54 protein-coding genes, 2 tRNA genes, 1 other RNA gene and 1 pseudogene (2 of these 58 running past the window's edge) are annotated in these 57,235 nt (G+C 54.3%); 35 read left to right on the plus strand and 23 right to left on the minus strand.

Going from position 1 to position 57,235, the window contains the following annotated elements; translation table 11 throughout:
* The 4 genes in view from V7775_RS10645 to V7775_RS10660 are tightly spaced (at most 14 nt apart) and all read left to right on the plus strand, a layout consistent with a single transcriptional unit that may run on beyond the window.
* Positions 1-662, plus strand: the 3' portion of a protein-coding gene (locus tag V7775_RS10645; RefSeq protein WP_335751874.1) for a 4'-phosphopantetheinyl transferase family protein. The gene continues 49 nt to the left of window position 1, outside the view; only the last 662 of its 711 coding nucleotides appear in the window; its start codon lies off the left edge, out of view; its stop codon occupies positions 660-662.
* A 14-nt stretch (positions 663-676) separates the two neighbouring features.
* Positions 677-1,630 (plus strand): hypothetical protein, encoded by a 954-nt coding sequence (locus V7775_RS10650; RefSeq protein ID WP_335751875.1) that lies wholly within the window; start codon positions 677-679, stop codon positions 1,628-1,630.
* Positions 1,627-4,161, plus strand: a complete 2,535-nt coding sequence (locus V7775_RS10655) for a hypothetical protein (RefSeq protein WP_335751876.1) — start codon at positions 1,627-1,629, stop codon at positions 4,159-4,161. The genes V7775_RS10650 and V7775_RS10655 overlap by 4 nt, the downstream gene beginning before the upstream one ends.
* Positions 4,158-4,994: a glycosyltransferase gene (locus V7775_RS10660; protein ID WP_335751877.1), complete on the plus strand. Its 837-nt coding sequence runs from the start codon at positions 4,158-4,160 to the stop codon at positions 4,992-4,994. Before V7775_RS10655 ends, V7775_RS10660 begins: the two co-directional genes overlap by 4 nt.
* Here V7775_RS10660 and V7775_RS10665 read toward each other — a convergent pair.
* Complete coding sequence (locus tag V7775_RS10665) at positions 4,991-6,187, minus strand: glycosyltransferase (RefSeq protein ID WP_335751878.1); 1,197 nt, start codon at positions 6,185-6,187, stop codon at positions 4,991-4,993. The genes V7775_RS10660 and V7775_RS10665 overlap by 4 nt on opposite strands.
* Positions 6,188-6,300: 113 nt before the next feature.
* Between V7775_RS10665 and V7775_RS10670 the strand changes: the two genes are divergently transcribed.
* On the plus strand, positions 6,301-7,647 hold the full coding sequence (locus V7775_RS10670) for an oligosaccharide flippase family protein (protein ID WP_335751879.1): 1,347 nt from the start codon (positions 6,301-6,303) through the stop codon (positions 7,645-7,647).
* Here V7775_RS10670 and V7775_RS10675 read toward each other — a convergent pair whose 3' ends face one another.
* The 3 genes from V7775_RS10675 to V7775_RS10685 form a co-directional block, all read right to left on the minus strand.
* Positions 7,648-8,907, minus strand: a complete 1,260-nt coding sequence (locus V7775_RS10675) for a DUF874 domain-containing protein (protein ID WP_335751880.1) — start codon at positions 8,905-8,907, stop codon at positions 7,648-7,650. It lies immediately after the preceding gene.
* Positions 8,908-9,087: 180 nt separating this feature from the next.
* Entirely contained in the window at positions 9,088-10,005 is a 918-nt protein-coding gene (locus V7775_RS10680) for a CpsD/CapB family tyrosine-protein kinase (RefSeq protein WP_335751881.1), read from the minus strand.
* A 78-nt stretch (positions 10,006-10,083) separates the two neighbouring features.
* Positions 10,084-10,818, minus strand: a complete 735-nt coding sequence (locus tag V7775_RS10685; protein WP_335751882.1) for a sugar transferase — start codon at positions 10,816-10,818, stop codon at positions 10,084-10,086.
* A gap of 691 nt (positions 10,819-11,509) precedes the next feature.
* Here V7775_RS10685 and V7775_RS24750 point away from each other — a divergent pair.
* Together V7775_RS24750 and V7775_RS10690 are read left to right on the plus strand one after the other, a co-directional pair.
* Positions 11,510-11,695 (plus strand): annotated as a pseudogene (locus tag V7775_RS24750) (DUF6471 domain-containing protein); the annotation flags it as partial.
* A gap of 15 nt (positions 11,696-11,710) precedes the next feature.
* Positions 11,711-12,997: a DNA cytosine methyltransferase gene (locus tag V7775_RS10690; protein WP_335751883.1), complete on the plus strand. Its 1,287-nt coding sequence runs from the start codon at positions 11,711-11,713 to the stop codon at positions 12,995-12,997.
* Here V7775_RS10690 and V7775_RS10695 read toward each other — a convergent pair.
* From V7775_RS10695 to V7775_RS10715, 5 genes are all read right to left on the minus strand, one after another.
* The gene (locus tag V7775_RS10695) at positions 12,984-13,778 is read right to left on the minus strand and encodes a Cfr10I/Bse634I family restriction endonuclease (protein WP_335751884.1); all 795 of its coding nucleotides are present in this window, start codon (positions 13,776-13,778) and stop codon (positions 12,984-12,986) included. The genes V7775_RS10690 and V7775_RS10695 overlap by 14 nt on opposite strands.
* A 297-nt stretch (positions 13,779-14,075) precedes the next feature.
* A tRNA-Glu gene (locus V7775_RS10700) sits at positions 14,076-14,150 on the minus strand.
* 80 nt (positions 14,151-14,230) lie between these two features.
* On the minus strand, positions 14,231-15,982 hold the full coding sequence (gene recJ / locus V7775_RS10705) for a single-stranded-DNA-specific exonuclease RecJ (protein ID WP_335751885.1): 1,752 nt from the start codon (positions 15,980-15,982) through the stop codon (positions 14,231-14,233).
* 29 nt (positions 15,983-16,011) lie between these two features.
* Positions 16,012-17,298: a homoserine dehydrogenase gene (locus tag V7775_RS10710; protein WP_335751886.1), complete on the minus strand. Its 1,287-nt coding sequence runs from the start codon at positions 17,296-17,298 to the stop codon at positions 16,012-16,014.
* A 78-nt stretch (positions 17,299-17,376) separates the two neighbouring features.
* Entirely contained in the window at positions 17,377-17,673 is a 297-nt protein-coding gene (locus V7775_RS10715) for a hypothetical protein (protein ID WP_335751887.1), read from the minus strand.
* A gap of 101 nt (positions 17,674-17,774) precedes the next feature.
* On the opposite strand from V7775_RS10715, the gene V7775_RS10720 reads away from it, so the two are divergent.
* On the plus strand, positions 17,775-18,356 hold the full coding sequence (locus V7775_RS10720) for a TetR/AcrR family transcriptional regulator (RefSeq protein ID WP_335751888.1): 582 nt from the start codon (positions 17,775-17,777) through the stop codon (positions 18,354-18,356).
* Between the two features lie 4 nt (positions 18,357-18,360).
* On the opposite strand, the gene V7775_RS10725 is transcribed toward V7775_RS10720, so the two are convergent.
* Positions 18,361-19,272 carry a pirin family protein gene (locus V7775_RS10725; protein ID WP_335751889.1) on the minus strand — a complete coding sequence of 304 codons (912 nt, stop codon included), beginning with the start codon at positions 19,270-19,272 and terminating at the stop codon, positions 18,361-18,363.
* Between the two features lie 206 nt (positions 19,273-19,478).
* Between V7775_RS10725 and V7775_RS10730 the strand changes: the two genes are divergently transcribed.
* Positions 19,479-20,429 carry an NAD(P)-dependent oxidoreductase gene (locus V7775_RS10730; protein ID WP_335751890.1) on the plus strand — a complete coding sequence of 317 codons (951 nt, stop codon included), beginning with the start codon at positions 19,479-19,481 and terminating at the stop codon, positions 20,427-20,429.
* Between the two features lie 160 nt (positions 20,430-20,589).
* A complete protein-coding gene (locus tag V7775_RS10735; protein ID WP_335751891.1) occupies positions 20,590-21,099 on the plus strand; it encodes a hypothetical protein in 510 nt (169 codons plus the stop codon).
* A 58-nt stretch (positions 21,100-21,157) separates the two neighbouring features.
* Here the strand turns inward: V7775_RS10735 and V7775_RS10740 are convergent, their stop codons facing one another.
* The 4 genes from V7775_RS10740 to V7775_RS10755 all read right to left on the minus strand — a co-directional run bounded on the left by V7775_RS10740 (position 21,158) and on the right by V7775_RS10755 (position 24,589).
* Positions 21,158-21,736, minus strand: a complete 579-nt coding sequence (locus V7775_RS10740) for a TadE/TadG family type IV pilus assembly protein (protein WP_335751892.1) — start codon at positions 21,734-21,736, stop codon at positions 21,158-21,160.
* Positions 21,736-22,275, minus strand: coding sequence for a TadE/TadG family type IV pilus assembly protein (locus tag V7775_RS10745; RefSeq protein WP_335751893.1), 540 nt, complete (start codon positions 22,273-22,275; stop codon positions 21,736-21,738). Before V7775_RS10745 ends, V7775_RS10740 begins: the two co-directional genes overlap by 1 nt.
* Complete coding sequence (locus tag V7775_RS10750; protein WP_335751894.1) at positions 22,272-23,843, minus strand: Tad domain-containing protein; 1,572 nt, start codon at positions 23,841-23,843, stop codon at positions 22,272-22,274. The genes V7775_RS10745 and V7775_RS10750 overlap by 4 nt, the downstream gene beginning before the upstream one ends.
* 278 nt (positions 23,844-24,121) lie before the next feature.
* Entirely contained in the window at positions 24,122-24,589 is a 468-nt protein-coding gene (locus V7775_RS10755) for a YbaK/EbsC family protein (RefSeq protein ID WP_335751895.1), read from the minus strand.
* 209 nt (positions 24,590-24,798) lie between these two features.
* On the opposite strand from V7775_RS10755, the gene V7775_RS10760 reads away from it, so the two are divergent.
* From V7775_RS10760 to ribD, 15 genes are all read left to right on the plus strand, one after another.
* Complete coding sequence (locus V7775_RS10760) at positions 24,799-26,232, plus strand: Glu/Leu/Phe/Val family dehydrogenase (protein WP_335751896.1); 1,434 nt, start codon at positions 24,799-24,801, stop codon at positions 26,230-26,232.
* Positions 26,232-26,627, plus strand: a complete 396-nt coding sequence (locus V7775_RS10765) for a hypothetical protein (RefSeq protein ID WP_335751897.1) — start codon at positions 26,232-26,234, stop codon at positions 26,625-26,627. Before V7775_RS10760 ends, V7775_RS10765 begins: the two co-directional genes overlap by 1 nt.
* Positions 26,628-26,691: 64 nt before the next feature.
* On the plus strand, positions 26,692-27,759 hold the full coding sequence (locus tag V7775_RS10770; RefSeq protein ID WP_335751898.1) for a bifunctional transcriptional activator/DNA repair enzyme AdaA: 1,068 nt from the start codon (positions 26,692-26,694) through the stop codon (positions 27,757-27,759).
* Positions 27,756-28,499: an isocitrate lyase/PEP mutase family protein gene (locus V7775_RS10775; RefSeq protein ID WP_335751899.1), complete on the plus strand. Its 744-nt coding sequence runs from the start codon at positions 27,756-27,758 to the stop codon at positions 28,497-28,499. Before V7775_RS10770 ends, V7775_RS10775 begins: the two co-directional genes overlap by 4 nt.
* A 91-nt stretch (positions 28,500-28,590) precedes the next feature.
* Complete coding sequence (locus V7775_RS10780) at positions 28,591-29,844, plus strand: sarcosine oxidase subunit beta family protein (protein ID WP_335751900.1); 1,254 nt, start codon at positions 28,591-28,593, stop codon at positions 29,842-29,844.
* A 144-nt stretch (positions 29,845-29,988) separates the two neighbouring features.
* Positions 29,989-30,258, plus strand: coding sequence for a sarcosine oxidase subunit delta (locus tag V7775_RS10785; RefSeq protein ID WP_335751901.1), 270 nt, complete (start codon positions 29,989-29,991; stop codon positions 30,256-30,258).
* The gene (locus V7775_RS10790) at positions 30,255-33,176 is read left to right on the plus strand and encodes a sarcosine oxidase subunit alpha family protein (protein ID WP_335751902.1); all 2,922 of its coding nucleotides are present in this window, start codon (positions 30,255-30,257) and stop codon (positions 33,174-33,176) included. The genes V7775_RS10785 and V7775_RS10790 overlap by 4 nt, the downstream gene beginning before the upstream one ends.
* Positions 33,169-33,705, plus strand: coding sequence for a sarcosine oxidase subunit gamma (locus V7775_RS10795; protein ID WP_335751903.1), 537 nt, complete (start codon positions 33,169-33,171; stop codon positions 33,703-33,705). The genes V7775_RS10790 and V7775_RS10795 overlap by 8 nt, the downstream gene beginning before the upstream one ends.
* Before the next feature lie 31 nt (positions 33,706-33,736).
* Complete coding sequence (locus V7775_RS10800; protein ID WP_335751904.1) at positions 33,737-34,039, plus strand: hypothetical protein; 303 nt, start codon at positions 33,737-33,739, stop codon at positions 34,037-34,039.
* A gap of 60 nt (positions 34,040-34,099) precedes the next feature.
* Positions 34,100-36,088: a DNA primase gene (gene dnaG / locus V7775_RS10805; RefSeq protein WP_335751905.1), complete on the plus strand. Its 1,989-nt coding sequence runs from the start codon at positions 34,100-34,102 to the stop codon at positions 36,086-36,088.
* Between the two features lie 169 nt (positions 36,089-36,257).
* The gene (gene rpoD / locus V7775_RS10810) at positions 36,258-38,246 is read left to right on the plus strand and encodes an RNA polymerase sigma factor RpoD (RefSeq protein ID WP_335751906.1); all 1,989 of its coding nucleotides are present in this window, start codon (positions 36,258-36,260) and stop codon (positions 38,244-38,246) included.
* 221 nt (positions 38,247-38,467) lie between these two features.
* Positions 38,468-38,890: a hypothetical protein gene (locus V7775_RS10815; protein WP_335751907.1), complete on the plus strand. Its 423-nt coding sequence runs from the start codon at positions 38,468-38,470 to the stop codon at positions 38,888-38,890.
* Between the two features lie 2 nt (positions 38,891-38,892).
* Positions 38,893-39,300, plus strand: a complete 408-nt coding sequence (locus V7775_RS10820) for a hypothetical protein (RefSeq protein WP_335751908.1) — start codon at positions 38,893-38,895, stop codon at positions 39,298-39,300.
* A 314-nt stretch (positions 39,301-39,614) separates the two neighbouring features.
* Positions 39,615-40,082, plus strand: coding sequence for a transcriptional regulator NrdR (nrdR, locus tag V7775_RS10825; RefSeq protein ID WP_335751909.1), 468 nt, complete (start codon positions 39,615-39,617; stop codon positions 40,080-40,082).
* Positions 40,083-40,089: 7 nt separating this feature from the next.
* Positions 40,090-41,184, plus strand: a complete 1,095-nt coding sequence (gene ribD / locus V7775_RS10830) for a bifunctional diaminohydroxyphosphoribosylaminopyrimidine deaminase/5-amino-6-(5-phosphoribosylamino)uracil reductase RibD (RefSeq protein ID WP_335751910.1) — start codon at positions 40,090-40,092, stop codon at positions 41,182-41,184.
* A 4-nt stretch (positions 41,185-41,188) separates the two neighbouring features.
* On the opposite strand, the gene V7775_RS10835 is transcribed toward ribD, so the two are convergent.
* The 3 genes from V7775_RS10835 to V7775_RS10845 all read right to left on the minus strand — a co-directional run bounded on the left by V7775_RS10835 (position 41,189) and on the right by V7775_RS10845 (position 45,832).
* Positions 41,189-43,213 carry a capsular polysaccharide biosynthesis protein gene (locus V7775_RS10835; RefSeq protein WP_335751911.1) on the minus strand — a complete coding sequence of 675 codons (2,025 nt, stop codon included), beginning with the start codon at positions 43,211-43,213 and terminating at the stop codon, positions 41,189-41,191.
* A gap of 4 nt (positions 43,214-43,217) precedes the next feature.
* Positions 43,218-44,348, minus strand: coding sequence for a polysaccharide biosynthesis/export family protein (locus V7775_RS10840; protein WP_335751912.1), 1,131 nt, complete (start codon positions 44,346-44,348; stop codon positions 43,218-43,220).
* A 191-nt stretch (positions 44,349-44,539) separates the two neighbouring features.
* A complete protein-coding gene (locus V7775_RS10845; protein WP_335751913.1) occupies positions 44,540-45,832 on the minus strand; it encodes a capsule biosynthesis protein in 1,293 nt (430 codons plus the stop codon).
* A 101-nt stretch (positions 45,833-45,933) separates the two neighbouring features.
* On the opposite strand from V7775_RS10845, the gene V7775_RS10850 reads away from it, so the two are divergent.
* The 4 genes from V7775_RS10850 to nusB all read left to right on the plus strand — a co-directional run bounded on the left by V7775_RS10850 (position 45,934) and on the right by nusB (position 48,781).
* Positions 45,934-46,524 (plus strand): riboflavin synthase, encoded by a 591-nt coding sequence (locus V7775_RS10850; RefSeq protein ID WP_335751914.1) that lies wholly within the window; start codon positions 45,934-45,936, stop codon positions 46,522-46,524.
* A 90-nt stretch (positions 46,525-46,614) separates the two neighbouring features.
* A complete protein-coding gene (gene ribB, locus V7775_RS10855) occupies positions 46,615-47,736 on the plus strand; it encodes a 3,4-dihydroxy-2-butanone-4-phosphate synthase (protein WP_335751915.1) in 1,122 nt (373 codons plus the stop codon).
* A gap of 8 nt (positions 47,737-47,744) precedes the next feature.
* On the plus strand, positions 47,745-48,296 hold the full coding sequence (locus V7775_RS10860) for a 6,7-dimethyl-8-ribityllumazine synthase (protein WP_335751916.1): 552 nt from the start codon (positions 47,745-47,747) through the stop codon (positions 48,294-48,296).
* Positions 48,293-48,781 carry a transcription antitermination factor NusB gene (gene nusB, locus V7775_RS10865; RefSeq protein WP_335751917.1) on the plus strand — a complete coding sequence of 163 codons (489 nt, stop codon included), beginning with the start codon at positions 48,293-48,295 and terminating at the stop codon, positions 48,779-48,781. The genes V7775_RS10860 and nusB overlap by 4 nt, the downstream gene beginning before the upstream one ends.
* A gap of 867 nt (positions 48,782-49,648) precedes the next feature.
* Here the strand turns inward: nusB and ssrS are convergent.
* From ssrS to V7775_RS10875, 3 genes are all read right to left on the minus strand, one after another.
* Positions 49,649-49,803, minus strand: a non-coding RNA gene (gene ssrS, locus V7775_RS24755) — 6S RNA.
* A gap of 43 nt (positions 49,804-49,846) precedes the next feature.
* Positions 49,847-50,590: a hypothetical protein gene (locus V7775_RS10870; protein WP_335751918.1), complete on the minus strand. Its 744-nt coding sequence runs from the start codon at positions 50,588-50,590 to the stop codon at positions 49,847-49,849.
* On the minus strand, positions 50,587-51,864 hold the full coding sequence (locus V7775_RS10875; RefSeq protein ID WP_335751919.1) for a hypothetical protein: 1,278 nt from the start codon (positions 51,862-51,864) through the stop codon (positions 50,587-50,589). The genes V7775_RS10870 and V7775_RS10875 overlap by 4 nt, the downstream gene beginning before the upstream one ends.
* A gap of 107 nt (positions 51,865-51,971) precedes the next feature.
* Between V7775_RS10875 and V7775_RS10880 the strand changes: the two genes are divergently transcribed.
* Both V7775_RS10880 and V7775_RS10885 read left to right on the plus strand, forming a co-directional pair.
* Positions 51,972-52,427 (plus strand): MmcB family DNA repair protein, encoded by a 456-nt coding sequence (locus V7775_RS10880; protein ID WP_335752019.1) that lies wholly within the window; start codon positions 51,972-51,974, stop codon positions 52,425-52,427.
* 163 nt (positions 52,428-52,590) lie between these two features.
* Positions 52,591-52,824, plus strand: coding sequence for a hypothetical protein (locus tag V7775_RS10885; RefSeq protein WP_335751920.1), 234 nt, complete (start codon positions 52,591-52,593; stop codon positions 52,822-52,824).
* Between the two features lie 123 nt (positions 52,825-52,947).
* Here V7775_RS10885 and V7775_RS10890 read toward each other — a convergent pair whose 3' ends face one another.
* Positions 52,948-53,148 (minus strand): DUF6324 family protein, encoded by a 201-nt coding sequence (locus V7775_RS10890; RefSeq protein ID WP_335751921.1) that lies wholly within the window; start codon positions 53,146-53,148, stop codon positions 52,948-52,950.
* Between the two features lie 83 nt (positions 53,149-53,231).
* On the opposite strand from V7775_RS10890, the gene V7775_RS10895 reads away from it, so the two are divergent.
* Together V7775_RS10895 and V7775_RS10900 are read left to right on the plus strand one after the other, a co-directional pair.
* Positions 53,232-53,714: a GNAT family N-acetyltransferase gene (locus V7775_RS10895; protein WP_335751922.1), complete on the plus strand. Its 483-nt coding sequence runs from the start codon at positions 53,232-53,234 to the stop codon at positions 53,712-53,714.
* A gap of 103 nt (positions 53,715-53,817) precedes the next feature.
* A tRNA-His gene (locus tag V7775_RS10900) sits at positions 53,818-53,894 on the plus strand.
* A 103-nt stretch (positions 53,895-53,997) separates the two neighbouring features.
* On the opposite strand, the gene V7775_RS10905 is transcribed toward V7775_RS10900, so the two are convergent.
* Positions 53,998-54,282 (minus strand): DUF6476 family protein, encoded by a 285-nt coding sequence (locus tag V7775_RS10905; protein WP_335751923.1) that lies wholly within the window; start codon positions 54,280-54,282, stop codon positions 53,998-54,000.
* On the opposite strand from V7775_RS10905, the gene V7775_RS10910 reads away from it, so the two are divergent.
* A complete protein-coding gene (locus V7775_RS10910; RefSeq protein WP_335751924.1) occupies positions 54,281-55,315 on the plus strand; it encodes an RluA family pseudouridine synthase in 1,035 nt (344 codons plus the stop codon). The two genes, V7775_RS10905 and V7775_RS10910, sit on opposite strands and share 2 nt — an antisense overlap.
* Before the next feature lie 174 nt (positions 55,316-55,489).
* Positions 55,490-56,386, plus strand: coding sequence for an RNA polymerase sigma factor RpoH (rpoH, locus tag V7775_RS10915; protein ID WP_335751925.1), 897 nt, complete (start codon positions 55,490-55,492; stop codon positions 56,384-56,386).
* Between the two features lie 81 nt (positions 56,387-56,467).
* On the opposite strand, the gene V7775_RS10920 is transcribed toward rpoH, so the two are convergent.
* On the minus strand, positions 56,468-57,235 hold the 3' portion of the coding sequence (locus V7775_RS10920) for a dipeptidase (RefSeq protein ID WP_335751926.1). The gene runs 408 nt beyond the window's last position; only the last 768 of its 1,176 coding nucleotides appear in the window; its start codon lies off the right edge, out of view — the gene reads right to left on this strand; it ends in the stop codon at positions 56,468-56,470.

Raw genomic sequence — 57,235 nt, forward strand, 5'->3', positions numbered from 1 at the left:
TCCTGCCCAAAGGCTTGGCCATTGTGGCGCGCGATCCGCGGCGCATTCCGGTTACGGTGGACCCTCAAGAAGGGATTGCCGTCAAAGACGCGGTGCCGCGTCGGGTTGCAGAATTCCATGCAGGGCGCGCGGCGGCCCGCGCTGCAATGGTTGCATTAGGGATGCCGCCACGACCGATCCCGATGGGACCGGACCGTGCACCGATCTGGCCCAACGGGCTGGCGGGTAGTATTTCGCATTCTGCTGATGCTTGTGTTGCTGCGGTAGGTTTACGTGACGATTGGGCGGGTGTGGGTGTTGACCTCGAAGAAGCAACAGCATTGGACCCATTATTGGTTGGCGAAATTTGTACCAAGTCAGAACAGCGATGGTTGGGCAAGCAGCCTCCGTCAGAGCGTGGATTAATGGCAAAGCTGATATTTTCAGCAAAAGAAGCAGCCTATAAGGCTCAATATCCTATTAGCCGCGTAGTCTTTGGATTTGATGTGCTAGAGATCACGATCGATAGGGATACGACCCGTTTTGAAGCGGTCTTTCAGTCCTCTCAGGGGAGTATCCCAGCGGGGGCGGTTCTTGTTGGTTCTTATGCGCATGCGGCGGGCCTTCTTGTCACTGGCGTGGCAATTCGGCAATCTGAAATGGAGCGATTGACCAACACATGAGAGGGCAGGCGTGAATGGTATCACGGCGGGGTATACTTAGGCTTGCATCCGGTGGCGTTGTTGCTGCGGGCGCTGTGTTTGCGGGGCGTGCTGGTTGGCAGATGATGCAAGCTGACGCCGCACATGATCTCTATTTGGGAGGCCTTTCAGCACCTGACGGGTCGCTTGGTGTGTTCCACTTGGGTCATTCGCTTGTTGGGCGGGATATGCCAGCGATGCTGGCGCAACTGGCGCCAAAGGGACATGAATACGCAAGCCAGCTGGGTTGGGGAACACCCCTGCGATCACATTGGTATCCTGATGTGCCCATCAACGGGTTTGAGGCCGAGAACGATCATCCAAAATTTTTACCCGCGCGTGAGACGCTCGCCGAGGGCGGTTTTGATGCGGTTGTCCTGACTGAAATGGTCGAGCTGAAAGATGCACTCAAATACCATGACAGTGCTGAATATTTGGCAAACTGGGCGCTGCTCGCGCGGACGGGGAACCCGAATGCACGCTTGTATCTTTATGAAACATGGCACAACACGGATGATCCCGCAGGCTGGCTTGAAAGGATAGACGCCGATTTTGAAGCGCTTTGGCTTAACCGTCTGGCGCTGATGGCTGCCCAGAAAATTGATGCACCGATCCATGTCATCCCAGGTGGGCAGGTGCTTGCGCGGTTTGTGCGTGCGATTGAGGCTGCGGGTGGTATTGGCAACATTAAGGATAGAGATGCCCTTTTTACCCGTACACCGGATGGTGAAGCGGACACAATTCACCTAAACGATTTGGGAGCGTACCTGATTGCGTTGACCCATTACGCGACGCTGTATCATCGAAGTCCTGTAGGATTGCCGCGCGCGCTCTTGCGCGCCGACGGTGAAGCGGCGCAGGCCCCAGATGCAGAGGCGGCAACACTGATGCAAAATATTGTGTGGCAAGAGGTGCAGCGCACTTCATTGTATAGCGGAGTTCCAACATGAGTGACCTAGCGAGCGCGGTCTTTTCGGTTGTCATGGTGGGTCACAGCCTGTTTGGGACAACAGGACCCGACATGTTGGAGGCTGCGCTGAAAGCAACCAGTGACAAAGTCGAAGTGCAGGCGCAGATCATCAATGGCGCCCCGTTAAAATACAACTGGGATAGATCAGACGAGGCGCAAGGCATTGATGCGCGTATGATTGTCCCTAATGGGAGTACGACAGACCTGATCCTTACTGAGGCGATCCCGCTGGCCAATCATCTCAAGTGGAGTGAGACCGGAGTCTACGCCCAAGCCTTTTCTGGTCTCGCACTTAGCGCAAATTCGGATGCGCGGGTGTTTGTGCAAGAGACATGGCACAGCCTCAAGAGCGGCACAGGTGAAGCGGTTGAGTTTGACGAGGGCGCCGCGACGCCGTGGCGTGTGCGGCTTCAAGATGACTTGGATGATTGGGAAGGCATAGTCACCTTGCTGGGGGCTGATACAAATGATCGGATTGAATTGATCCCGGCAGGGCAAGCACTGGCGCTGTTGGACGATGCAATTGCTGCGGGCAAAGTTCCGGGACTGAGTGCAATCAACCAGGTTTTTGATGATGATATTCACCTCAATGCTTTGGGCCATTACTTTGTTTCTATGGTGCAATATGCGGTCCTGACAGACGCAAGCCCTGAAGGATTGCCACACAGTGTCAAGGACCGCTTTGGTAAGAGTTTTGAGACGCCGGATGCTGGGATGGCTGCAGTGATGCAACGTATCGCGCGGGAAGCAGTTGAGGTCTATCAAGGGGGCGAGGTTGCGGCCGCGCCCGTACGCAAGGCTGTTGTCGCTGAACCTGCTGCACCGGAGGTGTCGACAGTGGTAGACGTGGCACCGACAGCAACAGAACCGCAAGCCGCGACAACAAAGGTGAATACTACAGTACCAGCTGGTGAGATGGCCATAGGACTTGCCCCCGTGACGGACTGGGCTGCACAGCAGCCATTCCTTGATGTGATGAAAACAACGCGGCCTTGGCTGGGGCATTTGCCCGGTCAGTTTGGTGGCATTGAGTTCGCCGAATTGGTTGAAGGTGGACACATCGACAGTGACGGATGGGTGCGCAGCAAACCCCGTGATGCAGGATCAGTCGGGACATTGATCCTGACTGATCTACCAGAAGCCGCCGCACCATCGCTGGAAGGGCGCTATGTGTTGCGCTTTGAAGGGGCGGGCGTTGTAGAACCTAAAGGGCGCGTTAAAAATATTCGCTACGGGCGCGGTGAAGTGCGTTTTGATTACACGCCCGGTCCCGGCAGTGTTGAAATTTTGATCCAACGGACCAATGCCAGCAATCCGGTACGCCGCATTTCGGTGGTGCGTGAAGACAGGCTTGAGCTGTGGGAAAGTGGTGCGATTTTCAATCCTGATTGGACAGCGCGTTTGACGTCATTTGGCACGTTACGTTTTATGGATTGGATGGAGACGAACAATTCGACCCAATCCAGTTGGGAAAACCGTCCGCTCGTATCAGATGCCAGTTGGGCACATAAAGGTGTGCCGTTGGAGGTGATGATCAAACTGGCAAATGAGCTGGGCAAAAACATGTGGATCAATATTCCGCATCTCGCGGATGATCCCTATGTACGCAATTTTGCTCAGACGTTGCGCGAGGGGCTTGATCCGTCGCGACAGGTTTATGTGGAATATTCCAATGAGGTTTGGAATTTCCAGTTTGCCCAGTCCCGTTGGGCAGATGCGCAGGCTCAAACGCGTTGGGACAAGGCGGATGTGGGGACACAGTTTTACGCAATGCGCGCCGCTGAAGTTGCGCGCCTATGGTCCAAAGAATTCGCAAGGCACGAGGAGCAGTTGATTAACGTCATTTCCTCACAGACAGGCTGGTTAGGGTTAGAAGAGAACATCCTTGCCGCGCCACTGGTTGTGGCCGAAGGGGCGTCAAAACCTGCGGACGCCTTTGATGCCTATGCTGTGACGGGCTATTTTGGCGGTGTTCTGGGCCTTGAGGCGCGGCGTGAACAGGTCACAGGCTGGTTAGATGAAAGCCTTGCGCGGGCCAATGGCGCGGTCACTGCGCAAGGCCTGACAGGCGCTGAACGACAGGCAGCGATTGGGGCCACGCAGTATGATTACGCGACTGCGTTGGCTGTGCAAGAACTGACAGATGGGTCGGTCAGTGGGCAGAATGTGGACACGGTAAATGATCTGCGTGACCGGATTTGGCCCTATCATGCTGAAGTTGCGAACAAAGCGGGGCTAGAGCTGATCATGTATGAGGGCGGCACACATATTGTTGGCATCGGGGCGCAGGTTGATGATGCGCGCCTGACCGAATTCTTCCAACATTTCAATTATTCCAGTGAGATGGGTGGGCTTTATCGTTCGTTGATTGATAGCTGGTCCGCTGCGGGTGGACACTTGTTTAACGCCTATGCAGATGTCTATATCCCCACCAAATGGGGCAGTTGGGGTGCGCTGCGCCATCTTGATGATAGTAACCCCCGTTGGGATGCATTGGTGGTCGACAGATGAGTGTAGCTTGTAGTATTTTGATCCCCGCACATAACGAGGTCGGCTATATCGAGCCGTGCCTTGAGGCGCTATTGGCCTCGGATGGAACGGGTGCACAGGTCGAAGTGATTGTCATGGCAAACGGTTGCAGCGATGGAACCGTTGATGCCGCGCGCAGTTATGCCGACGGGTTCGCGGCAAAAGGCTGGCCTTTGACGGTTCTTGATCTGGCGCAGGGCGGCAAAATGGGCGCTCTGAATGCGGGGGATGCCGCCGCACAACACGGTGCGCGCATTTATGTGGACGCAGATGTTGTTGTCTCAACCCCTCTGATGGCACAGCTTGCGGATGTTCTGAAAGCGCCAGAACCGCGCTATGCCAGCGGTGGCCCTGTTGTCGCCGCATCGGGCAGTATGTTTACCCGCGTCTATGCGCGCTTTTGGGCTGATCTGCCGTTTTGTACACATGGTGTTCCCGGTTTTGGTGTCTTTGCCGTGAACGCAGGGGGGCGCAAACGATGGGCTGATTTCCCTGATATCATCTCGGATGACACATTTGTGCGCCTTAGCTTTTTACCCAGCGAACGTCACCGGGTACCCGCCCTTTATCATTGGCCGATGATAGAAGGTGCTGCGCCATTGGTGCGCGTGCGTCGTCGGCAGGACATTGGCGTAGCTGAAGTGAAGGCACTATTTCCAGCGCTTTGGGCCAATCACGATGAACCGCCAGCAGATGCGCCTCCAATCTGGCGACGGGCGTTGCGTGATCCCGTCGGGTTTGCAGCCTATGCTAGTGTGGCATTAGCTGTTCGTCTGCCGCACCGGACCCAAGAACGTTGGGTACGCGGGCGCTAACCCTCGATGTGTGATGCCAGTTTGGCGGCCTCAATGGCAACGTCATGACGCTGCAAAACACGTTCGCGGCTGGCCTGTGCCATTTGATCTAGTATTTCAGGTTTGGTTTCGGCCATGTCGGCCATTGCATTCGCCAGCGCGTCTGCATCCCCAGCGGGGACCAACCAACCTGTTTTACCTTGCTGCACCAGTTCGGGAATGCCTGCAATATAGGTTGCGATCACCAAACGACCTGCAGCCATCGCCTCCATAATGACCATAGGCAGCCCTTCGGCAAAGCTGGGCATGAGCAGGGCATGGGCGTTTTGCAACTCGCTTAATATCTGCGCTTCATCCAGCCATCCGGTGAGCGTGATGTGATTTTCTAGCCCAAGGGTTGCGATGCGCGCCTCAATCTGGGGGCGCATTTCGCCATCTCCGATCAGTGTCAGATGTGCGTCATCGTGCGTTTTGATTAAGGTCGCAAGCGCATCAAGCGCCAGCAGTTGGCCTTTTTGTTCTACGAAACGCCCAATCGAGACAAACCGCGCGCCGTCTTTTGGCAGCGGCAGGGGCGTTGGGAAATGCGCAGGTTCTATCCCGCAATGCACCACTTTGATATTGTCCCAATGAGCTGGCTCTGCCCAGCGGCTAAGTTGACTGCGGCCATAGCTGGTGATCGCCACGGTGAATTTTGAGCGCGCAATTTTTTCGCCCAAAGACAGTGCGCGCGGCGCGTCATATTCCTCGGGGCCGTGCACGGTAAAGCTATACTCTGGACCGCCAAGCGCATGGGACAGCATCGCAACGGTGGTGGCATTGGTACCGAAATGCGCATGGGCATGGGTGACCTCAGCTGCGGCGCACACTTGCAGTGTGTGGGCGGCTTCAACCAGATAGATCAGGTGTTTGATCACCCCAGCCTCTGATCGACGCCCGCATGAAATAGCCAGACGCAGGGCAGAGAAAAAACGCATTGGATCATGCAAAACAGAGGCAAACAATGCATGCAGCAATGTCATCGCGCCAGCCTGCAGTACATATTGCGTTGTTGCCGCTTCCTCCAGATCCTGCATGTCGACAAGCGGCGCATCGCCAGCACGCATGGCTAGGCGCGTGACAGTGTGACCTTGCGCCTCCAGCGCGCGGATTTCGCGGCGAATGAAGCTGTGGGAGGGCTGGGGGTAGCTGTTGAGGATATAGGCGATGTTCAACGGTTGCGTCCTTCGTGTCTCACTTAATCCTACAGGGCTGCTTGGCTCTGGCACAAGAGGCTGCAGGACGTTACCAAGGTGGATAACAGCCAATGCGGAGATGATTGAGGCAAATGAATGGTCTTTTGCAGCAGCTGCGCGGCGGGCGCCTTATGGCGCGTGTTTTTCGCAGCACCTCGTGGATTTTGTTGGGATATGGGGGCAGTCAGGGGCTGCGCCTAGCTTCAAACCTGATCCTGACACGGATATTGTTTCCTGAGGCGTTTGGCCTGATGGCGCTGATCAGTTTGGTCACGGTTGGCCTGATGTTGTTTTCGGATGTCGGCATTGCGCCCTCGATTGCGCAAAGCAAACGGGGCGATGATCCTGATTTTCTAAATACCGCGTGGAGCATTCAGGTGATCCGCGGCATTGGTTTGTGGATTGTCGCGACTGGACTGGCGCTGCCGCTCGCTGGTTTTTATGACGCGCCAGAGCTGGCGACCTATCTGCCGATTGCTGCGCTGTCGTTGCTGGTGACAGGATTTAACCCCACACGCATTGAAACCGCGCATCGCCATTTACTGATGGGGCGGCTTACGGTGCTTGATCTGACGTCGCAATTGATCGGGTTGGTTGTGATGGTGGCACTGGCGTGGTGGCTGCAATCCGTGGTGGCGTTGGTCATCGGCGGTGTGGTTGCGCCACTGGCAAAGCTGGCACTGACCTGGGCGCTCCTACCCGGGGAGGCCAACCGCTTCCGCTGGGAACCCTTGGCCGTGCGCGAGCTTGTCACATTTGGCAAATGGATATTCCTAAGCACGGCATTCTGGTTCTTTGCATCGCAAGGGGACCGCGCAGTGCTGGGTAAGTTCTTGAGTCTCGAGAACCTCGGTATTTATAATATCGCATTCTTTCTGGCCAGTTTTGCGATGCAGTTGGGAACGGCAGTGACGGGGCGGGTGATGATCCCTGTGTACCGCGATGCCAAACATGAAGCGGCCAAAATTGCCAAGCTACGGTTTGCGATTAGCGGCGTAACCTTGACCTTGCTTTTGATCATGGCCTTGATCGGGCCTTGGCTGGTTGGGGTTTTATATGATCCGCGTTATGCGATGGGTGGGGCCATTGTGACGCTACTGGCGGTGGCACAGATCCCGCAGGTTATCGGCATGAGCTATGATCAGGCGGCATTGGCCGCAGGGGATTCACGGCGCTTTTTTGTGGTGTCAGCCAGCCGTGCGGTGTTTCAGATCATGTTTTTGATTATCGGCGTCAGCCTGTTTGGGCTGATCGGCTCTATTGTCGGTATGGGGATTGCCCATCTGCTGACCCATCCCGTTATAATCTGGCTGGCGCGCAAGCATGATGCGTGGGATGCGCGCCATGATGTTATCTGTGCGGCTGTTGCGGGGGCCATCGGGATGGTAGCGCTTTGGCTGCACTGGGACGCAATTGCGGCCCTTACCTCCCTGAACTGATCAAGTTTGACGGGCCAACCGTGCGGCGCGTCCAGCTTTGCCGGCTGCACGACGTTTCTCGCGGGCCTTGCGCCATTTTGAGCTTTGATATTTTGGCGCTAGTTCTGGAATAGAGACAACAGGCATCACACCAGTCTCACGCTTCATCTGGCGCGCAGAACGGATCACAGGGCGACGTAATTCAAGCAACCATGCAATCACAAAGGCAAGGCCAGTCGCAGCCACTGCGCCCATGATTGCACGTTTTTTCTTGCTCATGGTGATTGGATAATCGGGTACTTGTGCTTCCTCGATTGTAGTCAGGCGTTCTCCCTGCAATCCCACTTCAAGATTGAAGCCAACCTGTGCTTGGTTGCGGCGCCCGGCGATGGCTTCTAGTTGGTTGCGCAATTGCTCCATGCGGCGGTCAAAATCAGCAAGGGCACGTTGGGTTTCCGGCGAACCTTGAATGGTTTCACGCAATGCTGCGCGGCGTTGATCCAAAAGGGAGCGTTGCTCGGTTAGGGTTTCAAGCTGTCCGTCCAAGGTGCGTTCTTCGCGTGCAACGGTAGATGCACGTGCCGTGCGATCAATTTGGGTGCGGGCAAGTTCTGAGGAGATGATTTCACGATCCAATTCAAGGATTGCTTCGTTCAGCTGGGCAACTTCGGATAGACGGAACTCAACACCGCCTTCGACCGACAGGTCGTTTTCACGGCGGTAGGTTTCTAGCTCGGCTTCAAGGGCGGCCATGTTGTCGATCACAACCTGTTCTTGTTGTTGGAAAAACGCCAAGGTTTGTTCAGTTTGATCACGCCGCTGCGCCGTCATTAGGGCACGTGTTTGTTCTGCGAATTCATGCGCGACATCGCGTGCAAGCTGTGCTTGTTCCATCTGCGCGGTAATTGTCAGAACCGAAATCGTGCCATCATCGGCAAAGCCTTCGCGTGCAGCCGCAACACCGTTGATGCTGACGGATTGACGTAAAAGTGTAATCTTTTCACTGGCCTTCAGGGCATCCAGATTTGCATAGATGTCATATTTCTCGATGATGTTTTGCAAGCTTGTGCGTGCCATCAACTGTTGCTGGATAAGCTGTAGGCGGCGCGCTGACGACCCTTCAACGGTGGAGCGGGCAAGCTCGTCGTTGATCTTGGGTTGTTCTACCTGAATAACCTCGGATGACATGTACAAATGCACATGGCTCATCGCCCAATATAGCGAAGCAATGCAGCCTAATATGATCACAAATAAGATCACTCCCAGCCGTCGCCGGGTCATGTCCAGGAAATCCTGCCATGTATAGATCGGACCCATATGTGCCTCACTCAAACCTGATTATGCCAGCTTAAACTGGACGTGCCGCCCCATTAGGGACGGCGTTTCAATGTCATTAGATGTAAATTCTGGCTATTATATGACCTCTTTGCTGCAAGCGCAAAGCGGTAAGGCAATCCGCGCTTAGAAGCGCTCAATGCTTGAGGCACGTGCGCGATTTAGGATGACGCCAAGGAGAGGCACCTGACCATCTAGAATACGCTCACATTCAGCAATGTGTTTGGCCATCGTTTGTGTGCCATCCGAAACAAGGAGAACACCGTCAAGTTGGGGTAAAAATGCAGATGTGTCGTCATGCGACAGCAACGGGGGCATGTCAAAAAGCACAATATCGGGGCGCAGGGCCGCACGCATTTCAGCAAGGCTGGCAGCGGTTGCCGGGTCTTGCATGATTTCTGCAGCATCCGCATGTGTGGCAGAGTTTAGGCCGACCGCAAGCGTATCGCTTGCGCGTAGAATGAAATCACTGATCGCAACATCGCCACCTAGGAAATCGTTCAAATTTCCTGTCTGGCTTGCGTCCATATCCAGTGCCTTTGCCACGCCCGGCGTGCGCATGTTGAAATCCATCAATACAGTGCGCGAGGAGGGCACACGTGAAAGGCTTGCGGCGAGGTTGGCAGCCGTAAAGGTGTTGCCACAGCCCGCGGTTGGGGAGGCAACAGCGATGTTCACCCAATTATTTTGTTTTACGGTTTGGCGCAGACGGGTGCGCAGCAGATCAAAAGCACGGGATACATCCGTCGCACGGAAATCTTCGGCGGCTTGGCTGCCTTCCATGATATGCTGATCTTTGCCAGGATGTTGTTCGTGCAGCAAATTCCATAGATCACTGGGCGTGGCTTGTAGGCTTGTATCCTCAGTAAAAACTGCTGGGGTGCTGGTTTCGGGTTGATTTACGATCAGCTCTGCCTCGCCAATAAGTTCCTGCTGCGCGGTGTTAAAACGGCGCGGCCGAGTAAAGCTGCCTTGCGCGGGAACCATAAGGTCGCCTTGACGCCGTGAAGGTCCGTCGGCGGAGGATGTATAAGTATCCTTCATGAGGTCAGGCTTTCGGGGTTTGGACATCCTCTGAACATAGAGCATGTAATGTTGGAATCAAAGACGGATGTGGCAGGATCAGCAACCAGTCCGGCGTAGCATTACGCCAATTGTTTTAAAGATGATTGAAACATCTCCAAACAAGGACATTTTTTTGTTGTAGGTTGCATCAACTTCGTTGCGAAACGAAAAGCGGTTTTCGTTGCGGGCTGAAATCTGCCACAGGCCGGTAATGCCAGGGCGCAGCGCAAAGTAGTGCGAAGGATTCCCATACATACAAAGCTGTTCTGGCATCATAGGGCGTGGGCCAATCAGGCTCATGTCGCCAGTCAAAACGTTCCAAAGCTGTGGTAATTCATCCACTGAAGAAGACCGCAGCAGGGCGCCAATACGTGTCACGCGGGGGTCGTTGATCAGTTTTTGCTTTTCATCCCATTCTCGGCGCATCTCAGGGTCACGTGAAAGATATTCTTCAAGGACGGCATCTGCATCCCGTACCATTGTGCGCATCTTCAAAATTGAGAACCGCTTACCATCCTGACCCAAACGGATCTGACGATAGAAGGGGTTTCCACCTTCAATCCAAAGGGCAACAACACAGAGCGCCATTATGGGAACAAAGAAGGGAAGGCTGAGAACGATAAGCAATGTTTCCAAAACCCGCTTACCACCATTGCGGTAGGTCGAGCGGGGTTGGGTTGATCGTTCCGGCGTAAACATCAGCGCCGACTGCAGCAGTGAATGAACTTCACCGCCTACCGAAACAAGCTGTGCCAGGCCGAAACCAGACTGATCAGCGTTAAATTTTTTCATAGTCCAAACCCCCCAGGGTCATTTGGTCGTCTGTTTACATACAAAGGTTGCTTTCACTTACTTCCCGCAATGGCAGTAGCCGTCAGGTTTGTGTTAGCATCTTAACTGTTTTGAGCCGTTTGGCCCGATTGTCTTGTCTCAGAGAGGCAGTGTGCCGCTCGTTGAATTTCTGGCTCGCGTCGCTTTGCTTGCCCGTTGTCGTTTAGATAACAGATTTTAGACACAATTGAGGGGGAATTTTCGAAACAAACTGTTTCATCTAAAATTGGCGGTAAACTGGAACTAATTTGGGTTTTGCCAAAAAAATGCGACTAACTCGATAGGGCGAGCGGCAGCTCGTAGGCAAATTTTCTGAGCTGACCTATCGGGATAATTAAATTCAATTCGTAACGGTGTCAACATTATGGCATGCGCTTTGTCTGCGATCTTTCGAATGTATTTTGTAATCCTCTGTTTGGGCGAGATGAAATTTTGAATGATAGGGGGTACCTGAGATCATGCATCTGTCAGATACGGTACTGATTGGTCGAAATGGCCCTAGGGTGCTCTCAAGTATGAGAGTATTTGAGTAAGTCCGGCGAATACACGGTAAGCCTGTCGAATTCTTAATTGTGCGGAACTTGTGTGTGTCACATTGACGTTGCTATTGGTCTGTGGTTTTTGCATATGTGAGAAAAGGGCGGTTGGATAGATGGTTGAAGGCGTTGCGAAGTCCACACTGAAGTCGCTTATGCGGGATCGTGACATCGGCTCAAGTGATTTGGCGGTCCTTGTGTCTGACGACCGCTTTGTTGAAACTAAATCATCGATCGATAGCAAGATAAGCAGGGGGAGTTTCTCGGCTGATTTTTTCCTTCGTTGTTTGAAGGCCATGAACGTGACGGAGATAGCTTTGGAAACCATAGTAGATACTGAACAATTGGTGAACGATGCTGGTTATCCAGTAGAATCCCAGCCCAAGCGATTTCGTGACAGTAGAACGGGCAATCATTATCTGAGATGTGATGACGTTGAGCTAAATTCCAAACCAACCGTGGTCAGCCTTTTTTCTGGCGCGGGCGGTTTTGATATAGGTTTGGAGCAAGCAGGCTTTCAAACTCTTGCTTGTATCGACTTTGACAAAGACTGCCGTAAAACGCTTGAGTTCAATCGCCCAGATTGGATGGTCGTCGACGGTGAGAAATATCAGAAGCAATTTGGAACAGCAGACCGCGTTGGGGGTGATATTCGTTCGATCTCCCCGCAAGAGGTTCTAGATGCGCTAGACCTATCAGTGGGTGATGTTGATTTAGTTGTTGGTGGGGCGCCGTGCCAACCATTTTCGAATATGGGGAAAAAGGCTGGCAAAAGTGATGAAACGAATGGGGACCTCTTTTTACATTTTGTTCGCTATGTCCGAGACCTAAAGCCCAAAGCATTCATCTTTGAAAATGTTGTTGGCATAACCCAGTCTCGCCACCGAGAAGTCATCTCGTATATGGAGGACCAGTTTGCAGGTATGCAGTTTGGTATCTCCCACGCGGTTTTGAATGCTGCGAACTACGGGGTGCCACAACGCCGCGAGCGGTTTTTCCTAATTGGTATTCGGGGTACTGATCGTCCAGCATTTCCGTTGCCGACTCACTTTAAGAGCGAAGAAAGTTGGAGCACTTTCACAGGTAGTTTTGACATCCAACCGCAGACCACTCCACTACCTTGGAAAACTGTTGGGCAGGCGCTCAAGAAAATCCCTAAAACAAGACGCTCAAAGAGCGACTATGTATCGATGGGCGTCTCTGATGTTGTCGCCAACAGAATGACATACGTGAAAGCAGGGCAAAACTTCAAAGTTGTGCCACCCGAGTTCCTTCCAAATTGTTGGAAGTCCGGAAAGCATATGGGGTCTGACACGTTTGGGCGTCTAGACCCAAACCAACCCTCGGTTACCATTCGCACGGCTGCGTATAACCCCTCAAAGGGCCGCTACATACACCCCTATGAGGATCGGGGGCTAGACACCGTCGAGATGGCCGCATTGCAGGATTTCCCGCCTTCTTGGCAGTTCCGCTGCACCGCCAGAGAACGGGTCACATTGGTGAGCGCAGGTAAGCAAATTGGGAATGCAGTGCCGCCTGGATTGGCTAAGGCAATCGGCTTAGCGATCAAGGAACAGATGCTTGCTGGTTCTAACCCAGAATAGTTGTAAATGCGGCTGTTGCTGATGCTCGGTCGTCGACTTGAAAAACATCGTCTACCGCTGGTTCGGGTGTGGATGAAACTGTGGTTATTGAATGTGTGGCCACTGTCCTAAGGGAAGCCCTATCGGGATTGCCAACAACTGTCGCCATTGCGTAATACCGCAGGCCAGGTGGATTAAGTATCCATTCTCTTGTTTGAAGGTGCACATAGATTGCCTTCATGAGGGACCCTTCATGTGAGATTTGTAACCTTCTGTCTGGGCGGAACGACGTTTTGACAGATAAGTATCCGACAATGTCCTCAAATCCGCAAAGACCAGAGAAATTGGCGTACAGCTGACTTAGCTTATCAGTCTCGACTTCTGACACATTACCGATTGGCACCAATGGTCCAATTGTGCGCTCCACAAGGTCCCTTTTCAGAATGACAAAGTCTGGGTTGGAGCTGATGAGTTGAACTGTTGAGCTGTCTTCAACTTTCTTTCTGAGGTCATAAATTTTATCGCTGAGGTTCGGCACGTACAGGCTGGCTAGGTCCAAGCTCATTTTATTGGGCAAAAGTATGGGAACATTCAGCGCTGTGTTTGCGGCGGCCAAATTCCAAGCTTCTATCGCGAGGAGCCATTCGTACCAATCTCCATGGGCGTTGGATCTGGCCTCTCTGGATATCGTAGGCTCAATCGCGAGGATCGCTTGATCAAGTTCCTCAAAAATAGACTTAAAGCTCTCTGTTGGTCCGGGCAGGGCGCCGTTCCGGATTTGCGAAAGCGCTTCTCGTTTCATGATTTGAGGCTTGTTCGCGATGGTTCGGATGAATGCCACTGATAAGAGACCTTTTGATAAGCTGAAGCGCCGAGTGTTCGTTGACGGATACAGAGTTGAATCGTTTTGAAAAGGTTACAACCCGAAATGGAGAGGGGGATTCAAGATGACCACGCCTGAAACCGTAGGTGTGGATGTGGTGCAGGGGTAAAGCGATGAACGAATAAAATCAGCAACATCATCACGATGGTGGAAGAGACGATATCAGTTTTTGGTGGGGATAAAGTGATTTTCTTACATTCAGGTGTAAGCAGAAGGTGGCAGCCCGTAGGGGAGTTGAACCCCTCTTTCCTGGTTGAAAACCAGATGTCCTAACCGATAGACGAACGGGCCACACTTTCTGTGCCGTTCATTAGGCAATAGCCGTGATTGGCGCAAGTAGAAATGTTCTTTCTAGGGTCATTTTTTTCAAATTAAACGCGGGCGGCGTCTTCTAGGCGCAACTGTACGCTTTGACGGCCTTGCCAAGTGTTTATGTCCAGCCGTCCGGCAAGGTGAAAATGCGCGCCGCCATGTGCTTCTAGGGCGGGCCCAAGCGCGGAATCGTAGGCACCAAAGCAGATTGCATCCATTCGGGTGCTCAAACCGTCGCCAAAACTAACTTTCAGGTGCGTCTCGCCGACTCGGCGGGCAGAAAAGATGCGCATGTCGGCAAAAACGTATCGTGGGGCAGGGGCGCCGGCACCAAAAGGGCCCGCTGATTCGACTGCTTCGGTCAATTCAACGCTGGCCGCTCCGGGCATCAGCATACCATCGAGCCGCAGATCGGAGGGACCAAGCAGATGTGCGCCCTGTTTTTCCAGCAATGCGCTGAGTTGGGCCATCGATTCTTCCAACTTGTCTTCTTCTACAGTGAGGCCCGCCGCCATTTTGTGACCGCCGCCTTTGAGCAGGACACCCTGCATCGCCAGCTTTTGAATACAGGCCCCCAGATCGATCCCCGTCACTGACCGCCCAGAACCTTTACCGATCCCGTCGTCCAGCCCAATCACCACTGCGGGACGACCGGTTGCCTCTTTGAGGCGTGCGGCGACGATGCCAACAACACCGGGATGCCAGCCAGCACCAGCCGCCCAGACCAGTGCGCCGTCGGTACCGCGCTCTTCTGCTTGGGCAAGGGCGGCGGCGCGCACGGCGTTTTCCACATCTCGGCGCTCGGTATTGAGCGCATCAAGGCGTTCGGAAAATGCTGCCGCCTCATGCGGGTCATCTGTGGCCAACAGGCGGGCACCAAGGTCGGCCTTGCCGACACGTCCACCCGCATTGATGCGTGGACCCAGCATAAAGCCAAGGTGATAGGCCGCGGGGGCTGTGTCCATGCGGGCGACATCGGACAGGGCGGCAATGCCAACCCGTTCACGTCTGCCCATGACTTTGAGGCCTTGGCGGACAAACGCACGGTTCACCCCGATCAGCGGCGCAACATCAGCCACAGTGGCCAGTGCGACAAGATCAAGCAGCGCCATTAGATCAGGGCCTTTGACCTCGGCTTCGCGCAATTGACGCCCCGCCTCAACCAGCATCAGGAATACAACCGCGGCGGCACAAAGGTGGGCCAATTCGCCGTCTTCATCCTGTCTGTTGGGGTTCACCACCGCCAGACAATCGGGCAGGGTTTCGCCGCCCAGGTGGTGATCAAGTACAATCACATCTGCACCAACGGCGGCCGCAATTGGGCCGTGTGATAACGTGCCGCAATCCACACAAATGATGAGATCATGTTTGGCGGCCAAATCGGCCATTGCTTCATCGTTGGGGCCATAGCCTTCGTCAATGCGGTCGGGCACATACAGCGTGGCATCGCGCCCCATTTGGCGCAGCCAGACCAGCAGCAACGCAGCAGAGCTGCCACCATCCACATCATAATCGGCAAAAACGGCAATGCGCTGGCGGGCCTTAACCGCAGCAAGGAAACGTGCTGCGGCAGTTTCCATGTCACGCAAGCTGCGCGGATCAGGCAGTAAATCACGCAGGGCAGGCGCAAGGAACGCCTCGGCCTCTTGGGCATCAACACCGCGCCGCGCAAGCACCTGACAAACCGCCATAGGCAGCTCGGTTTGTTGTTGCAAAGCCTCGGATGCGCGAACTGCGTCCATGCCAGGACCAACCCAGCGCCGCTGCGTTAAAGAAGCCTCGACCCCCAGAAATGCTGCTGCTTGGTCCATGGCTTATTCCTTTTAGTTAAGTCCTGCGATCAAACTTCCTCGATGCGCAGGGCCACGGGATCACCCGCGACAACAGATGTTGTGGTAAAGGCTTCGAGCGCGTGATCGATGTCAGCGCGGGTGGTTTTATGCGTGACGATCAGCACTGGGGCGCAATCATCCTTATGGCCGTATTGGCGCATGCGGTCGATGGAAACGCCCGCTTCGCCCAGAACAGCAGCAACTTTTGCCAATGCACCCGGTTTGTCCTTGAGGGACAAGCGCAGGTAATATGCCGCTGGTCGCTGGCTGAGCGCTGGTGTCGCTGCCTTGAGTGATGTTGCGGGTTGGCCGAATACTGGCCCGCGATAGCCGCGTGCAATATCGCAGATGTCTGACATGACGGCACTTGCTGTTGGGCCTGCACCCGCACCTGCGCCGCGCAAAACGATCTGGCCAACAGCGTCACCCTCAAGAACGATCATGTTGGTGCCGCCCTCAAGTTGCCCCAAAGGAGAGGTCGCCGGAACAAGACACGGCTGCATGCGCTGTTCCAGCCCACGACCCGTCATCTGGGCAACACCCAGCAGTTTGATCTTATAGCCCATGTCGGCAGCTGCGGTGATGTCATCAAGGGTGACGCGCTGGATGCCTTCCAGCTCGATGCCCGCAAAATTGACCTGCGTGCCAAAGGAGAGGGAAGACAGGATCGCCAGCTTGTGACCCGCATCAATGCCACCCACGTCTAGGTTTGGATCTGCTTCGAGATAGCCAAGCTTGTCCGCTTCATCAAACAGGGCGTTATAGCCTTGGCCAGTTGCCTCCATCTGGGTGAGGATATAGTTGCAGGTGCCGTTCATAACGCCCATCACGCGGGTGATTTCGTTACCAGCTAGACCTTCGCCCAGTGCTTTGACCACAGGGATGCCGCCAGCAACGGCAGCTTCATATTTGATCACACAACCTTTTGCTTCGGCGGCTTCGGCAAGGGGCTGGCCGTACATGGCAAGCATTGCCTTGTTGGCCGTGACCACATCTTTGCCAAGGGCAAGGGCTGCCTCGGTTGCATCTTTGGCTGGGCCGTCTTCACCGCCCATCAACTCAACAAACACATCCACATCGTCGCGTTTCGCCAATGCGATAGGATCATCTTCCCACGCATAAGACGACAGGTTCACACCGCGGTCTTTGTCGCGGCTGCGTGCGGAAACGGCAGTGATTACCAGTGGGCGGCCTGTGCGCGCCTCTAGCAATGCGGCCTGTTTGCGCAAGATTTGCACAACGCCAGCACCGACCGTGCCCAATCCTGCAATCCCAAGACGAAGAGGCTGTGACATGTCGGTTGTTCCTTTAAATGAATGCTGTTTGCGCCGATGTAGCCCGAACACTGCCTTCGTGCAACGCAGCAGCGCGGCTTATTGCAGACCGTTTGCCAATCGCTGCCGTTCAGCGCCGCTTAGGACTGATCCACGTAGCCGCGCGGCGCGGGCTTTTAGGGCGCTTACACGTGCGTCGATTCCGGCGGTGGCTTGAATGGGCTCAATACCAGATGTTTGCGAAGAGGCCAAAACAGGGCCAAGCGGCACAAGCATTGGATAATTTGAATTTTCCAAATCGGGTGTTGTAGTGTGATCTAGCTGAGGAAATTGCGTGCAGGCACCTATCAGGGTCAGGCTGGCCAAAAGGGCTGCAGGAAAAAGCATAGTTTTCATAGCCTACGGTTTGCACCAGCATGTGGGCGTGATGCAAGTGGCTTGGTATAATTGGACCGCAAAGGGTTTACTTTTTGAACGTGCATTCAGATAGTCGGGCCATGGCACGTACAGCAGGATCACATTCAGACATCACAGGCCCGCGGGTGCGCGAAGCCGCGCTTAGGCTGTTTGCGCAAGGGGGCTATGCGGCTGTCTCCATGCGCGCGATTGCGGCTGAGGTTGGTGTGCAGGCAGGGGCGCTTTATAACTATACGCCTGACAAGCAGTCGCTGTTATTTGACCTTATGGAAGGGCACATGACTGAGCTGCTAGCCGCTGCACAAGACGATGCGAAGTTGCCCGCAGATGAACGGCTCAGGAAATTTGTCGCTTTCCACATCCAGTTTCACCATGCACGGGCTGATGCGGTTTTCATTGCCTATATGGAGTTACGTAACCTTACGGACGATAATTTTGCCCGTATCGAAGCGCAGCGTAGCGCGTATGAAAGCGGGCTAGAGCAAATCCTGCGCGATGGCGTTGCCTCTGGCGCGTTTCAGGTAAGCGATACCAAGATCGCGACGCTGGCGATTATCGCGATGCTTACGGGAGTGAATACATGGTTTCGTGCTGGTGGCAGGTTGTCGTTGGAGGAAGTCACCGCGCAGTATTGGGAAATGGTACGCCGCGCGGTAATGTAATTCGTTAGTGGACGGGTTTGATGAACGTACCGTTTTTTAGGTCCTGTACTGCTTGAACCAATTCTTCGCGTGTGTTCATCACAATGGGGCCATGCCATGCGACGGGTTCATCAATCGGCGCGCCTGAGATTAGCAAAAACCGCAGACCCTCTGGCCCAGCCTGCACAGTCACTTCATCCCCCGTGCCAAAACGAACCAATGTCCTGTCACCAGACATGTCACGGATATTGAGTTCTTCCCCAGCAACTTCCTTTTCCAACAGCACGCCAGAGGGGCGGCTGGCATCCACAAAGGCGCCTGCACCTTGGAAAATATAGGCAAATGCGCGGCGGTAGGTGTCAATCTTGAATGTTTTGCGTACGCCAGCAGGGACGCTGACATCCAGATACTGTGGATCCGCTGCAATGCCATCAACAGGACCGCGTTTGCCCCAGAATTCGCCCGTGATCACACGAACCATTGTGCCGTCATCATCAAAGACTTCGGGTATCGCATCGCTGGTCACGTCCTGATAGCGCGGGGTGGTCATCTTTTGCGCTGCGGGCAGGTTGCCCCACAGCTGAAACCCGTGCATCTGGCCGCGCGTATTCCCATGCGGCATTTCCTGATGCAAAATCCCGCTGCCCGCTGTCATCCATTGCACATCACCCGCGCCCAATGTGCCGTTGTTGCCTAGGCTATCTGAGTGCTCAACTGTGCCCTCAAGAACATATGTGATTGTCTCGATCCCGCGGTGAGGGTGCCACGGAAACCCCTTTTCGAAATCGGCGGGGCGATCGTTGCGAAAATCATCGAATAGCAAAAACGGGTCTAGTTCACTGGGGTCCTGAAAACCGAATGCGCGGTGCAGTTTTACGCCTGCACCTTCCATGGTTGGCTGGGCGGCGCGGGTTTCTAGCGTTGGACGTAGGGACATTTCGCGGCTCCTGATGTGTTTCGCCCTATTAAATTAGGCGGTGTGAGGGGGCTGGGCAAGGTAGCCTCGCGCATAGGGACTGTGCGCAGATGCTCAGACGGACGTTTCCTAGAAATTGTGGGCGGCAAAAGCCGTAAGCGTCGGTTTTAGGCGGGCCATGTCGCAAAACCAAAGCGAGGCTGGTTAGAACTTTAAGGAGGTTTGTTATGAAAATCGGGTTTATCGGTTTGGGCAATGTTGGCGGTAAGCTATCGGGAAGCTTGTTGCGCAATGGCGTTGAGTTGTACGTGCATGATTTGGACGCGGAGCTGGTTGCGGAAAAGGTTGCTGGTGGCGCGGTAGCGGGGGGGAGCCCTGCGGAAATGATGCGCACTTGTGATGCGGTGATCACCTGTCTGCCCAGCCCCGCGGCCAGCGCCGCAGTAGTCGAGCAGATGCTGCCAGAGGTGACTGATGGGAAAATCTGGATCGAAATGTCCACCACAGATGCAAATGAAATCAAACGGTTGGCTGCGTTGGTACAGGCGCAAGGGGGAGCGGCCGTCGATTGCCCCGTGTCTGGAGGATGTCACCGTGCGGATACGGGCAACATCAGTATTTATGCGGGCTGTGATCGCGAAACATTTGACCGCGTGCTGCCGATCTTAACGCATATGGGACGACGGATTTTGCATGTCGGCGAATTGGGAAACGCAAGCGTTCTCAAGGTGATGACGAACTACCTTGCTACGGCAAATTTGCTCACCCTTTGTGAGGCGCTGACGGTTATGAATGCACAAGGCATGGACCTAGGCATGACCTATGAAGCGATCGCAATGTCGTCTGGCACTAGTTTTGTGCATGAAACCGAAAGTCAGTTGATCCTATCGGGATCGCGGGATGTGAACTTTACGATGGACCTGATTCAAAAGGACATTGGCCTGTTCCAAAAACTTGCTGATGATGCAGGTGTTCCGCTGGAAATTTCACCCCTGATGATCGAGATGATGGGCGACGGCCAAAAGCGGTACGGAGATCGCGCGCAGTCGGACAGAATGATTGAACGACTGGAAGAAGCGACAGGTTTGGAAGTGCTCGCGGAGGGGTTCCCGATGGATTTGGTCGATGATGAACCAGAAGAGCGCGGATATGAGGTACGCCCAAAACGACTCATGTAGGGCGGCAGTTCTTGCACTAGGTATCTGTAGTTGCATAGAAAAAGTCACTTTTTCAAATTTGGTGCGTCACTGGACGCGTGATGCGTTACGGGCAGGCATATGGGGATATGCTTGCCCGTTGGTGCATCTGCGGCTAGGGGTCAGAAAAAGGAGTGCAGCCATGACCCCATCCGATGAAATGCCAAAGACGGATCCACACGAGATTATCGCCACAGCAAAAGCCGGACTAGGGCGGCGTTTTTTGGGCATGGGATCCTTGGGGCTGTTGGGCCTTTTGTTAATCTACATCGCGTTTGTTCAATCGCCCGGACTTGAATGGCGGGTGTTTCTGCTGGTGCTTGGAGTTGGTTCGCTATGGATAGTAGACAAAATGCGGCGGGCGACAGCCACACGCATTGAGCTGACCGAAACGGAACTGCGCGACAGTGACGGCACAGTGATAGCATTGATTGCCGATATCGACGGGATGGATCGCGGGTTTTTCGCGTTCAAACCTTCAAATGGATTTTTGCTACGCACAACGACCAAGGGACCAAATGTATGGCGGCCTGGTTTGTGGTGGCGGATGGGGCGTCGCATCGGCGTCGGTGGTATGACGCCCGCGAGCCAGACAAAATTCATGTCCGAGATCATTGCTGCAATCATGGCGCAACGTGATCTGAAGCTTTAGAATTTGCAAAAGAAAACCCCCGGGCGGCATGACCGTCCGGGGGGATTTTTTAAGCGGATCAGGATCCCGCGAAATCAGGTTCGATATCGTCCCACAAGACTTGTGGTGCGTAACGTGGCCGCGTGAAGATGAAGTGATCGATCTGTTGGTTTCCCAGTCCAATTTCGAACGGCGGTTGATAGATTGCAGATGTTTCAACAACAATTATACGTTCGTTGTGGATCATCACTGGCAGTCTATCGGTCCAGTTGCGCACATCTTGGTTGCTCACCGGGGTTGCGAAACCGCTTGTTTTTGACCAATCAAGCTTGAAGATTTCGTTGGTCGCATCATAGCGTACAACGCTTAGGCGGATTGTGCTTTCCTGTGGGTCCCGTGTGAGGGTGTTCATCAAGGCATGCGTACCCTCAAGGTATTCTGTATCGATCGCTAGGGTCTCACGTGAGACCATGTCGCTGATCGTATAAGCTGCCTTTTGATGCATCCCGTGCTGCCGGGTGAAATCGATCAATGTAATGAAGCAGATCATGCAAAAGAACATTAGCGGGATCATGATGACAGCTTCGATCGAAGCCGATCCTTTTTCGCTACGAACAAAGTCGCCGCGCAGAGGGGATTTTAGTTTTTCATACCACATTATCTTGGCTCCTGTACGAAGGCGCTGATTGCGACCATTTCGCCTTTTCCGTTTTCACCAGACCCGAGCAGTTTACCTAGGCCAATGGAGGCCAGGAAGGGGGTGTATTCATAGCAGGCACGCATGAGCATCAGCTCGTGTTGTTCTCCGAGTGACCACCCACGTACTGGCGTTACAGTCACAGGTGAGTTGGTGCAATCTGCTCTGGCTGGTAGGCCTGTGTAGTTGCGCAGGTCTTCTGTGAGCAACTCGAGACGCATGTTGCTTTCGCAGTCTTCCAACCCGCCAGTATTTGCGCAGATGGTCTGTTTTAGCTCATCATGCGTATATTCTATCGCAGTGTTGAGGCGGATAATCCGCGTTGTGACTTCCAGGCCGCGATCCAGTTGGAATTGGCGGTTGGCGTGTGTGGTCAATTCAACGCCGAAAAACAGTGCCATGAAGAGAAGTGGAAGCAATACTGCGAATTCTAGCGTGTAGACAGCACCGGCGTCTTCCTTGCGAAACCGGTTTAGGCGGTTTTTGATATGAGTGATCATTGTGTGAGCCTCAGCTGGTTAATTTGGCGCGCAATTGCGCTGAATGCCTCTTTGATTTCAACACCTTCAACCCGAAAGAAGTGACTTGGAGAAGAGGCGCAGTTTTCCATGACTTCCGCACCGTGGTCCGAAACTTCAAAACCGATGGACCAGATCACGATATTTTTGTCTTTGGCGGCATCGCAGACATTGTTCAACAATGAGTCGCCATAGTCAGGCCAGTATTTCGTGTACTTGAAACTACTGTGTCGATAACTCGAAACATAGCGATATAGATACCAATTCAAGTTGTACCTATTCCAGTGTGCAGCGTGGCTGGCGGTCGCATAGTAATTGTCGTTGATGCGGTAGGAATAGTGGTTTTGACCATCCGTCATCAATACTACTGTCTTGAGTGTTTCATAGTCGTCGTATGCCGCCGGGCGGGTAATAAACGCGGGGTCTGTGACGCCATCACCGGCAAGGTTTTCATTGATTTCCTGGAAGTCGGGATCAAGTAGACCAACAGCCCATTTCATACCTGTAAAAATAGAGGTACTGCCGCGGGCTTCAAGCTCACTGATCTTGCCTTTGAGATCACCAACATCCTGACTAAAGGCTAAGATGTCTTCGTGCTCACCGATAGGGCAAACCGGATTGCTAACGTCATTGTTGTATCCGTTATAGCCCCATTGGAAGTGCTGGACCTGATCATAGGTCTTGCTACGGTCTAGTTTGGCTAAATTGAAATCGCTTTCGCTGAATTCAAGGCAGTGGCTGTAGGGGTTGTTGATGTCTACGTCGAATTGGGCCATCAATTCGGGTCCCGCACTCACGTGTTCGGAGTAGGGCACAACCGAAACAGACACGAGATCTGTTGTGGATTCGTTGACAACCGCGTCCACGAACGTATTGGCCGCATCACGCAAGTTCGACATCTTACTGCCGGACCCCATAGAGCCTGAGATGTCTAGCACCATCGAGATTTCGACGTTGTTGACACGCTCTTCGGCTTCGGCAAACGCGTTCAGGCCAATTAGACCTTCTGATTTATACTCGATTAGGGCCATTTCCTCGGCCAAAATCTCATCGTCCGTCTTTCCGGCATCTGCGGCAAGATTGGCGTCCATACGTTCTTGGGCACGCTCTTGCGCGTCAGCTTCTGCGTTGCCGCCCATGGCAGCGGTGCCTTGGAAGTTACCCTCAATGGTATGAGACTCGACAACACCACTTGCGAGGACTGAAACAGTTCGGAAGTTCAAACCTTCATCGACGTTTACTTGTGCAACAAGGTCGGAATACCCAACCTTGGCAAAGTAGTCATTCACAACAGCCTGCGGATCAAGTGTCTGGTCCAAATCAGCTGCTGCAAGAACAGCGCGGTCAGCGGTGTGTTGGATTTTTACGCGGTGGTATTCGTGACTGTTTAGGTCCCATGATACGCCAGCGAGCAAAGTTAATGCGCCAAGAAATGCAAGCGATGTAATTGTAACGTTACCCGCTTCATCCTTTGCAAACCGTCCCAAAAACGGGGATTGTTTGGATCCCGCTGATGCCGGGAGGCAAGTTGTCGAAAACAGTTTTTTCATATTCGTCACCTTTCAAGCCCGGACCTGTCAACGTGACGGCGTCATTGGCTAAATTCGACGCTCTGTATGACTGGCGAACGTGGCCAAAATGGGGCGAACTTGAGCCTAAAAGGCCTATAATAAAGGGGTTTTCTGCATAATAGCTTTGGATTCAGGGGGAGTGTTTCTAAGCTGTAAACAGTACGCAGAGAAATGGTTCGTTTTGGATACGGGTGTCCAAAGTGAGTCGTAGCTAGGGCGCTAGAAGTAACCAAAAGGTTAAGGCAAGCCTCCGACTTTCATACATTTGAAAATAGTTTCGCGCCTGTCGCAGCCAAAAGCGCCTGTGGCGTAACCTCAAAAACAGTCTCTGGCGCGCCGCCGGCACCCCAAACGGTTTTATAGCCCATCAACGCGTCATCCATATAGGTTGGCATCGGGCACATATGGCCAATAGGGGCGACGCCACCGATTGCAAATCCGGTTTCGGCACGGACACGTTTAGGATCTGCACGCCCCAGTGTTTCTCCGAATAACGTTTCAGCTTTACTCAGGTCGAGTTCGTGCGCGCCACTGACAAGGATCAACATAAGCGCGCCGCTTTGTGCGCCTTCAAAAATGAGTGACTTTGCAATTTGCCCAACATGGCACTCACAACTGGCGGCTGCGTCAGCGGCAGTGCGTGCGCTGTTGGCCAGTGTTATGATCTCGATATCTAGGCCTGCATCAATGGCAGCCTGTTTGACACGCGTTGTACTTTTGCCCACCAGAAACTCCCAGATTTGTTACTTCGGGTCAGAGTGCAAATGAGGTGCATATGGTCAAGGCCAAATCGCAAAAGAAATCTCGCTCAGATCGTTCTTAAATCGATTAAAAAAGTGGCACTGTTAACTTTGGGGGCTTAGGGTGCGGCAAGGAGCGGGATTCTCCGTTCCCTGAATGCGCATTGATATGACCTCAGAAAGGGTTCCTCCCAATGAACCAAACCACCAACGAGCCGAGCTTTCGCGAAAGCGTTGATATGATGTTCAACCGTGCGGTTGATCTGATGGATCTCAAGCCAGGTCTCGTCGAGAAAATCCGAGTCTGCAACGCCACGTATACTGTGCGCTTTGGCGTGCGACTGCGCGGAGATATCAAAACATTCACAGGATATCGTTCTGTGCATTCGGAGCATATGGAGCCAGTCAAAGGTGGTATCCGGTTTTCCATGGGGGTTAATCAGGACGAAGTTGAGGCGCTGGCCGCACTCATGACGTTCAAATGCGCCTTGGTCGAAGCGCCGTTCGGGGGCTCCAAGGGGGGCCTGTGCGTAGATCCACGCGAATATGATGTGCATGAGATGGAAATGATCACGCGCCGCTTTGCGTACGAATTGATTAAACGTGACCTTATTAATCCAAGCCAGAACGTTCCTGCGCCAGACATGGGCACAGGTGAACGTGAGATGGCGTGGATCGCAGATCAGTATAAACGCATGCATACAACAGACATCAACAGCGCGGCCTGTGTGACAGGCAAACCGATCAATGCAGGCGGCATTCAAGGCCGGACTGAGGCCACGGGCCGCGGTGTGCAATACGCGCTTCGTGCGTTTTTCCGCGATAACGAAGGCGTCAAAAAAGCGGGCCTGACGGGCACGCTGGATGGTAAGCGGGTTATTGTGCAGGGTCTTGGTAACGTGGGTTATCACGCCGCCAAGTTCCTGAGCGAAGAAGATGGCGCGCCGGTGATTGGGGTCATCGAATATAATGGTGCGATTTGGAACACCAACGGCATCGATATCGAGGCGCTCAAAGCGCACATCACCGCCGAAGGATCGCCTAAAGGTTTTGCGGGGGGTACGTTTGTGGAAGATGGCGCCAGCCTGCTTGAGTCTGAATGCGACATCCTTATTCCCGCGGCACTTGAAGGGGTGATCAACCTTGGCAATGCGGATAAAATCCAAACCAAGCTGATTATCGAGGCCGCAAATGGTCCGGTGACTGCTGGGGCAGATGAAATCCTACGCAACAAAGGAATTGTGATCATTCCAGACATGTACGCCAATGCTGGCGGTGTGACCGTGAGCTACTTTGAATGGGTCAAAAACCTTAGCCACATCCGCTTTGGTCGGATGGGACGCCGCCAAGAAGAAAGCCGCCACCAACTTATCGTGGATGAGTTGGACCGGATCAGCCACGACACCTCGATCAATTGGACCTTGTCTCCTGGCTTTAAGGACAAGTATCTGCGCGGCGCGGGGGAACTGGAATTGGTGCGTTCCGGTTTGGATGATACAATGCGGATCGCATATGATTCCATGGCCACTGTCTGGCACGGTCGCGATGATGTGACCGATTTGCGTACAGCGGCTTACCTTGTGTCGATCGGTAAGGTTGCGGCAAGCTATCAGGCAAAAGGCCTGTAGTGCTGAAATTTGCTTTTGCAGTGGGTGCGGTCTTAATGGCCGCGCCTGCAATGTCAGAGACTGCGATATACGGTGAAGTCGAGCTAACAGGGTTAGGGCGCGACAGCTGGCCGCTGAACTCAGGCTTTGCAAGCCATAACGCTATGGTGTGTAATGTGAATGGTCCTGATGGCTTTCTAAGCATACGCAGCGGTCCTGGAAGTGATTTTAAGGCGGCTCGTAAGCTTAAACGACTTGCGATTGTCGAAGTGGACGATAGTGAGCGGCGCGGCCATTGGGTCAGGGCTGTAAACGCATATCGCACGGTTTCAACCGAAGGACGCAGTGTGTACCCCAAAGAACTTCCTGTTCAGGGCTGGGTGCACGATGGTTACCTTTGTGATTTTATTCACTGAAGTTTTTTGAATAAACGCCTGATTGGCGGCGGACAGCAAAGGTGCTGCGCGCTAAGCTTTGTCTATGATGTTTGATATTCCCAATGACGACACGCTGTATGCGGCGCTACTGGCCCGCGATCCTGCATGGGATGGGCGCGCGTGGGTTGGTGTCTCCTCTACGGGTGTGTTTTGTCGCCTGACCTGTCCTGCGCGCAAGCCTAAACGGGTAAATTGCAGTTTCTTTGATACAATCGGCGGCGCGATTGAGGCAGGTTATCGCGCCTGCAAGCGCTGCCATCCGCTGGCCCCAGCGGCGGAGGGTGAACCAGCAATCAAAGCCTTATTGGCCGCTCTTGAAGCTAATCCAGCGCGGCGCTGGCGTGAGGGTGATATCACGGCACTCGGGTTTGAGCTCTCAACAGTGCGGCGCGCGTTCAAGCGGCACTTTGGCATGACCTTCCTTGAGATGGCGCGTCTTGCGCGGTTGCGCGCGGGGGCCGCTGAGCTGGTGAATGGAGGTCGCGTGATCGAGGCCCAGCTTGAGGCGGGCTATAGTTCGGCGTCGGCGTTTCGCGAGGCATTTGGGGAGTGGATGGGTTTGCCGCCCGGTGCCTTTCAGGCAAATGCGCTGTTGCGGGCAGATTGGATTGAGACGCCGATGGGCGCGATGGTTGCGGTGTCTTCAAAAGACGCGCTTCATTTGCTGGAATTCACCGAGCGGCGCGCGTTGCCTGCCGAACTGATCGCACTGCGCAAGGATGCGAAAGGCTCCCTTGGGTTTGGCCGCTTTGCACCAACAGACATGATCGAACGTGAGATGGCGGCATTTATGTTAGGGCAATGCAGTACCTTTGACACACCGCTGCGTCCCCTTGGGACTGTGTTCACTCAAGAGGTCTGGCGCGCCTTGCGGCTTATTCCAGCGGGGGAAACCCGCAGCTACAGCCAACTTGCGCGCGATATGGGGCGGCCTGATGCCACGCGTGCAGTTGCCCGTGCAAATGGTGCCAACCCCATTGCAATTGTCATCCCCTGTCACCGCGTATTGGGCGCGGACGGTAATTTGACAGGGTACGGTGGCGGCTTGTGGAGAAAACAGAAATTGATTGAATTGGAACGCGGTTTTGCCGCTAAGGGAGATATAAGATGACTGATAAAGCAAAAAACTTTGCCGAACTGCATGTAAAAGGAACGCCGCTGGTGCTGTACAATTGCTGGGATGCTGGATCGGCTGCAGCGATTGCCGCAAGTGGTGCCAAGGCACTGGCAACAGGCAGTTGGGCGGTTGCAGTGGCCCAAGGGTACAAAGACGGGCAGGCGATCCCGATGGAGCAGGTGCTGGGCTTGGCGCAGCGCATTGTGGCGGGCAACGACATTCCGGTCACTTTGGATTTTGAGGGTGCCTACGGTGGTACGCCGCAAGAGGTGGCTGCCAATGCATCGGCTGTTGCGCAAACTGGTGTTGTTGGCATCAATTTTGAAGATCGCCATGTGCAGGGTGAAGGCCTTTGGTCCATGACCGAGCAAAGCGCGCGGATTGCGGCAATTCGGGCCGCCGTCGGCCCAGATTTCTTTATCAACGCGCGAACAGATGTTTTTATGCAGTCAAAACCGGATGCACATGGCGCTGGTTTGGACGAGGCAATTGCGCGCGGCCAAGCCTACGCAACAGCGGGTGCATCAGGGTTTTTCGTTCCGATGTTGAGCGATATCGGCCTGATCACGCAAATCTGCGCGCAAGTGCCGCTGCCTGTGAATGTGATGATGCAACCCGCACTGCCTGACCGTGCTGCGCTGGCCCAAGCTGGGGTTGCGCGGATCAGTTATGGACCTTCCTCATTTGTCGCCGCGATGAAGGATCTAACGGCAGCCGCATCAAAGGTTCTTTAGTCCAAAGTGAATTCGCGCAGGATCGTCATTTGGTGATTGCTAGGACGGAAGAGGTTTGCCAGAGTGCCCGAATGTGTACAGGGAGTGCGGTATGCGGTTTTCAGGATGGCGTGTTCTGCGCGAAGGTCTAACCGGCAACAAAGGCTGGCGGCCACATTGGCGCGATGCCGAGCCGAAGGCGGAATATGATGCCATCATCATAGGGGGCGGTGGGCATGGGTTGTCCACGGCTTACTATCTCGCCAAAGAGCACGGGATGACCAACATTGCCGTGCTTGAAAAGGGATACCTTGGCGGCGGCAATGTCGGCCGAAACACAACGATTGTGCGTGCAAACTACTTCCTTGATGGTAACTCCCAGTTTTATTCACATTCTCTCAAGCTGTGGGAAAACCTTGAACAAGAGCTGAACTATAACGTGATGCTGTCCCAACGGGGGCAGTTGATGTTGTGTCACTCAGATGGGCAGCGTGATGCATTTGCGCGTCGCGGTAACTCGATTATCGGGCAGGGCGACGACGCTGAATTGCTGGATGTGGAGGGGGTGCGCAAACATGCGCCTTTCCTTGATTTTGAAAACACACGTTTTCCCATTTACGGTGGCCTGCTTCAGCGCCGTTCAGGGACCGCGCGCCATGATGCGGTTGCGTGGGGTTATGCGCGCGGCGCGTCCGAGCGCGGTGTTGATTTGATTCAGCAATGCGAAGTCACAGGTATTGATATTGAAAACGGCGTTGTGCGCGGTGTGCAAACCACACGCGGTGCAATCCGCGCCAAGAAGGTAGGCGTTGTTGTTGCGGGCCGTTCGTCCCAAGTGGCGGCAATGGCGGGCATGCGTCTGCCCATCGAAAGCCATGTTTTGCAGGCCTTTGTGACCGAAGGCCTCAAACCTGTGATCGATAATGTAATCAGCTTTGGCATGGGCCACTTTTACATCAGCCAGTCTGACAAGGGCGGTTTGGTGTTTGGCGGTGATCTGGATTACTATTCGTCTTATGCCGCGCGTGGCAATTTACCATTGCAGGAACATGTGATGGAGGCAGGCATGACCCTGATGCCGATGATCGGCAAGGCCAAGGTACTGCGCGCGTGGGGCGGCATTATGGATATGACGCCAGATGGATCGCCAATAATCGACAAAACCCCAACCGAGGGTCTCTTTCTGAACTGCGGCTGGTGTTACGGCGGGTTTAAGGCTGTGCCGGGATCAGGTAATTCATTTGCCCATCTTATGGCCACGGGAAACCACCATGAGCCTGCTGCAAAATTCAGGTTAGACCGTTTCCGCACGGGGCGTGGTTTGATGGATGAAGAGGGCACCGGCTCTCAGCATAACTTGCACTGATGGGACGCAAGATGATCAATTTGATGAATGGCGTTGGCAATAACACGCGCCGCGTTGGGCTGGGTTTGCTAGGCGATTGTGGGCTTTTCGAGGATAACAAACTGGTTATGGATCAGATTGTCCAATCGCGCGGGAGGGGCTGAAATGAGAATAACATGTCCATTGTGCGGTGCACGGGATCGGCGCGAATTTTACTATAAGGGCGCGGCACTGGCGCGACCTGCGATCGATGCAGGCCCTCAGGCGTGGGATGACTACGTGCATTTGCGCGAAAACCCGGCAGGGCGCACAAAAGATTTCTGGCAACATGAGGCAGGTTGTGGCGCGTGGATTATCGTGACGCGCGATACTGTCACCCATGAAGTTTATGCCACTGAACTGGCGTCAGATGTAAAACGGAGCGCGGGCGCATGAGGATTTCAGATACTGGGTTGGGCGCTCCGGTAAGCTTTAGCTTTGATGGTGTGGAATACACTGGGCGCGCAGGGGACACTGTCGCGTCTGCCCTATTGGCCAGTGGCGTGCGCCTGATGGGGCGCTCGTTCAAATATCACAGGCCGCGTGGCCCACTAAGTGCCGGTTCAGAAGAACCCAATGCGCTGGTTACTGTTGGAAATGGTGCCGGTTCAGAACCAAACATCCGTGCAACAGTTCAAGAAATTTATGAAGGGCTAGAGGTGCATTCGCAGTCCGCGTGGCCCTCATTGCAATTCGATGTGATGGCAGTGAACGATCTGGCCGCGCCGTTTCTGGGAGCTGGGTTTTATTACAAGACATTCATGTGGCCCAAAGCGTTTTGGGAAAAACTGTATGAGCCGATCATCCGTCGCGCGGCTGGCTTAGGACGGCTAAGCGGTGAACATAACCCCGATACTTACGACCGCGCCTTTGCGTTCTGTGATCTATTGGTTGTTGGCTCGGGGCCGAGTGGATTGATGGCGGCAACTGTCGCTGCTGAGGCAGGGCTGGATGTTATCTTATGTGATGAGGATTCCCGCATGGGCGGTCGCCTGTTGGCGGAGGTTGACGAAGTTGATGGAATGGCTGGCGCTGATTGGGCAAAGGCCCAAGTGGCGCAATTGGCTACACTGTCCAACGTACGCCTGATGACACGCACCACGGTCACCGGTGCCTATGATGGTGGCGTATTTGGCGCGTTGGAGCGGGTTACACATCACGTTCCTCGCAGCTCAGCACCGCTAGAGTGTTTTTGGCGGATCACTGCAAAACGTACTGTGCTGTGCGCGGGTGCGCTGGAACGGCCCATAGCATTTGAAAATAATGACCGCCCTGGCATTATGACCGCAGGGGCAGTGCGGACTTATCTGAACCGTTGGGGCGTGACACCTGCCAAAACGGTTGCGGTGTTTGGTAACAATGACAATGCACACCGCACAGCGCGCGATTTGCATGCGGCTGGCGCAATTGTTGTCGCGCTGGTTGATTCACGCGCCGATGCCGATGTGGGCGATGTGCCCTATCCCGTCTATTTGGGTGCTGAGGTGTGTAATACCGTGGGCCGTTCGGGCCTGACGAGTATTAAAATTCGCAAGAACGGTAAAATCACCAATCTCGCGGTTGAGTGTTTGGCAATTTCGGGTGGTTGGAACCCTACGGTTCATTTGACCTGCCACATGAACGGGCGTCCTGCGTGGCGCGAAGACATTGCTTCCTTCGTACCTACACCTGATGCTGTACCAAATTTGGAAGCGGCTGGTGCATGTAACGGTGCGTTTTCAACAGCGGCTTGTCTGGCCGAAGGGGCGGCAGCCGCCACACGTGTCATTGAGGTGCTGGGCGCCAAGGCCAGCGACGTTGCGTTGCCCTTGGCCGAAGACGCGCCTTACCGGATTGCACCTCTTTGGGCGGTGGCAGGAAAGGGTCGCGCGTGGCTTGATTTCCAAAATGACGTATGCGTGAAAGACATCAAACAAGCGGCTATCGAAAACTTCCGCTCGGTTGAACATATGAAGCGCTACACCACACAAGGGATGGCGACGGATCAGGGCAAGAACTCAAACGTGGGGGCGTTGGCGGTTTTGGCGGACTCGACGGGACGGGGTATTCCTGAAACGGGCACAACAACGTTCCGGCCACCATATTCGCCTATTGCGATTGCGGCCTTGGGGGGCGCGGCGCAGGGCAAGGGTTTTGCGCCTCAGCGCTATACGACGTCTCACAAACAATCCTTGGATATGGCCGCGCCGATGATCGAGGCGGGCCTTTGGTATCGCCCTAGCTATTTCCCGCAGACAGGCGAAAGCACATGGCGGCAATCGTGTGACCGTGAAGTGGGCTATGTCCGCAAAACGGTTGGCGTATGTGACGTTAGCACATTGGGCAAGATCGACATTCAGGGCCTTGACGCTGCCAAGCTGTTGGATTTTGTCTACACCAACATGTTCTCTACCCTCAAAGAAGGGCGTGTACGGTATGGCCTGATGTTGCGTGAAGACGGGCATGTGATGGATGACGGGACCTGCGCGCGCATGGGCCCGCAGCATTATGTGATGACCACAACCACAGCCGCAGCTGGTGAAGTCATGCGCCATCTTGAGTTCGTCACCCAAGCGCTGCATCCCGAATGGACAGTGGCCTTTACCTCGGTGACGGAACAGTGGGCGCAGTTTGCAGTGGCAGGACCAAGGTCACGCGAATTGATCAACGGGATTGTGGACACGGAAATCGACAATGAAAACTGGCCGTTCATGGCCTGTGGTGAGGTTGATGTGATGGGCGTTGCGGGCCGGTTGTTCCGGATATCGTTTTCTGGCGAACACGCTTATGAGATCGCCGTGCCAGCGCGTTATGGTGCTGCGTTGTTTGCAACTCTCGTTAAACGCGCTGAATCGATGCAGGGCGGTGCCTACGGAATGGAGGCGCTCAATGTTTTACGGATCGAAAAAGGACATATCACCCACGCAGAAATTCATGGCCGCGTGACGGCCTATGACATTGGCATGGAACGCATGATCTCCGCCAAGAAAGACTGCATAGGCAAAGTGTTATCACAACGTGAAGGATTGGTTGAAACCACACGCACGCGTATGGTTGGGCTGCGCCCCGTTGGTGTAGTGAAGCAGCTTTCTGCGGGTGCGCATGTTTTTGATGAGGGAGCCGAGCATGTTCACGCAAACGATCAGGGCTATATCACCTCGGTGTGTTATTCGCCTGAAGTTGGTAGCATGATTGCACTCGGGTTTGTTTCTAACGGTCCCGAAAGAATAGGCGAGCGGATGGTGGTACGCGATCACGTGCGCGATCTGACGGTTGACGTTGAAGTCTGCAGCCCAGTCTTTGTTGATGCTGAAGGAGGGCGCGTGCGTGGATAAGTTAACTCAAATAAGCCCCTGCGCGGGACTGCTGCCCATAAGTATTGGCGCATTGACGGTAACAGAAGCCGATGTTGGCCCCATGACATCCATTACCCCGTTTTCCAGTCCACCCAAGGCGGCGTTCAGTCGCGCGCTGGGCCTGCCGTTTCCTGCACCAAATCAATCCACGTCTGATGGTGATACGCGGTGTATCTGGGCAGGGCAGGGCGAGGCCTTTTTGATCGGCGTTGCCCCCAAGTCCGCGCTTGGCAAACACGCGGCTGTTGTGGATCAATCTGATGCATGGGCGTTTGTCACGCTTAGCGGAGCGGGCGGTGCAGATGCGTTGGCGCGTCTTGTTCCTGTTGATATGCGATTGTCGGCCTTTGCTGTGGGGGCCACGGCACGCACGCAACTGGGGCATATGAACGCCAGCATCACCCGTATTGAAGAAGACAAATATCTAATTGCGGTGTTCCGATCTATGGCAGATACGCTTGTTCACGATTTGCGGACTGCTCTGGAAGCTGTCGCTGCGCGCGGATAAGGTCTGCCAAATTTGTTTTGTGGAGTGTGTTATGATCCGTGTTCTGAGTATTGCTGTTTTGGGCCTAATGGCCGTACCCGCCTTTGCCGAAACGGCCAGAGAAAAAGACTGCGCCTACCAAGGTGATGTTGTTGCCGCTGTTCAGGCGGCGCGCGTGGCTCGTGTAAAAGAAAGAAAAGTCGCGGCACACATTGTTGATGCGGCACCTGAATGGCCTGAAAAATACAACGCTGTTGTGCCGCTTGTGACTCCTTGGGTTTACGGCATGAAGGTTTCAGAACTGAAAGAAACCGATCTGGCTGCAGCGTGGAAAGAGCTTTGCCTGTCGCAATAAGCGACCCAAAAGAGCCGTGCGATACTGGACTCTGACCGCGCGCTGCCCATATGGATAGATATGAGTTTGCCTCCCGGTTTCCTTGATGAATTGCGTACACGCGCCAGCCTCTCGCAGGTTGTCGGGCGAAAAGTCATGTGGGATGCGCGTAAGTCCAATCAGGGCAAGGGCGATATGTGGGCACCGTGCCCCTTTCATCAAGAAAAATCCGCTAGCTTTCATGTCGATGATCGCAAAGGGTTTTATTATTGCTTTGGGTGCCACGCCAAGGGAGACGCGATTTCCTTTGTGCGCGAGACCGAGAATGTTTCGTTTATGGAAGCGGTTGAGATTTTAGCGCGTGAGGCGGGCATGCCGATGCCCGAACGTGATCCGCGCGCGCAGGAAAAGGCCGATAAACGCACCGAGCTTGTTGATGTTATGGAGTTGGCCGTCAAATGGTTCCGGCTGCAATTGCGCACTGGCGCAGCATCAACCGCCCGTGAGTATTTGGAACGTCGCGGCCTGCCACAAGATGTTTGTGACCGCTGGGAAATCGGATTTGCGCCGGACAGCTGGCAAGGTCTTTGGGATGCACTTAAGGGCAAGGACATCCCCGATGAGTTGATCCTTGGCGCAGGACTGGCCAAACCATCAAGCAAGGGCGGCAAACCCTATGATACATTTCGCGGGCGGATCATGTACCCAATCCGCGATGCACGTGGCCGCGCGATTGCCTTTGGGGGCCGCGCGATGGATCCCGCTGACAAAGCGAAATACCTGAACTCTCCCGAGACCGAGCTGTTTGATAAAGGGCGCAGCCTTTATAACGTCAAGAATGCCCGTGTTGCGGCAGGCAACGGGCAACCGTTGCTGGTGGCTGAAGGGTACATGGATGTGATCGCCCTCAGTGAAGCAGGATTTGGCGCGGCAGTTGCCCCATTGGGGACCGCTGTGACCGAAAACCAACTGGCGATGTTGTGGCGCATCAGCGACGAGCCGATCATCACAATGGACGGTGATACAGCAGGCCAGCGCGCCGCGCTAAGGCTGATTGATCTGTCACTACCGCTGCTTGAGGCGGGGCGCAGTTTGCGGTTCGCCATGATGCCCGAAGGCCAAGACCCTGATGACCTGTTGAAATCTTCGGGCAAAGGCGCTGTGCAAAGCCTGCTGGATGCAGCCGTCCCTATGGTTCAATTGCTGTGGCAACGTGAGACTGAGGGTAAGAACTTTGATAGTCCTGAACGCAAAGCGGCCCTAGATAAGTCGCTGCGTGAAAAGATTATGCTGATCAAAGACCCCAGCATCCGCAGCCACTACGGCCAAGCGATCAAGGATCTGCGGTGGCAGCTGTTTCGCTCTAAACCTAGCGGTGGGGGCAATGGCGGCCGTGGCGGGAACGCGACGCGACGCAGCGGGCAGCCTTGGAACAGTAAGGCCCCCGAGGGCCCCTCAGCTGGCGCGAAGTCTTCGATTTTGGCAGGGGGGGCTGACGCGCGGACCACTGATCATCTGCGTGAAGCGGTGATACTGGCGGCCTGTATTTCTTGCCCTGACGTTGTCGAGCCGTTTGAAGGGGCGTTGGAGAGCATGGCCTGCATGGATCGCGATCATGCCCGCCTACGTGACCTCATTTTACGTTACGCAATTGAGGGACGTGGCACACTGCGCGACCGAATTGAGGAAACGATGGGATATGACACCCTTGAAAATCTGATGGCCCAACGCCATGTCGCTATTACGCCCTGTATCCGCAAGCCGGGTGATGCCGATCTAACCTCAATGACCATCGCAGAAGAGCTGGCAAAATTGGCTGCTGTGCGGGGGTTAATGGCTGAGGTGAATGACGCTGCAGATGATTTGACTGGTGAGGCAGATGAAGGACTGACATGGCGTCTTGCTGAGGCTGCGCGTGCTGCCGATCTTGCGCACCGCGCGGGGCAGGAAGACAAGGCGGAATACGTTATTGCCGACAACGGCGCGCGGTTGGACCGAGAGCAAGTGTCCAAAAGCCGGAACATGTTCGACCAAATCGACTTTTCCAAAGGCGGGAAGAAAGGCCACTGAGTACGATTTTGAACATTTAGAGCTCAATTTTTGTGGCGTAGGGGTTACCAAATCTCCGCATTTAGCGGAAAAATAAGGATGCGGGTTTAAGAATCATCTCAAACCCCGCATGATTCGCAAAACCGAATCACTTGAGGGTGATTCGCTTAGGGACTTAAAGGAATTCTTGATGGCTGCTAAAGACACCAACGAAGACGCCAAAAACGACGATCAGGATTCAGGCCACTCGCTGGATATGTCGCAAGCTGCTGTCAAAAAGATGATCGGTGAGGCCCGTGAAAAGGGCTACATCACCTATGATCAGCTGAACACGGTTCTGCCACCGGATCAGGTTTCCTCCGAACAGATCGAAGACGTGATGTCGATGCTGTCGGAGATGGGCATCAACATCATCGAAGATGAAGAAGCCGAGGAAGAAGAAAAGGGCGTCACGGACGTTACTGTAACGGATGGCCCAAAAGAAATCACGCTAGGCTCGGGTACCTCCGAGAAACTGGATCGTACGGATGATCCGGTTCGCATGTACTTGCGTGAAATGGGCAGCGTCGAGCTGCTCTCGCGTGAAGGCGAGATCGCGATTGCAAAGCGTATCGAGGCCGGCCGCAACACGATGATCGCAGGCCTGTGCGAAAGCCCGCTGACCTTTCAGGCGATTACCATCTGGCGTGACGAACTTTTGTCCGAAGATATTTTGCTGCGCGATGTGATCGACCTTGAGGCGACATTCGGCACCACGATGGGTGAAGAAGAAACAACCACACCAGTGGTGCCTGTAGGTGGCGTTCCTGCTGCGGGAACGAAAACCGAAGGCCAGCCAGAGCTGGACGCAGATGGCAATGCCATCACGACAGACGATGATGATGACGATGACGAGGACGAACAGGCCAACATGTCGCTAGCCGCCATGGAAGCCGCTCTAAAGCCGCAGGTCTTAGAAGCCCTCGATGTCATTGCGGATGACTACGTCAAACTGAGCCAGATGCAGGATAACCGTATTTCTGCAACTCTGAATGAAGACGGATCATTCTCTGCCAAGAATGAAACGGCTTATCAAAAACTGCGCTCCGAAATTGTTGCGCTGGTGAATGATTTGCACCTGCACAATAACCGTATCGAAGCGCTGATTGACCAGCTTTATGGCATTAACCGCCGGATCATGCAGATCGACAGCGCAATGGTGAAGCTTGCCGACCAAGCACGTATCAACCGCAAAGAATTTGTAGACGCCTACCGTGGTCACGAGCTTGATCCTAACTGGATGGAGCGGATGGCAGGCAAGGCTGGCCGTGGCTGGCAGATGTTCATCGAACGCTCTTCTGATAAAGTCACTGAGCTACGTACAGACATGGCCCAGGTTGGTCAGTACGTTGGTCTAGACATCTCTGAATTCCGCCGGATCGTGCAGCAAGTACAAAAAGGTGAAAAAGAGGCGCGTCAGGCCAAAAAAGAAATGGTCGAAGCGAACCTTCGTTTGGTTATCTCGATTGCGAAAAAATACACAAACCGTGGTCTACAATTTCTTGATCTTATTCAGGAAGGTAACATCGGCCTGATGAAGGCCGTGGACAAGTTTGAATACCGTCGTGGCTATAAATTCTCGACCTATGCGACATGGTGGATCCGTCAGGCGATCACGCGTTCCATCGCGGATCAGGCGCGTACCATCCGTATTCCAGTGCACATGATCGAAACGATCAACAAGCTGGTGCGTACAGGCCGCCAGATGCTGCATGAAATCGGTCGTGAGCCGACGCCAGAAGAATTGGCTGAAAAACTGCAGATGCCACTTGAGAAGGTGCGCAAGGTGATGAAAATCGCCAAAGAGCCAATTTCGCTTGAAACGCCAATCGGCGATGAAGAAGACAGCCAGCTGGGTGACTTCATTGAGGACAAGAATGCTGTGCTGCCTTTGGACAGCGCCATTCAGGAAAACCTTAAGGAAACTACCACGCGGGTTTTGGCCAGCCTCACGCCGCGCGAAGAACGTGTGCTGCGCATGCGTTTTGGTATCGGCATGAACACCGATCACACGCTTGAGGAAGTGGGCCAGCAGTTTAGCGTTACGCGTGAGCGTATTCGCCAGATTGAAGCTAAGGCACTGCGTAAGCTGAAGCATCCAAGCCGGTCACGTAAATTGCGATCGTTCCTCGACCAATAAATGTGACGTCGAAAATATGGCCCGTCTGATAGAAATATCAGGCGGGCCTTTTTTTGTGCGCAGTCGAGGTGAACGCATTGGTTTTTATTATATATTTGTTTTGAGGCGTAGCTTTTTTTGTCCTACGTGGACGGCGAAATAATGCCGTTCACAGTGCTTTGATTTTGATGTGCGCGCTGGCACACCTATCTATGATGTATCGTCCCGTTAGGAGAAACATAATGCGCGCGTATATTTTGGCCACAATTCTAGCGGCTGTCGTTCCTGCGGCGGCCAGCGCACAAAGTTATAAGGCGGTAAACCGCCTTACTGTTGTGCCACTGAGTGGGTCGTCCTTTGAAGTGATTGAAGCTTACGGGGAGGGGCCGAATGGAATGTGGTGCGCAGCAGCGGACTACGCACAGAGGCGTTTGGGTGCACGGGGCCGGGTATATATCCTTGAAGGGCGCGGCGTTTCGCAAAGCGTGTCAGGGCGAAAGTCCGTTGTATTCACCACGGACGCAAACAGTCTGCCTCAAGGGCCACTCAAGTCAATATCGTTGAGCACGTCACAAGTGGGAGTGGGATTGCCGATCAATCACGCAATCCAGTTCTGTCGTGCTGAGGATTTCGAAACTTCAGAAAATTTGTTTAGGTGGAATTGAAAATGAGTAAAGTTTCTACGGCAATTGTCATTGCTTTCATGATGGCAACTCCAGCCGTCGCCAAGGATTTTAAAGCCGTGAATGGGATTGTTGTTGTACCGCATGCAAAAGGGTTTGCTGTGACGGGGGATGCTGGTCTGGGTGCGCGTGGCATATGGTGCGCTGCTGCAGATTATGTGCGCAAGACCGAAAGGGTGAAACCGGGGCAGCGGCTTTATGTGGCTGAAGATCGCGAGCGCGGCCTTGGGCAACGGAACCCCGTTGTTTTCACTGTTAGCCCTGCTGGCTTAACACCGTCTTCAGCAGTGATTTTGGGGACTTCTATATCGCGCGCGGGTGCAAACCTGAGTGTCGGGCATGCTTTTGGATTCTGTTCTGATCACAAGCTGTCGCGCGGTGGGAACCTATAGATCAAGTGACTTTGGTTTCGCCATCTAGGGCGGGGCCATTAATATGCGCAGAACGAAAGCCGGGATTGGGGATTTTCCCAATCCCGCGATATCGAAAATGCGGATCATCGATTGAAAGGTGTGCTAGCGTAGGCCGCGTACCCGTTACCGTCTGTGCAGCTTTAGCACCATGATGCTAAAACAACCGCCATATGGCCCCTTCATATAGATGTTAAATTCTGGACTACCCAAAACCTTGGGTGTGGCGTATACCTGTGGATAAGTGGGGCGGTGATCCCACAATAGAGGCGGATCAAGAATAAGGGGACTGGCCAATGCGCTGCCCGTTTTGCGGAAATATCGATACCCAAGTAAAAGACAGCCGACCTGCGGAGGATCATGTATCCATCCGCCGTCGTCGTTTTTGCCCTGCCTGTGGCGGGCGCTTTACCACTTATGAGCGCGTTCAGTTGCGCGATCTTGTGGTGATTAAAACATCTGGCAAACGCGAAGACTTTGACCGCGATAAGCTGGAACGCTCCATTCGCATCTCCATGCAAAAACGCCCAATCGAACCTGAACGCATTGATCAGATGATCAGTGGCATTGTGCGCCGACTAGAGAGTATGGGCGAGACTGATATCGGGTCCAAGCAGATCGGTGAGATCGTGATGGAGGCGCTGGCGCGGATTGATACCGTTGCTTATGTGCGCTTTGCGAGCGTTTATAAGAACTTCCAAGCTGCGGATGATTTCGACAAATTCGTCCAGGAACTTCGCCCCGATACGCCGACCGATAGCTGAGCCTAAGGTGAGCGATACGCGGTATATGAATCTTGCGCTGTCCTTGGGGCGGCGCGGGCTTGGCAACACTTGGCCAAACCCTGCGGTGGGCTGTGTGATTGTCCGTAACGGGCGCGTTGTCGGGCGCGGGTGGACCGCGCCTTCAGGGCGGCCTCATGCCGAACCCCAGGCACTGGCTCAAGCTGGCGATGCCGCGCGCGGTGCTGATGTTTATGTTACTCTAGAACCTTGCGCACATTTCGGGCAGACGCCTCCCTGTGCGCAGGCGCTGATTGATGCGGGTGTGGCGCGTGTTGTGGTTGCCGTGGGTGACAGCGACGAACGCGTTGCAGGGCGCGGTTTTGCGATGCTGCGGGATGCGGGCATCGAGGTCGTTACTGGTATTTGTGAAACACAGGCGCGCGCAGATCAGATCGGCTTTCTAAGCCGGATTGAGCAAGGGCGTCCGATGGTCACCCTCAAACTGGCCAGTTCGTTTGATGGGCGCATTGCCACAGCCACAGGCGAAAGCCAGTGGATCACCCAAGGTCCAGCACGCCGACTGGTGCATGCCATGCGGGCCAACCATGACGCTGTGATGGTAGGTGGCGGTACTGCGCGCGCAGATGATCCATCCCTTACAGTGCGTGATATGGGCGTTACCCAACAGCCAGCGCGCGTAGTTGTATCGCGCCGTTTGGACATTCCGCTGAGCAGTAAATTGGCCCAGACCGCTACCAGCATCCCGCTGATCCTATGTCACGGGGCAGATGCGCCAACATCGCTGGTTGATGCTTGGACGGGCATGGGCGCGCAGATGCTTTCATGTCGTGCGCAGGGTGGGCATCTGGATATGGCTGATGTGCTGCAGCAACTTGGATCACATGGCCTGACGCGGGTCTTCTCTGAGGGCGGCTCGGCTATTGCGGCAAGCCTTTTAAAGGCTGATCTTGTGGATCACCTAGTTGGGTTTTCGGCAGGTGTTGTGATTGGTGCAGAGGGCTTGCCGGGGATTGGTGCCATGGGCGTCTCAAGGTTGGCTCAGACACCGCGATTTGATTTGGTGGGTACACAGGCCGTTGGACCTGATGTGATGCACAGATGGGTGCGCAGTCGGGGTTAGGCTGCTATTTGCGCCACAAATGCGCTTTGCTTGCGAACAATCCCTGAAGCTTTGACAATAGACGGTTGCCGCGGCTGGGAGCAGGGACATCGCCCTGTGACAATCGCTCAAGCGCGACTTCAACGGGGCAGGGCAGCCCTGTCTTTGGATCAAAATATCGCGGGTAATCAATGAGTGCGGCGTGGGCCAAGCTCTCAATAGTTGGTGTGGCACGGCGACGCGGTGGTACATCGGACATATCTGTCGTCAGGCCCCAGCCCGCATAAAACGGTGCACCATAGGTTGTGACAGGCAGACCCCGTAGCAGCGCCTCAAAGCCCATCAAGGACGTCATGGTGTGAACTTCCTGTACCTGCGCCAGTAGCGCGGCAGGGTCGGTCCCTGTGATGATGTGATCCGCTGCGTCGGGGTTGCTGAGTGCGCCTTCTCGCAGGCCTGCTTCGACATCGGGGTGTGGCTTGAATAGGATCGTAGCATCAGGGTTGGCGGCGCGCACAGCGTCCAGCAGCGCCTGATTACTGGTTACATCACTGGTGCCTGTGCGGATAGAGGCATCATCGCCGACTTGCCCGCACAAAAGGATACGGTGGCCATCGGGCAGGGCTTCGGGCGACTTGCCTGTATTGTATTTACTCAAACCTGCCTCAGTTAGCGCGCGGATTAGGCGCGCAGCGCGTAACTCTTGGTCAAGGCGCAGGGTTGCACGTGTTTCGATCCATTTTTCCAGGCGCGAGGGGCGAGAGGGATCGTAATAGATACCCAGATCATCTGTGGCCAAGGACAAGGGCGGTGTCAGTGCTGCACCCAATCCACGGGAGCGTAAAAAACCGTCTTCAATACGGATAACATCTGGAGTTGTGATGTCGGTTTTTCCGGCCCAAATCATTTGCGGACGGTCCGAAATGTCCAGCGGTGCATCGTTGAATGTGACAGGCGCGTAGCGGCCATAGAACTTTTGCAAATGGGGGCGTTTCCACAGGCTCATGCCTACAGCGGCCCACCCATGGCGGTCTTCGCGCCAACACCGCGCCTGCGCCTCAAGGGTGTCAATCACGGTTTCTAATGTGCATAATTCATCGCGGTAGGGATCATACCAGCGCGGATAAAGGATCATTGCGGCGGCAAATAGCTGTGCGCGTGTCAGGCTGCGCTGGCGACGTTGGGTTTCAAACGCATCTGATGTTAGGCCCCAGCCTGCGTAGAAAGGTTGGCCAAAGACGCGCGGTTTGTGCCCTGCATAAATGGCCTCAAATCCCAAGCCGGATGAAACTGTGTAGACACCCAGCGCCCCCTCAAACAATGTGTAGGGGCTGATGGGATCACTCAGGAACTCAATGCGATCGTTAAGGTCTGTGTCGCGAAAATAGCCTTTGCGGTGGCCTGCAGTGGTTTCTGGGTGGGTTTTGATGAGGATGCGCGCGCCGGGGTGCTCTTCTTGGGCGTAGTAAAGCATCTCAAGGAACCGCGCGCGGTCCGCGCCGGAGGCCGTGACAGATGCGTCTCCTTCGGTCTGGTCAATCACCACTACATAGCCGGGTTGAGGGGGGGGGGTGTCTAGCGGGATGGCCGCATATTTGCTGAGGTGGGCCTCTTGCAGGCGGGCAATGCAGATGCGCGCGCGATTGAGGAGGGCAGTGTCATCCAACGGATGGGTGGCCAACAGTATTTCTAGATCGGATGGTTTTGAGGGATCAAAATGCGCGGCACGATGATCAATCACAAGACCAAGCGGTGGCTCACCCTCACGCCCAGGGAACAGCGAGCGCAGCAGGGCATCCTCAACACGAACCACTGGAGCATCGCGTGCCTCGGCCACGCCTTCACCGCGATGGGCGGTGGGAGAATTACCCCAAACTGCAACGGCATCGCCATCTTCAGATGGAAGCCCAACGTGGATCGAATACCCCGATAGCTGCAAGATACGACGAATGCGTCCTTGGGTCAGGAAACCCCCATTATAGACAAAAAGCCGCTGGTCCTTTTCAGGGCCAGCGGCGGATTTGTTGTATGTTTCAGGACCAAGGCCCATGGCCTTAGCCGCCAGTCAGGGAGGTAATGCTAGAAGCCGAGCTTGCTGTACCCGTGATTGCGCTGATGACTTTGCTCCACTGTGTGAATGGCGCTTCGGTGACATAAAGCGTGTCACCATCGCGAATAACAAAGTCACGGGCCATGAACATGCCGTTTGGTTCGGTCAGATTGAGCACATAGACAAGGCGTTGTGCACCTTCTAGATCGTTGCGACCCAGCACTTGCTCTGCCACTTCTTCGGGTTCGTTACGCATGACAAAGACACCTGTCGGGTCTGCTGAGGCAGACAAAAGGCCGCCAACTTGCGCAATAGCTTCAATCGCGGAGAGGTTCTGCGTTTCAAACGGGACACGTGCCTGTGAGCCAGTAGCCCCAAGCGCGGTGTAGGCGCGCGTGTCTTGCTCAACCAGAATTTTGTCACCGCCACGTAGGGCGATGTCGAGTTCGGGATGCTTGTAGAGGTCTTCGAACCAGATTTTGCCGCGTTCGCTACCGCGGATCACGGTGATCTGTGCAACTTCGGGTTCGATTGTGATCCCGCCGGAACGCGCAAGCATGGTTGCAAGCGAACGGGTAGGGCGTTCAATTGGATAAACGCCTTGGCCGCCAATGGCACCCACCAAAGAAACTGTAGATCCGTCGCCTGCAGCACGTCGAACTTCGACCTGCGGATCAGGTGTCTGATCGGCGAGCTTGTTGGTGATAATGCGGCGGATCGCTTCGGGGGAATTGCCCGCTGCCTTGATCCGACCAGCATATGGAATAAAGATAAAGCCTGCGCCATCAACCTGTACTTCTTCTAGGGTAGCAGGCGCGCCTTCAGCGCCTAGCAGGCTGTCGTCGACGTTTTCATAGATGGTAATGCCCAGAACATCGCCAGCGCGGATTGTATCCGAGCCAAGCGTGCTGGCGTTCTTGAAACTTGACGAAAATCCAAGTGCCGGAACAACAGCAGTTGCACGTGTCACACGGTCATTCACCGCAACAATAAAGGCATCACCTTCGCGCTGTACTGAGCCTGCAAAGATTTGGCGTTTGTTGGGGCCTACCTGCGGCAGTCCGCAGGATGCCAGTACGGCACAAGCCGCAACGACTGCGATGGGACGGGCCCACCGAATGCTTAGGGTTTTCACTGCCGGTCTCCTCGACCTAATTTTCTGCCTCAAATCGCCGATTGTTTCGACGTATTGTTTCTGAACGTATCGGAGCCGTAGGCAAAAATCTACTCGGGCGTGAGAATTATCTCATGAGATGGCGTGAATGTGTGGCTTTGCTGCCGCGATAGGCGGCAACCTTTGCTAAGGACCACAAGGGGTTGTGGCGGTTAGTTCACCAGACGCAACTGCTGGCGCGCAGGAGCGGTGCCTGAATCCAGTGCTTCATAGGGGTCATCGGGCCCAAGCATCATGTCAACAACTTGCCGCATCAGTTGGCGGCGGCCGCGCGCGGAATAAAACCCGCCCGGTAGTTGGCTGGTTTCAAGAAGATAGCGGCGGAAATCTTTGTAGGCGCGGTTATCAGGCCGCGAGGCCGTCTGAAAAAATTCTGGCAAGGGTTGGTCTGAGACGAACTCAGGCTTTGCATAAACTGCGCGGCCAAACACCTTGAGCGGAATTCCACGCCACAGGACCTGTTGGCCTGCGGTTGAGTTTACTGTGACGGCTGTACGCGCGTCATTCAGTAATTGCGCCAGCTTGCCACCGCGCACAAAATGCACGCGCTTTTCAACGCCCAGCTCTTTTGCGAGCCGCTTTATTTCTTTTCGAACCGGAACGCGGCCATCTTCTAACGGGTGGGCCTTTACCACTAGGTGATGGTGTTGAGGGGCGCCTTTGGCAAATCCCTCAATGATGAGTTCGAGAAAGTCGCCCATTGTTTCAAAGGGGGAGTGTTTTTGGAATGAACTGTCATGTTCCAGCTGCAACAAGGCCAGATGGTATGGGAAACCGCCCAAACGGATGCGCAGGGTGGCAAGCCGCCGCTCGATCGCTTGCCATGGCATTAACAGTAGTCGTTTTAGATAAAGTTGGAATTCTTTTGTCACAGGAAGGTCGCGGTGGGGGCGGAAATTGCGATAGTCACCATTACGGAACATCACAAACCAATGATATAGGGCACCGTAAAACACGTGTTGGCGCATGTCGCCCCAATGGCTGGGCGGTAAAGGGGCCTCCATGTCGGATTTCTCGAGCGCCTTTTGCATCTGCGAGATGGTCATATCCATCAGGCGCGAATTGCCATTTGTGCCGCCGCGCTCATACGTGACCCAGTAAGGGCGCATATAACCTTCTTCAAAAACATGAACTGTTAGACCGCGTGCGCGTGCTTCTTTGACGGCAGCCGCATGAATTGGGCGGGTGTCGCCGTATAGGACTATGTCAGTTACTGATTTTTCATCCAGCAGCGCCTTAAACGTTTCGGTCCAGTCAACGGCGGCACCGCGATAGGGGATGTAGCTGCGGGGATGAAACCAGAATGCGCGGTCACCTGCGTTAAAACCCACACGCCACACATCGGCACCCGCCGCCCTAAGCATCTTGCCAAGGCGGTTAAAAAAGGGGCCGTGCGGCCCTTGCAGGAACAAAAATACCCGAGAGTCGGGGGTATGGGATGACATGTGCAGCTTTCTTAGGTTGCTCTTCACAGTATTTAGTCTCAAAACTCTGACCAAATTATGGCTCATGCCTTGCCTGCTCAACATAAACCGGAGGGAATACGATGTTCACGGGGATAATCACCGATATCGGGACCATAACCGAGCTTAAACAAGAAGGCGACCTGCGCGCGCGCGTCTCCTGCGGATATGACACTGCGGGCATTGATATGGGGGCGTCTATCGCAAGTGACGGTGTTTGCCTGACGGTCGTTGATTTGGGCGCTGATTGGTACGAGGTGCAGGTCAGCCGCGAAACGGTTGATCTGACCAACCTGTCTGACTGGCGTGTAGGCCGCCGCGTTAATCTGGAACGCGCGCTAAAGGTTGGCGATGAATTGGGAGGACACATTGTGTCTGGCCATGTTGACGGGGTCGCCGAAGTTATCGTGATGCGAGACGAGGGCGATAGCACCCGCGTTACATTGCGCGCCCCTAAATCGCTCGCTAAGTTTGTCGCGTCTAAAGGGTCGGTCGCACTTAACGGGACATCCTTGACGGTGAACGAAGTCGATGGCTGTGATTTTGGCATCAATTTCATCCCTCACACAAAGGTTGCGACAACCTGGGGAGATGTGAAAGTGGGCGACCACGTGAACCTCGAGATTGATACGCTTGCGCGGTATGTTGCACGCCTTGCGGATATGCAGGGATAAACAGGGTGCGTGCGCTGTGACGCAGCGCTTCCTCTGGTCATGCAGTGTACTGTCGGTTACGCCCCAAGATAGAAAACAAGGGAGCCTCCCATGAGCTTTGAAACACCCGGACCTGTTGAAGCGGAACTTGCCAACGCGATTTCCCCAATCGAGGACATCATCGCCGCCTGTCGCGCAGGAGAGATGTATATTCTTGTGGATCATGAAGATCGCGAAAATGAAGGTGATTTTGTGATTGCCGCTGAATTTGCGGATGCGGATGCGATCAACTTTATGGCGACTCACGGGCGCGGCTTGATCTGCTTGCCCATGACGCAGGCACGTGTGGATGCGCTTGAGCTGCCAATGATGGCGACAAATAACTCCTCACGTCACGAGACGGCGTTCACGGTGAGTATCGAGGCGCGTGAAGGTGTGACTACCGGTATTTCGGCCGGCGACCGTGCGCTGACAGTGGCTGTAGCCATCGAAGAGGCAAACGGCGCGGCAGAGATCGCAACACCGGGCCATGTGTTTCCACTGCGTGCGCGCAATGGCGGTGTGTTGGTGCGTGCAGGTCATACCGAGGCATCTGTGGATATCAGCCGCCTTGCGGGGCTAAAGCCCGCAGGCGTGATCTGTGAGATCATGAAGACAGATGGCACAATGGCGCGCTTGCCTGACTTGGTTACCATTGCAGCCGAACACAACCTAAAGATCGGCACGATTAGCGATTTGATCGCCTACCGCAATAAGCACGACAATATGCTTGTTCAGCGCGATGATCGTATGGTTCAGTCCGCCTATGGTGCTGAATGGCGCATGCGGGTTTTTGAAGACCAGATTTCCGGCACGGACCACGTGGTCCTGAGCAAGGGTGAGATCAGCGACGGAACACCTGTTCTGACACGTACACATGCGTTGAATGCACTCGAAGATGTTCTGGGCCTAGGCTCCAGTGCCCCTGATGAGTTGCCGCAGGCAATGAAGATCATTGCAGATGAGGGCCGTGGCGCTGTGTTACTGTTCCGTGAACCCAATCCGCGTTTGCGACTGGATGACGATGATGCCGCGCCGCGCACGATCAAGCGCACAGGGTTGGGCGCACAGATCTTGGCGCAGCTTGGCGTGCATGAGCTGGTACTGCTGACAGACAACCCTCAAACGAAATATACAGGTCTTGAGGCCTACAATCTCGAAATCGTGGGCACCAAACCCATCACTAAGGAGTAATTTGCACCATGGCCGCATCCCTAGAGCATACAGTTCTGCCCGTTCCGAGCTTTGAAAAGCCGGTTAAGGTGCTGATTGTTGTTTCCCCTTACTACAGTGATGTCGCTGCGGGCCTATTGACCGGTGCTAAAGCAGCACTTGAGGATGCAGGCGTCAGCTATGAGATTGTCGAGATGCCAGGTGCGCTTGAGATTCCCACAGCGATCAGTATTTCGGATCGACGGAGCAATTTTGATGGTTTTGTTGCGCTGGCCTGTGTCATTCGCGGCGAGACGACGCATTATGAAACAGTGTGTAGTGACAGCTCGCGGGGGCTTCAGATGCTTGGGCTGCAAGGATTGTGCATTGGCAACGGCATCTTAACCGTCGAAAACAAGTCGCAGGCTGATGTGCGCGCCGATCCTGATGGGCAAAACAAAGGTGGCGGTGCGGCGCTCGCGGCCTTGCATCTTATCGCGCTGGGCCGTAAGTGGGCGTCCACACCCGCGGGCATCGGGTTCAAGCCATTGGGCGAGGACACTGTGATGGCCGGAGATCTGGACGGAAATACCACCGCATGAGCACGCCAAATCGCACTGACAACATGACCGGCAACATGAAGCGCAAGATGCGCTCGGCCGCGCGGCTATATGCCGTGCAGGCATTGTTCCAGATGGAACATTCCAATCTGACACTGGATAAGGTGCGGCTGGAATTCCTAGATCACCGGTTTGGTGATTTTATGGACGGTGATGAAATGCTGGAAGGCGATGAGGCGCATTTCACACGTGTGCTGGAAGACGCGGTAAATCATCAGGCACCGATTGACCAAATGACAGATCGGGCCTTGGTGGCCAAATGGCCAATTGCACGGATCGATCCAACCCTGCGTGGTTTGTTTCGCGCAGCAGGTGCAGAATTGCGCGATGAATCGACTCCGCCTAAGGTTGTAATTGCGGAATATCTTGATCTGGCATCTGCCTTCTTTCCTGATGGGAAAGAGGCGCGTTTTGTGAACGCAGTACTGGATCACATGGCCAGAGAGGCCCGCCCCGAAGCATTCTGATCTGCGACTTGCAGGCTTTTTAACCGCAAATTTTTGATTTATCTGATCCGCCGGAACGTTTGTTCTGGCGGTTTTTGTGATTCCATCGGCACTTAATTCTGTGTGCAGGTGTGCAAAATAAAGGGGGCGGATGTTTGGTCAAGTCGCGACTCTCATCTGTTATGATGTGTGAATGCTCTTTGAGTAATTTTTGTAGATCAGATCAGGATTGAAAATCAAAGGAGCTATAAGTTATTGAAAAGTAGATTAATGTTGATTTTTTGGCGGCGTGATCAATTTCTCTATGCGAAATAACTTTTTCGTCAGAAAGTAGGGCGTGAGAAGTGGTGTTATTTGGCAACACTGGTGGACCGCTTTTCGTTACGTAAGCTTTTTGCGAATTTGGCCTAAAGGTGTGCATACATTTTTGGAGAGGTTGCGTTAACCTTTTGAAAATTAACCATGTCTCAAAAATAATTTTATGCGCGCAAAAAAGACGGATGCCATGAACACGAGTTTGATGTGATTTCCCGCTTCGACGCTAAATATTTATATGCTCGTCTTTGGCGAAATTTACTTTTCGTTAACAATTGAGATCACTACCACTTGACGTTGATCGCTGGAATTTAAAGTTCCGGGGTCGGAAAGGGTCGGTAGAATTGTTTTTTGTACGAGTGATTTTGTTTTTTATGTCGCGGGCAGCTGAAAAAGCGGACGCGCCCGTTGCGGCCGAGCAGTCAGAAGTTTTTCACGCAAGCTACCGTTCCGTTTCCCATCATGCGCCCACCTCATCGCTTGTCCCACCATCGGGTGAAGAGGCGGTGACAAAGGATGAAATGATTAAGCTTTTTGGAAGCGCGTTACGCGTTCGCTAGGCGCGAGTAGTGTGGCGGGACCGCCGTTGCCGACCAGTTTTATTCCCGAGGACCTGTATGTACAGGTGGGCGCCAGGTAAATTAGCCAAGACTAAAACAGAGCCAGCTCCCTGGGATTTGCTTAAGGCCACTGGAATGTAAACTTTATGTCGCACAGGGCAGAACCCGCCACCCCTCTTAGGTAGGGTCGTGAAGGGCTTAGGGCAAGGGGCTATTGTGTGACTTTTTCTATAAACCCATACCGGATCAGTTCTTCGGGCAGCAGAACGTAGATTTCATCGGGTGGTGTGATCAATGCGTGCTGCATGATGAGCGGATCAATGCCCATTTGGTCGAGATAGCGCATTACTAGTCCTTGCCCGCGCTGAATGTCTTCTACGGCGGCAAAGGCGGGCAAAATGGTACTTTCGCCGAAATAGTGTTGATGCACGCCCACAAAGGCCTCTTCGGGAATGGAACGTTTGACGCCGGCAGCCAGCAGATATGGGCAGGCGGAATAGCAGATGTCGCCCTCGCGCATTTCGGTCTCGAACCCTGCCAGCCGTAGTGCACGCCCCAGTTCAAGCGCGTCATGAACCGATCCACCGGGTGAGTTGAGGATCACGCGGGTAGGGGCCTCGCGCAGTTCTTCGACCTGTTTGATGATACGCGGCGCATCGCCATCCGCAATTTCGCCCTCAATCAAAATGGCGGCACCACCAGAAACAACAGTCAGCGTCAGGCGTTTTGGCAGGGGATCGCGGCTGTCGGGCACCGCGCGTTTAGGCGAAAATCGGCGTGTCTGATCCCCCGGGCGAACAGGTTCGGTCAAGGACGGGGCTTTGGGGCCAATGCGTGGGAGGCTAAACCCGTTTTGCAAATCGCCAACAAATAGGAGACCCGCCAGCAATAACTGAAAGGCCAACACCCCGATCAGGACACGCCCTACGGGGTTTCTTTTGCGCGTCTCGCTCATTCTGCGGCGGTTCGTGTTTTTAGTGGTGTGGGGGAGGGCACTTCAGCATCGGCCTTCATGGCGCCGTCCATTTCCTTCATTACCGCAATGGCGGCGCGTAGTTCTGCCAATGTTAGGCTGTCTTCTACGGCAGTCCCTTCGCGGCCTGACCTGATCGCGCCTTGGGTGATTGCAAGGATGAACACCAGAACAGCGGGCAGCAGATCAATTGCAATTGCCCCCGCCCATGAGGGCACAAAGTTGCGTGCGTACAGGATCACGGCGTCTGCCGCCGAGATGGGGGTGTATGTGGTTTCAGGCGGCGCAGGCATGGCCTGTACGGCCTGCGCTGCCCGTGCGAGGGTTTGAGCGCGTTGTGCCAGCACCTCAAGGACCGAAGATATGGTTGCGGCTTGATCTCCACGCGTCTGAGCTGATCGTCCGTCAAGTTCTGGCAAAACAACTGAGGCTGAGAGGTCTTGCGCGGCGCGTTCAACCAGTGAGGCAACTGAAAGCTGTCGCATTTGGGTGATCAACCCCGCCAGGCGCACGGCCTGCTCCGAAAACTCGACCGAGCGGGCCTCGACGGGGCCAGCTTCTACCGTAAGGGCGCGCATACGGCTCAGGATGGCATTCCCTTCGGAAAAGGCGGATTGGACCAGTGGTGTTTGAGATGCGATTTGAGCCTCAAGCCCGGCAAGTTCGCTGGATTTCTGGCGCAGCACCCGAAAAACTGCGCCGCGCCCTGCAAGGCCAGACAGGTTTCCCGTGGCTTCCTGTTCGCTAAGGTCTTCAAAGGATTGGCGTACACGGGCGACATCACGTTCTAGGCCCTGTGCGGATAGGGCTACTTCATGCGCGCGTTCCAAAGATACTTGATAGTCTTGGACGGTCTTGGCTAGATGCTGTTCAACGGCCGCAGAACCAGCAAGAGCAGCAGCATTTAGCCAACTGGACATGGCAATGATCGCGATAGAGCCAAGGCCCATGGTGGCCAATAGTGCGACGCGTGCTCGTGCGCCGCGCACGGCTGGAAATAAGCGTAACATATAGGACCAAAACACAAAAATCCCAACGGACACCGCCACAGAATAGGCAATAGCGGCAAAAGCGGACATGGCACCGTTGTCATCCAGCAACGAGGACACGCCAAGGTATGTGTAAATGCCAGACGCCACCGCAAGGACCCCAAGTGCCGTGCCAGAGAAGGTATCCAGCCAGCTGAGGTGGTCTTCCAATTCGCGCGCATAACGTACGCCACGGGCGCGGGCGGTGGGGTCTTGAAGATCGCTCATGCGGATATCCTTGGTTTTGTTAAGGATAAGATAGGCAGATGGATGCAAAAGGCCAAGTCACAGCCGCGAGGGTTGCAAATGTTCATGATATGTTCATAATTTCCGTTATGACTGAAACACCCAAAACCTTCCAACCCGGACAGCTATTACAGCGCGGCGTGTCACGACATCTCGCAACATACGGATTCGCCTGTGTTGAGGAGCTGGTCCCGACGCGCGGACTGCGTGTGGATGTTATGGCGCTAGGACCAAAAGGAGAGATTTGGGTGGTTGAATGCAAGTCCAGCCGTGTAGATTTCACCTCAGACAGCAAATGGCAGGGCTATCTAGCGTGGGCCGACAGGTTCTTTTTTGCGGTGGATGAGGATTTTCCGACCGAGCTGCTGCCAGATGACCAAGGTCTCATCATCGCAGACGGCTATGGCGGAGAGATTGTGCGCATGGCACCTGAAGCGAAACTTGCACCAGCGCGGCGCAAGGTCATGGTGCAGAAATTTGCGGTAACTGCGGCGCGACGCCTACAGGCACTGCGTGATCCTATGTGGGACGGTGCAGATAGTTGACACTGTGCGGGCTGAATTCTGGGTCAAGGCGGTTAGCGGAATGCGGAGCTTTAAAGTCGAAGGCCCGCTCTGCGGGACTTAGTTGTCATTGGCGCTATTCACTTAGTTACCTATAGTCGACAGGGTAGAAGCGGATGAAAATCGTTAGAATGGAAGAATTTTGATGAACGGCTACTCTGAAGTTTTATACGTTCTGCACATCGCATTGATCGAAATCAGGGCTACAGAAAGGCTTAAAAAGGCACGTGTTTTTGCGGATGTCGTTCACAACGTACCGGACATGATAAAGGCTGGCATGGCAGAAGAAGAAATCGTCGAAAAGGTGATGCTCAACGCAAATCGACAAGGTGTGGGCGACTACTTTTTGAAGCTCTTTGCAAAGGCAAAAACCGAGTAGGTTTGGGCTCTTTGCGGACCTTTGCTGCATCCTCGCGAAGGTTTTTCCGTTCTACGTCAGAAACGCGAGGTGAAGGTCAAAGTCAGCTGACCTCCACATCCGAATCTGCAATCGCCGCGAGGCTTAGCGCCGTTTTTTGCCACCCATGTGGGCTGCTGCTTGCGCGGCTGCTACGATCTCTTCTGCGATTTCGCGTGCTTCATCTGGGGTGAAGTCCATCGGGATTTCAACGCCAGCGCCTTCAATGAACAGCCGGACCATCCCTTGATCGGTTGGGGCGATTTGCAGGTCGGCTTCAATGTCGCGTTCGTCGTTGATGCCCATGGCGGGTCCCTCCAAGATTTCAGGTGGTATCGCTACCGCTGTGCAGCTTGAAAGGCAAGTGGTTGTGCGGGTAGGCTAGCCCGATGACACAGATTGAATTACGCCCCTTTTTGCCATCTGACCGCGCGTGGATGATTGAGACCCATATTCATACCTATGAGCGGGATGAGGGATTCGATACCACCTTTGGTGTGCTCATAGCGCAGATTTTGGATGATTTCTTAGCAAATCATGATCCTGAAATTGAGCAGGGCTGGATCGCGTGGGATGGTGATACGCGCCTTGGCTCGATCTTTTGTGTGAAGCTTTCAGCGCAAACTGCGAAATTACGCCTGTTTCAGCTGGTGCCAGAGGCGCGGGGCCGCAAGCTGGGGCTGAGACTGTTGGAAGCCTGCACTGATTTCGCCCGTGACAAAGGATATCAGGATATGGTGTTGGCGACTCACAAAAGCCATGAAGCGGCCGTTGCCCTGTATCTGCGCAATGGTTGGACAATTGTGGATGAAAAACCTGTGGTGTCCTTTGGCCAGTCGTTGATTGAACAGACGCTAACCCGATCACTTTGAACATATTTTTTGATGTTGTTGGGGGATTGAAGCGCAAAGGGTGAAAAAACTACAACTATAGGAGTTGACGCGCGCGCTTGTGCAATCTAATCAACGGCGCAGTGCCGGGGTAGCTCAATTGGTTAGAGCGCGTGGTTGTGGTCCACGAGGCAGTTGGTTCGAAACCATCTCCCGGTACCACTTTCAACAGACTATAGATTTTTGAAAGTGAGCAAAGCACGGTGTTTCCGAGGAAATGCCTGTTTGCACGTCCTCCGAGAACCGTCAGCAACCTCAGAACACGTCACTCTACCACCACCGTTTGGCGCAGAGCGCCTGTCATCCGGTCAAAGATCAAAATCTCGTTTTGGTCCGTCACAACAGCGTACCAATCAGCCGCTTGAGTAAAAGCTGCGGCCTTTGCACCCTTCGGTAATGTGATTTCCGAAGGTAAAACGGGGGTATTACGGCTCAGACGCGTGACAAGCAGTCCAATAACGACTACCACGCCCAAAATCATCACTGCCGTTAGTACCGTCACCATCCGGCGCAAAAAGCGCAGGTTTGCCGGCTCAGAAAGATCATCCATGTCGCACCGCCGTATTACATTCATTCTGGGCGAGACCCCGCCTAAGCGTCTTGATAAGGCGCTTGCGCGCGATGTGCCAGAGGATGCAGTGCTATCGCGCACGCGTTTGGCCAAGTTGATTGATCAGGGTGCAGTTCAGGTGAACGGGGCAATCCAACGCGATCCGCGTGCGGTTGTGGGTGAGGGTGCCCAGATCGACATCGACGTTGAGGAAGCGCAAGACAGTCATATCCTGCCAGAAGATATCCCGCTGGACGTTGTCTATGAAGACGATGATCTGATTGTCGTGAATAAGCCAACGGGCATGGTGGTGCATCCGGCGCCCGGCTCGCCCTCGGGGACGTTGGTGAACGCGCTGTTGGCCCACTGTGGCGATGATCTGTCTGGTGTGGGGGGCATGAAACGTCCCGGCATCGTGCACCGGATCGATAAGGAAACATCGGGTCTATTGGTTGTCGCCAAATCGGACGCGGCGCATCACGGCTTGGCCAAGCAGTTTGAGGCACACACGGTCGAGCGGTATTACCGCGCGATTGTATACGGTGTGCCTGATGCCAATGATCCGCGCCTGCGTGGCGTGAAGGGCGCAAATTTTGAAAGCGGCAATATCCTCAAGCTTACAACGCAGCTGGCGCGCCACAAGACAGACCGCCAACGCCAAGCTGTGCTGTTCCACGGGGGACGTCATGCCGTTACACGCGCACGCACAGTTTCCCGATTTGGTACACCGCCAGTTATCGCGTTGATGGAGTGTTGGTTGGAAACAGGCCGCACGCACCAAATTCGCGTGCACATGGCCCATGCGGGCCACGGACTGGTTGGGGATCCAACCTATGGCGGCAAGCGCAAGCTGGCGCGTACAGCACTGCCAGAGGCATTGGCACAATCGATTAAGGACTTTCCACGCCAAGCGCTGCACGCGGCTGTTTTGGGCTTCATTCACCCGATTAGTGGTGAGGCGATTAGGTTTGAGGCACCATTGCCTGCTGACATGGCCGATTTACTTGCTTCGCTTGAGAAAACGCGCGCCTAACGCCGCTGTCACAATCTGCACAAGGCAGTGATGCGCGTATTTGTTACGTTTGCTACATGCGATTGTTGTGTAACTATCTTTGAACGGCGCAAAGCGGTCTTGAAACCGGATGTTTGCGCCCCCATATTGTATGTTAAGCCCAGTAACATGGGCGCCAGGGAAAGGAATTTAGCCATGGCCAATTATGCAAATCTGCCAGCGCCGACACCTGAGGGCGGCTTAAATCGTTACATGCAGGAAATTCGTAAGTTTCCACTGCTGGAACCGCAGGAAGAATATATGCTCGCCAAAGCGTGGGTAGAGCAAGAAGACACCAAGTCCGCACACCGCATGGTGACATCACACCTGCGCCTCGCGGCGAAAATTGCGATGGGGTATCGCGGCTACGGCTTGCCGCAAGCCGAAGTGATTTCCGAAGCCAATGTGGGCCTGATGCAGGCGGTGAAACGTTTTGACCCTGAAAAGGGCTTCCGCCTTGCGACCTATGCAATGTGGTGGATTCGCGCGAGCATTCAGGAATACATCCTGCGCTCGTGGAGCTTGGTTAAGCTGGGCACAACGTCCGGCCAGAAAAAGCTGTTCTTTAACCTGCGTAAGGCCAAAAATAAAATTGGCGCGCTGGAAGAAGGCGATCTGCGCCCTGAGAACGTAAAGACCATTGCGACTCAGTTGGGTGTGACCGAGGCCGAAGTGATCTCGATGAACCGCCGGATGTCGGGTGGGGATGCGTCCCTGAACGCCACTGTTGGCTCGGACGGCGAAGGCACGATGCAATGGCAGGATTGGTTGGAAGACGATAATGCTGACCAAGCAGGCGATTATGAAGCGCGCGACGAACTTGAGACACGCCGTGAAATGCTTGCTGATGCGATGGACGTGCTGAATGACCGCGAAAAGGACATCTTGGTTCAGCGCCGTTTGTCGGACAAGACAATCACGCTAGAAGACCTGAGTGGTCAGTATAGCGTCAGCCGCGAACGTATCCGCCAGATCGAAGTGCGCGCGTTTGAAAAGCTGCAATTGCGTATGCGTGAACTGGCGCAGGAAAAAGGCCTGACCGCGGTCGAATAAGATCCACAATATTGAATAAGAAAAAGCCGCCCTACTTGAGGCGGCTTTTTTTGTTTAGGAACGCGGCGGCGTTTGCAAGGTTTACTTAAGCCGTGCGCGCAGGACACGGACCATGTTTTCCCCCATGACCTTACGGATTTGCGTCTCTGACAGGCCGACCTCTATCAAGGCATGCGTAAGGGAGGCCAATTCGGAGGTATCAAATTCAGTGCCCACCGAACCGTCAAAGTCTGAGCCAAGCGCAACGTGATCTTCGCCTACAACTCCAATGGCTGTTTTGATCATTGTGGCGATGCCAGCGGGGGTGCTGTCGCCGCAAGTGACCTCATCCCAATAGCCCATGCCAATGACGCCGCCTGTCTCTGCAATGCGTTTCATCAGTGCATCAGGATAATTGCGCTTTACGTCGCAATGGGCTTGAATGCCTGTGTGGCTCACGACTAGCGGGATGTCGGTCATGGCAAGAACATCCTCGGCCACTTGATGGCTTGAATGTGCAATGTCTAGAACCAAATCGCGTGCAACCACTTCGCGCACCACTTCGCGGCCAAATTCAGTGAGGCCCTGATCTGATGTGCCATGCAGGGACCCGCCAAGCGCGTTGTCAAAAAAGTGCTGCAATGCAACAAGGCGATACCCCGATGCCACGATGTGATCCAGATTTGCGATGTCTCCTTCAAGGGGATGCGCGCCCTCAATCCCTAGAATACCACCTGTGATATTTTCGCCATTTGCACGCGCTTCCAATACGGCATCCAGATCGGCACGGGTTTTGATGATCTTAAAGCGGCCGTTTGAATCCTCTTCAACGCGGTGCAGTTTTTCCGCCTGATACTGTGCACGCGCCAG

The organism is Sulfitobacter sp. (assembly GCF_036960155.1).
Taxonomy (GTDB): Bacteria; Pseudomonadota; Alphaproteobacteria; order Rhodobacterales; family Rhodobacteraceae; genus Sulfitobacter.

Coding starts and splice junctions, on each gene's coding strand:
- V7775_RS10680 (WP_335751881.1), bottom strand. CDS start 10,005: ATGAAGGATACTTATACATCCTCCGCCGACGGACCTTCACGGCGTCAA.
- V7775_RS10745 (WP_335751893.1), bottom strand. CDS start 22,275: ATGATCACTCATATCAAAAACCGCCTAAACCGGTTTCGCAAGGAAGAC.
- V7775_RS10870 (WP_335751918.1), bottom strand. CDS start 50,590: ATGAGCGAGACGCGCAAAAGAAACCCCGTAGGGCGTGTCCTGATCGGG.
- V7775_RS10885 (WP_335751920.1), top strand. CDS start 52,591: ATGAACGGCTACTCTGAAGTTTTATACGTTCTGCACATCGCATTGATC.
- V7775_RS10845 (WP_335751913.1), bottom strand. CDS start 45,832: ATGTCATCCCATACCCCCGACTCTCGGGTATTTTTGTTCCTGCAAGGG.
- V7775_RS10760 (WP_335751896.1), top strand. CDS start 24,799: ATGAACCAAACCACCAACGAGCCGAGCTTTCGCGAAAGCGTTGATATG.
- rpoH (WP_335751925.1), top strand. CDS start 55,490: ATGGCCAATTATGCAAATCTGCCAGCGCCGACACCTGAGGGCGGCTTA.
- V7775_RS10875 (WP_335751919.1), bottom strand. CDS start 51,864: ATGAGCGATCTTCAAGACCCCACCGCCCGCGCCCGTGGCGTACGTTAT.
- rpoD (WP_335751906.1), top strand. CDS start 36,258: ATGGCTGCTAAAGACACCAACGAAGACGCCAAAAACGACGATCAGGAT.
- V7775_RS10670 (WP_335751879.1), top strand. CDS start 6,301: ATGAATGGTCTTTTGCAGCAGCTGCGCGGCGGGCGCCTTATGGCGCGT.
- V7775_RS10740 (WP_335751892.1), bottom strand. CDS start 21,736: ATGTGGTATGAAAAACTAAAATCCCCTCTGCGCGGCGACTTTGTTCGT.
- V7775_RS10820 (WP_335751908.1), top strand. CDS start 38,893: ATGAGTAAAGTTTCTACGGCAATTGTCATTGCTTTCATGATGGCAACT.
- dnaG (WP_335751905.1), top strand. CDS start 34,100: ATGAGTTTGCCTCCCGGTTTCCTTGATGAATTGCGTACACGCGCCAGC.
- V7775_RS10785 (WP_335751901.1), top strand. CDS start 29,989: ATGAGAATAACATGTCCATTGTGCGGTGCACGGGATCGGCGCGAATTT.
- V7775_RS10880 (WP_335752019.1), top strand. CDS start 51,972: ATGACTGAAACACCCAAAACCTTCCAACCCGGACAGCTATTACAGCGC.
- V7775_RS10710 (WP_335751886.1), bottom strand. CDS start 17,298: ATGTCACAGCCTCTTCGTCTTGGGATTGCAGGATTGGGCACGGTCGGT.
- ribB (WP_335751915.1), top strand. CDS start 46,615: ATGAGCTTTGAAACACCCGGACCTGTTGAAGCGGAACTTGCCAACGCG.
- V7775_RS10860 (WP_335751916.1), top strand. CDS start 47,745: ATGGCCGCATCCCTAGAGCATACAGTTCTGCCCGTTCCGAGCTTTGAA.
- V7775_RS10790 (WP_335751902.1), top strand. CDS start 30,255: ATGAGGATTTCAGATACTGGGTTGGGCGCTCCGGTAAGCTTTAGCTTT.
- V7775_RS10685 (WP_335751882.1), bottom strand. CDS start 10,818: ATGAAAAAATTTAACGCTGATCAGTCTGGTTTCGGCCTGGCACAGCTT.
- V7775_RS10910 (WP_335751924.1), top strand. CDS start 54,281: ATGTCGCACCGCCGTATTACATTCATTCTGGGCGAGACCCCGCCTAAG.
- V7775_RS10750 (WP_335751894.1), bottom strand. CDS start 23,843: ATGAAAAAACTGTTTTCGACAACTTGCCTCCCGGCATCAGCGGGATCC.
- V7775_RS10660 (WP_335751877.1), top strand. CDS start 4,158: ATGAGTGTAGCTTGTAGTATTTTGATCCCCGCACATAACGAGGTCGGC.
- V7775_RS10725 (WP_335751889.1), bottom strand. CDS start 19,272: ATGTCCCTACGTCCAACGCTAGAAACCCGCGCCGCCCAGCCAACCATG.
- recJ (WP_335751885.1), bottom strand. CDS start 15,982: ATGGACCAAGCAGCAGCATTTCTGGGGGTCGAGGCTTCTTTAACGCAG.
- V7775_RS10800 (WP_335751904.1), top strand. CDS start 33,737: ATGATCCGTGTTCTGAGTATTGCTGTTTTGGGCCTAATGGCCGTACCC.
- V7775_RS10850 (WP_335751914.1), top strand. CDS start 45,934: ATGTTCACGGGGATAATCACCGATATCGGGACCATAACCGAGCTTAAA.
- V7775_RS10730 (WP_335751890.1), top strand. CDS start 19,479: ATGAAAATCGGGTTTATCGGTTTGGGCAATGTTGGCGGTAAGCTATCG.
- V7775_RS10735 (WP_335751891.1), top strand. CDS start 20,590: ATGACCCCATCCGATGAAATGCCAAAGACGGATCCACACGAGATTATC.
- V7775_RS10905 (WP_335751923.1), bottom strand. CDS start 54,282: ATGGATGATCTTTCTGAGCCGGCAAACCTGCGCTTTTTGCGCCGGATG.
- V7775_RS10780 (WP_335751900.1), top strand. CDS start 28,591: ATGCGGTTTTCAGGATGGCGTGTTCTGCGCGAAGGTCTAACCGGCAAC.
- V7775_RS10675 (WP_335751880.1), bottom strand. CDS start 8,907: ATGACCCGGCGACGGCTGGGAGTGATCTTATTTGTGATCATATTAGGC.
- V7775_RS10895 (WP_335751922.1), top strand. CDS start 53,232: ATGACACAGATTGAATTACGCCCCTTTTTGCCATCTGACCGCGCGTGG.
- V7775_RS10890 (WP_335751921.1), bottom strand. CDS start 53,148: ATGGGCATCAACGACGAACGCGACATTGAAGCCGACCTGCAAATCGCC.
- nusB (WP_335751917.1), top strand. CDS start 48,293: ATGAGCACGCCAAATCGCACTGACAACATGACCGGCAACATGAAGCGC.
- nrdR (WP_335751909.1), top strand. CDS start 39,615: ATGCGCTGCCCGTTTTGCGGAAATATCGATACCCAAGTAAAAGACAGC.
- V7775_RS10695 (WP_335751884.1), bottom strand. CDS start 13,778: ATGAAACGAGAAGCGCTTTCGCAAATCCGGAACGGCGCCCTGCCCGGA.
- V7775_RS10775 (WP_335751899.1), top strand. CDS start 27,756: ATGACTGATAAAGCAAAAAACTTTGCCGAACTGCATGTAAAAGGAACG.
- V7775_RS10770 (WP_335751898.1), top strand. CDS start 26,692: ATGATGTTTGATATTCCCAATGACGACACGCTGTATGCGGCGCTACTG.
- V7775_RS10835 (WP_335751911.1), bottom strand. CDS start 43,213: ATGGGCCTTGGTCCTGAAACATACAACAAATCCGCCGCTGGCCCTGAA.
- V7775_RS10720 (WP_335751888.1), top strand. CDS start 17,775: ATGGCACGTACAGCAGGATCACATTCAGACATCACAGGCCCGCGGGTG.
- V7775_RS10815 (WP_335751907.1), top strand. CDS start 38,468: ATGCGCGCGTATATTTTGGCCACAATTCTAGCGGCTGTCGTTCCTGCG.
- V7775_RS10650 (WP_335751875.1), top strand. CDS start 677: ATGGTATCACGGCGGGGTATACTTAGGCTTGCATCCGGTGGCGTTGTT.
- V7775_RS10715 (WP_335751887.1), bottom strand. CDS start 17,673: ATGAAAACTATGCTTTTTCCTGCAGCCCTTTTGGCCAGCCTGACCCTG.
- V7775_RS10655 (WP_335751876.1), top strand. CDS start 1,627: ATGAGTGACCTAGCGAGCGCGGTCTTTTCGGTTGTCATGGTGGGTCAC.